The 57,671-nt window shown below is 62.2% G+C and carries 45 protein-coding genes, 1 tRNA gene and 1 pseudogene (1 of these 47 cut by a window edge); 31 read left to right on the forward strand and 16 right to left on the reverse strand.

Translation table 11 applies throughout. From position 1 onward, the window contains the following. Both AC3E6W_RS01510 and AC3E6W_RS01515 read left to right on the forward strand, forming a co-directional pair. On the forward strand, positions 1–793 hold the 3' portion of the coding sequence (locus AC3E6W_RS01510; protein WP_049343183.1) for a LutB/LldF family L-lactate oxidation iron-sulfur protein. It extends 836 nt beyond the left edge of the window; 793 of the gene's 1,629 nt are visible here — the last part of the coding sequence; its start codon lies off the left edge, out of view; it ends in the stop codon at positions 791–793. After that, a complete protein-coding gene (locus tag AC3E6W_RS01515) occupies positions 793–1,440 on the forward strand; it encodes a LutC/YkgG family protein (RefSeq protein WP_049331623.1) in 648 nt (215 codons plus the stop codon). The genes AC3E6W_RS01510 and AC3E6W_RS01515 overlap by 1 nt, the downstream gene beginning before the upstream one ends. A gap of 422 nt (positions 1,441–1,862) precedes the next feature. On the opposite strand, the gene AC3E6W_RS01520 is transcribed toward AC3E6W_RS01515, so the two are convergent. Together AC3E6W_RS01520 and AC3E6W_RS01525 are read right to left on the reverse strand one after the other, a co-directional pair. Beyond that, positions 1,863–3,422 (reverse strand): molybdopterin-dependent oxidoreductase, encoded by a 1,560-nt coding sequence (locus AC3E6W_RS01520; protein WP_490652167.1) that lies wholly within the window; start codon positions 3,420–3,422, stop codon positions 1,863–1,865. 589 nt (positions 3,423–4,011) lie between these two features. Next, complete coding sequence (locus tag AC3E6W_RS01525; RefSeq protein WP_490652168.1) at positions 4,012–5,514, reverse strand: cation:proton antiporter domain-containing protein; 1,503 nt, start codon at positions 5,512–5,514, stop codon at positions 4,012–4,014. A gap of 302 nt (positions 5,515–5,816) precedes the next feature. Here AC3E6W_RS01525 and AC3E6W_RS01530 point away from each other — a divergent pair, with 302 nt between their 5' ends. Then, the gene (locus tag AC3E6W_RS01530) at positions 5,817–6,950 is read left to right on the forward strand and encodes a hypothetical protein (RefSeq protein ID WP_371555313.1); all 1,134 of its coding nucleotides are present in this window, start codon (positions 5,817–5,819) and stop codon (positions 6,948–6,950) included. 136 nt (positions 6,951–7,086) lie between these two features. Here AC3E6W_RS01530 and AC3E6W_RS01535 read toward each other — a convergent pair. The 5 genes from AC3E6W_RS01535 to AC3E6W_RS01555 all read right to left on the reverse strand — a co-directional run bounded on the left by AC3E6W_RS01535 (position 7,087) and on the right by AC3E6W_RS01555 (position 14,395). After that, positions 7,087–7,160 (reverse strand) — tRNA-Pro (locus tag AC3E6W_RS01535). 128 nt (positions 7,161–7,288) lie between these two features. Next, positions 7,289–9,151, reverse strand: coding sequence for an ABC transporter ATP-binding protein (locus AC3E6W_RS01540; RefSeq protein ID WP_490652169.1), 1,863 nt, complete (start codon positions 9,149–9,151; stop codon positions 7,289–7,291). Beyond that, positions 9,151–11,199 (reverse strand): ABC transporter ATP-binding protein, encoded by a 2,049-nt coding sequence (locus tag AC3E6W_RS01545; RefSeq protein ID WP_490652170.1) that lies wholly within the window; start codon positions 11,197–11,199, stop codon positions 9,151–9,153. Before AC3E6W_RS01545 ends, AC3E6W_RS01540 begins: the two co-directional genes overlap by 1 nt. Further along, complete coding sequence (locus tag AC3E6W_RS01550) at positions 11,199–12,212, reverse strand: metallophosphoesterase (protein WP_490652397.1); 1,014 nt, start codon at positions 12,210–12,212, stop codon at positions 11,199–11,201. Before AC3E6W_RS01550 ends, AC3E6W_RS01545 begins: the two co-directional genes overlap by 1 nt. Before the next feature lie 26 nt (positions 12,213–12,238). Next, entirely contained in the window at positions 12,239–14,395 is a 2,157-nt protein-coding gene (locus AC3E6W_RS01555) for a transglycosylase domain-containing protein (protein ID WP_490652171.1), read from the reverse strand. 188 nt (positions 14,396–14,583) lie between these two features. On the opposite strand from AC3E6W_RS01555, the gene AC3E6W_RS01560 reads away from it, so the two are divergent. The 3 genes from AC3E6W_RS01560 to AC3E6W_RS01570 all read left to right on the forward strand — a co-directional run bounded on the left by AC3E6W_RS01560 (position 14,584) and on the right by AC3E6W_RS01570 (position 16,676). Continuing rightward, positions 14,584–14,787: a hypothetical protein gene (locus AC3E6W_RS01560; protein WP_049331637.1), complete on the forward strand. Its 204-nt coding sequence runs from the start codon at positions 14,584–14,586 to the stop codon at positions 14,785–14,787. 217 nt (positions 14,788–15,004) lie between these two features. After that, positions 15,005–15,487, forward strand: coding sequence for a RidA family protein (locus AC3E6W_RS01565; protein ID WP_049331639.1), 483 nt, complete (start codon positions 15,005–15,007; stop codon positions 15,485–15,487). Next, positions 15,480–16,676, forward strand: a complete 1,197-nt coding sequence (locus tag AC3E6W_RS01570) for an NUDIX hydrolase (protein ID WP_490652172.1) — start codon at positions 15,480–15,482, stop codon at positions 16,674–16,676. The genes AC3E6W_RS01565 and AC3E6W_RS01570 overlap by 8 nt, the downstream gene beginning before the upstream one ends. 233 nt (positions 16,677–16,909) lie before the next feature. Here AC3E6W_RS01570 and AC3E6W_RS01575 read toward each other — a convergent pair whose 3' ends face one another. Continuing rightward, on the reverse strand, positions 16,910–17,587 hold the full coding sequence (locus AC3E6W_RS01575) for a Crp/Fnr family transcriptional regulator (RefSeq protein ID WP_005504653.1): 678 nt from the start codon (positions 17,585–17,587) through the stop codon (positions 16,910–16,912). A gap of 328 nt (positions 17,588–17,915) precedes the next feature. Here AC3E6W_RS01575 and AC3E6W_RS01580 point away from each other — a divergent pair, with 328 nt between their 5' ends. After that, the gene (locus tag AC3E6W_RS01580) at positions 17,916–19,091 is read left to right on the forward strand and encodes a MarP family serine protease (protein WP_490652173.1); all 1,176 of its coding nucleotides are present in this window, start codon (positions 17,916–17,918) and stop codon (positions 19,089–19,091) included. Between the two features lie 121 nt (positions 19,092–19,212). On the opposite strand, the gene aroQ is transcribed toward AC3E6W_RS01580, so the two are convergent. Continuing rightward, positions 19,213–19,653 carry a type II 3-dehydroquinate dehydratase gene (gene aroQ / locus AC3E6W_RS01585; protein WP_490652174.1) on the reverse strand — a complete coding sequence of 147 codons (441 nt, stop codon included), beginning with the start codon at positions 19,651–19,653 and terminating at the stop codon, positions 19,213–19,215. A 140-nt stretch (positions 19,654–19,793) separates the two neighbouring features. Between aroQ and nth the strand changes: the two genes are divergently transcribed. Together nth and AC3E6W_RS01595 are read left to right on the forward strand one after the other, a co-directional pair. After that, positions 19,794–20,720 (forward strand): endonuclease III, encoded by a 927-nt coding sequence (gene nth, locus AC3E6W_RS01590; RefSeq protein ID WP_490652175.1) that lies wholly within the window; start codon positions 19,794–19,796, stop codon positions 20,718–20,720. A 110-nt stretch (positions 20,721–20,830) separates the two neighbouring features. After that, positions 20,831–21,586 carry an NUDIX hydrolase gene (locus AC3E6W_RS01595; protein ID WP_490652176.1) on the forward strand — a complete coding sequence of 252 codons (756 nt, stop codon included), beginning with the start codon at positions 20,831–20,833 and terminating at the stop codon, positions 21,584–21,586. A 98-nt stretch (positions 21,587–21,684) separates the two neighbouring features. Here the strand turns inward: AC3E6W_RS01595 and AC3E6W_RS01600 are convergent, their stop codons facing one another. Then, positions 21,685–23,715 (reverse strand): bifunctional 3'-5' exonuclease/DNA polymerase, encoded by a 2,031-nt coding sequence (locus AC3E6W_RS01600; protein WP_490652177.1) that lies wholly within the window; start codon positions 23,713–23,715, stop codon positions 21,685–21,687. 385 nt (positions 23,716–24,100) lie between these two features. Here AC3E6W_RS01600 and AC3E6W_RS01605 point away from each other — a divergent pair, with 385 nt between their 5' ends. From AC3E6W_RS01605 to AC3E6W_RS01625, 5 genes are all read left to right on the forward strand, one after another. Further along, entirely contained in the window at positions 24,101–25,738 is a 1,638-nt protein-coding gene (locus tag AC3E6W_RS01605; protein WP_490652178.1) for a TadA family conjugal transfer-associated ATPase, read from the forward strand. Next, positions 25,735–26,943 carry a type II secretion system F family protein gene (locus AC3E6W_RS01610; protein ID WP_490652179.1) on the forward strand — a complete coding sequence of 403 codons (1,209 nt, stop codon included), beginning with the start codon at positions 25,735–25,737 and terminating at the stop codon, positions 26,941–26,943. The genes AC3E6W_RS01605 and AC3E6W_RS01610 overlap by 4 nt, the downstream gene beginning before the upstream one ends. An 87-nt stretch (positions 26,944–27,030) precedes the next feature. Next, on the forward strand, positions 27,031–27,720 hold the full coding sequence (locus AC3E6W_RS01615; protein WP_083313048.1) for a DUF4244 domain-containing protein: 690 nt from the start codon (positions 27,031–27,033) through the stop codon (positions 27,718–27,720). Positions 27,721–27,799: 79 nt separating this feature from the next. Further along, positions 27,800–28,267 carry a TadE family type IV pilus minor pilin gene (locus AC3E6W_RS01620; protein ID WP_294646660.1) on the forward strand — a complete coding sequence of 156 codons (468 nt, stop codon included), beginning with the start codon at positions 27,800–27,802 and terminating at the stop codon, positions 28,265–28,267. Beyond that, positions 28,215–28,727: an Rv3654c family TadE-like protein gene (locus AC3E6W_RS01625; RefSeq protein ID WP_490652180.1), complete on the forward strand. Its 513-nt coding sequence runs from the start codon at positions 28,215–28,217 to the stop codon at positions 28,725–28,727. Before AC3E6W_RS01620 ends, AC3E6W_RS01625 begins: the two co-directional genes overlap by 53 nt. Before the next feature lie 28 nt (positions 28,728–28,755). Here the strand turns inward: AC3E6W_RS01625 and AC3E6W_RS01630 are convergent, their stop codons facing one another. Then, the gene (locus AC3E6W_RS01630) at positions 28,756–31,503 is read right to left on the reverse strand and encodes a DEAD/DEAH box helicase (protein WP_490652181.1); all 2,748 of its coding nucleotides are present in this window, start codon (positions 31,501–31,503) and stop codon (positions 28,756–28,758) included. Between the two features lie 167 nt (positions 31,504–31,670). Here AC3E6W_RS01630 and trhO point away from each other — a divergent pair, with 167 nt between their 5' ends. The 6 genes and pseudogenes from trhO to AC3E6W_RS01660 form a co-directional block, all read left to right on the forward strand. After that, positions 31,671–32,582 (forward strand): oxygen-dependent tRNA uridine(34) hydroxylase TrhO, encoded by a 912-nt coding sequence (gene trhO / locus AC3E6W_RS01635; protein ID WP_490652182.1) that lies wholly within the window; start codon positions 31,671–31,673, stop codon positions 32,580–32,582. After that, entirely contained in the window at positions 32,582–33,079 is a 498-nt protein-coding gene (locus AC3E6W_RS01640) for a GyrI-like domain-containing protein (RefSeq protein ID WP_485080344.1), read from the forward strand. Before trhO ends, AC3E6W_RS01640 begins: the two co-directional genes overlap by 1 nt. 229 nt (positions 33,080–33,308) lie before the next feature. After that, complete coding sequence (locus AC3E6W_RS01645; RefSeq protein ID WP_490652183.1) at positions 33,309–34,400, forward strand: LLM class flavin-dependent oxidoreductase; 1,092 nt, start codon at positions 33,309–33,311, stop codon at positions 34,398–34,400. Between the two features lie 195 nt (positions 34,401–34,595). Beyond that, the gene (gene cmtR / locus AC3E6W_RS01650) at positions 34,596–34,955 is read left to right on the forward strand and encodes a Cd(II)/Pb(II)-sensing metalloregulatory transcriptional regulator CmtR (protein WP_490652184.1); all 360 of its coding nucleotides are present in this window, start codon (positions 34,596–34,598) and stop codon (positions 34,953–34,955) included. Further along, positions 34,952–35,596, forward strand: a complete 645-nt coding sequence (locus AC3E6W_RS01655; protein ID WP_490652185.1) for a cation diffusion facilitator family transporter — start codon at positions 34,952–34,954, stop codon at positions 35,594–35,596. The genes cmtR and AC3E6W_RS01655 overlap by 4 nt, the downstream gene beginning before the upstream one ends. Before the next feature lie 39 nt (positions 35,597–35,635). After that, positions 35,636–35,722: pseudogene (locus AC3E6W_RS01660) on the forward strand (luciferase); the annotation flags it as partial. Positions 35,723–35,983: 261 nt separating this feature from the next. Here the strand turns inward: AC3E6W_RS01660 and AC3E6W_RS01665 are convergent. Both AC3E6W_RS01665 and AC3E6W_RS01670 read right to left on the reverse strand, forming a co-directional pair. After that, a complete protein-coding gene (locus AC3E6W_RS01665) occupies positions 35,984–36,532 on the reverse strand; it encodes a pyrimidine dimer DNA glycosylase/endonuclease V (protein ID WP_490652186.1) in 549 nt (182 codons plus the stop codon). 2 nt (positions 36,533–36,534) lie between these two features. After that, the gene (locus AC3E6W_RS01670; RefSeq protein ID WP_490652187.1) at positions 36,535–38,301 is read right to left on the reverse strand and encodes a DUF7059 domain-containing protein; all 1,767 of its coding nucleotides are present in this window, start codon (positions 38,299–38,301) and stop codon (positions 36,535–36,537) included. A gap of 144 nt (positions 38,302–38,445) precedes the next feature. On the opposite strand from AC3E6W_RS01670, the gene AC3E6W_RS01675 reads away from it, so the two are divergent. From AC3E6W_RS01675 to AC3E6W_RS01700, 6 genes are all read left to right on the forward strand, one after another. Continuing rightward, complete coding sequence (locus AC3E6W_RS01675; protein ID WP_070598931.1) at positions 38,446–38,904, forward strand: pyridoxamine 5'-phosphate oxidase family protein; 459 nt, start codon at positions 38,446–38,448, stop codon at positions 38,902–38,904. Between the two features lie 303 nt (positions 38,905–39,207). Beyond that, entirely contained in the window at positions 39,208–42,024 is a 2,817-nt protein-coding gene (gene topA, locus AC3E6W_RS01680) for a type I DNA topoisomerase (RefSeq protein WP_490652188.1), read from the forward strand. A 291-nt stretch (positions 42,025–42,315) separates the two neighbouring features. Then, positions 42,316–43,287, forward strand: coding sequence for a Ppx/GppA family phosphatase (locus AC3E6W_RS01685; protein ID WP_490652189.1), 972 nt, complete (start codon positions 42,316–42,318; stop codon positions 43,285–43,287). 134 nt (positions 43,288–43,421) lie between these two features. After that, on the forward strand, positions 43,422–44,966 hold the full coding sequence (locus AC3E6W_RS01690; RefSeq protein WP_490652190.1) for a hypothetical protein: 1,545 nt from the start codon (positions 43,422–43,424) through the stop codon (positions 44,964–44,966). Between the two features lie 178 nt (positions 44,967–45,144). Further along, a complete protein-coding gene (locus AC3E6W_RS01695; RefSeq protein ID WP_490652191.1) occupies positions 45,145–46,164 on the forward strand; it encodes a hypothetical protein in 1,020 nt (339 codons plus the stop codon). Between the two features lie 563 nt (positions 46,165–46,727). Then, positions 46,728–47,276: a DUF6609 family protein gene (locus AC3E6W_RS01700; protein WP_490652192.1), complete on the forward strand. Its 549-nt coding sequence runs from the start codon at positions 46,728–46,730 to the stop codon at positions 47,274–47,276. A gap of 76 nt (positions 47,277–47,352) precedes the next feature. On the opposite strand, the gene AC3E6W_RS01705 is transcribed toward AC3E6W_RS01700, so the two are convergent. Continuing rightward, positions 47,353–48,762, reverse strand: coding sequence for a chloride channel protein (locus tag AC3E6W_RS01705; RefSeq protein WP_490652193.1), 1,410 nt, complete (start codon positions 48,760–48,762; stop codon positions 47,353–47,355). A gap of 339 nt (positions 48,763–49,101) precedes the next feature. On the opposite strand from AC3E6W_RS01705, the gene proC reads away from it, so the two are divergent. Further along, positions 49,102–49,947, forward strand: coding sequence for a pyrroline-5-carboxylate reductase (gene proC / locus AC3E6W_RS01710; RefSeq protein ID WP_049346889.1), 846 nt, complete (start codon positions 49,102–49,104; stop codon positions 49,945–49,947). A gap of 252 nt (positions 49,948–50,199) precedes the next feature. Here proC and AC3E6W_RS01715 read toward each other — a convergent pair whose 3' ends face one another. Beyond that, positions 50,200–50,862 carry a potassium channel family protein gene (locus AC3E6W_RS01715; RefSeq protein WP_049331713.1) on the reverse strand — a complete coding sequence of 221 codons (663 nt, stop codon included), beginning with the start codon at positions 50,860–50,862 and terminating at the stop codon, positions 50,200–50,202. Beyond that, positions 50,855–52,504, reverse strand: coding sequence for a TrkH family potassium uptake protein (locus tag AC3E6W_RS01720; protein ID WP_490652194.1), 1,650 nt, complete (start codon positions 52,502–52,504; stop codon positions 50,855–50,857). The genes AC3E6W_RS01715 and AC3E6W_RS01720 overlap by 8 nt, the downstream gene beginning before the upstream one ends. Before the next feature lie 503 nt (positions 52,505–53,007). On the opposite strand from AC3E6W_RS01720, the gene AC3E6W_RS01725 reads away from it, so the two are divergent. The 4 genes from AC3E6W_RS01725 to AC3E6W_RS01740 all read left to right on the forward strand — a co-directional run bounded on the left by AC3E6W_RS01725 (position 53,008) and on the right by AC3E6W_RS01740 (position 57,590). After that, positions 53,008–54,255 carry an ArsR/SmtB family transcription factor gene (locus AC3E6W_RS01725; protein ID WP_490652195.1) on the forward strand — a complete coding sequence of 416 codons (1,248 nt, stop codon included), beginning with the start codon at positions 53,008–53,010 and terminating at the stop codon, positions 54,253–54,255. An 85-nt stretch (positions 54,256–54,340) separates the two neighbouring features. Next, positions 54,341–56,455 carry a FadR/GntR family transcriptional regulator gene (locus AC3E6W_RS01730; protein ID WP_490652196.1) on the forward strand — a complete coding sequence of 705 codons (2,115 nt, stop codon included), beginning with the start codon at positions 54,341–54,343 and terminating at the stop codon, positions 56,453–56,455. 251 nt (positions 56,456–56,706) lie between these two features. Continuing rightward, positions 56,707–56,805, forward strand: coding sequence for a 30S ribosomal protein bS22 (locus AC3E6W_RS01735; RefSeq protein ID WP_005504750.1), 99 nt, complete (start codon positions 56,707–56,709; stop codon positions 56,803–56,805). A gap of 95 nt (positions 56,806–56,900) precedes the next feature. Continuing rightward, complete coding sequence (locus AC3E6W_RS01740; protein ID WP_049331726.1) at positions 56,901–57,590, forward strand: histidine phosphatase family protein; 690 nt, start codon at positions 56,901–56,903, stop codon at positions 57,588–57,590. The last annotated feature ends 81 nt before the right edge of the window (positions 57,591–57,671 follow it).

The following is a 57,671-nucleotide window of genomic DNA, read 5'->3' on the forward strand; positions in this document are numbered from 1 at the left end:
CTCCACCGGTGAGCGCATGAACCCCTACACCTCCATGTGGACCGGCGTCACCCCCGGTGACGGCCCGCAGAACATGCACGTCATCCTCATCGACAACGGTCGTACCGCCGTTCTGGCCGACGAGGTTGGCCGCCAGGCTCTGCGTTGCATCCGTTGCTCCGCCTGCATGAACGTGTGCCCCGTGTACGAGCGCGCCGGCGGTCACGCCTACGGCTCCACCTACCCGGGCCCCATCGGCGCGATTCTGTCCCCGCAGCTCTCCGGTATCGAGGCTGCGCACAACAACTCGCTGCCCTACGCATCCTCGCTCTGCGGTGCGTGCTTCGAGGTTTGCCCCGTGAAGATTAACTTCCCCGAGGTTCTCGTGCACCTGCGCGCCAAGGATGTCGAGTCCAAGCACGCCGTTCGCGAGTTCGAGGGTAACAAGAAGGCTCCCTTCTCGCAGATGGACGCCATGATGCTCGGCGCGAAGAAGCTCTTCACCTCCGGCAAGATGATGTCGGTCGCGGAGCGCGGTCTGCCCATGTCCCGCCTCATCGCCGGTCGCAAGCACAAGATCACCGCTGTTCCCGGTATCGTCGGCGGTTGGACCGAGTACCGCGACATCCCCGAGCCTCCCAAGGAATCCTTCCGCAACTGGTGGAAGAAGGAGAAGGGTAAGACCGCGGCACGCGATAACGCACCGCGCGTTGACATTCAGGCACTCATCGAGGCCAACAAGGGTAAGGCAGCTGAAGCGGCTGCAAACGCTAAGGCTGCTCAGGAAGCCCGCGAAGCTAAGGAGAACAACTAATGTCCTCTGCTAAGGAAGATATCCTCGCACGCATCCGCTCCTCTCTCGAGGGCGTAGGCCCCGCACCGGAGCCGGTTCGTAACTACCGTCGCGTCAGCGAGCTGACCGAGGAGCAGACCATCGACATGCTCGTCGGCCGTCTGATTGACTACAAGGCTAACGTCTTCTTCGCCACCCCGGAGAACATCTCCGAGGTTATCGCGGAGCGCCTGGGTGAGAAGTCCACCTACGTGGTGCCCGAGGGCCTGGATAAGAAGTGGCTGCCCGCCGATACCGCCGAGCGTAAGCACGTCACCGACTCCGGTAGCACCCTCAAGCCCGGTTGCCTGAGCCTGAAGGAACTGGACGCCGTGGACGCCGTGGTGACCGGTTCGACCGTCTCTTGCGCAGAGACCGGTACCATCTTCTTGAACACCAACCCGGAGGAAGGCCGCCGCGCCATCACCCTGGTGCCCGACCACCACATCTGTGTGGTCCCGCGTTCTACCGTGGTGGAGCTGGTGCCCGAGGCGATTGAGCGTATCACCTACACCCGCCCGGTGACCATGATCTCCGGCCCCTCCGCAACCAGCGATATTGAGCTGATTCGCGTGGAGGGTGTGCACGGCCCCCGTACCCTGGACGTCATCATCTACGACGCCAAGTAAGCGGAACCTCTAGATAAGGAAGGAACCGCCTAGCAGGCTTTCAAAGCCCGCTAGGCGGTTCCTTACGTTTATGCCTATCCCTTCCTATCGCACGATATATCTCAGGCCGTCAGCGGAGAATCTATGGCGTTTTAGGAGTGCTCGAGTCAGCGCTACGGCGCTCCGGCCGAGGCTCCTGCTGAGAGAATACCTCCTGTACAGGCGCTCCTGCATAGACGCTTCTGCGCGAAATATCCGGTGCGGGAACGGCCGCCGAGTTGTTCGCGGGTTCCCCGGGGATCGACAGCTGGGCTATGCGCGGCGCAGGGACGCAAAACAAGGGCGGGGGAAGATTGCTCTTCCCCCGCCCAGGGTGTGTGCTCCTCAGAGCCGGGTCCGCCAGATACACACGGACCGAATGGTCTGAGAGGATGCGCTACGAATTAGGCACGTGCGTCGAAGTGCTGCAGACCGGAGTCCTCACGGCTACCGCCCTGGCCGTCGCCAACGTCGCGGTAATCGTTAATCCACTCGATCTTCTTGACCCACTTCACCATCTTGTAGCCGTGCATGGAGTCAGCACGCAGACGGAGCGGGCCACCGTAAACGTCGGGCAGCGGCTTGTCGTTCATGCCCCATGCCAGGATGGTTTCGTCTTCCATTGCCATGGAGACGTCCAGGCACTCGTAGTAGGGTTCGGTCGGGCGGCCGTCGTAGGTGTGGCCCACGTGGCCGAAGGAGGTGACCATGACGTAGCGAGCTTCGTCGGTCTTCTCTACCAGTGCGAGGACATCGCGCAGGCGCACGCCCTCCCACTTAGCAATACCGGTCCAACCCTGCATACAGGTGTGCATGGTGATGTTGACTTCCTTGCCGAGCTTCTTCAGATCGTCGATGCTCAGGGACTTCGGCTCCTTGACCAGGCCGCCAATCTCGAGGCGGTAGTCAACGAACTCTTGCTCCTTCAGGCGGTTCCACTCGGTGCTTTCACGCTCTGTCGGGGGACGAGTGTTGACCCAGTGGAAGGGGGAGATGTCAGCATCGGTGAAGGTCTTCTTCTGAACCTGACGCGAGGAGATACGGTCCAGCAGGACGTTACGAATCGGCTGGGTCAGACCCCAAATGAAGGTCTGGGTGAATCGCAGGTCGCGCAGGGACCAGTAGGAAGCCAGGAGCCACAGGGCCACAGCGAAGACGATGCCGCCAATCAGCATGGTCACTGCCTGTGCGAACTGGGCAGCGTCAACCTCGTTGTAGGGCTTGTTCAGCATCATGTGGGCGATGTTGTACTGCGGGTGAACAACGAAGACGAGAGCCACGTGGATGACGGTGAACACGCAGTAGAAGGCCATGCCCAGGAAGTGGATGGAACGGGCGGTCTGACGGTTACGGAACAGGCGCACGTAGCCGGGGAAGCGACCGCAGAAAGCCGGGCTCATAATCGGTCCGGTTGCAATCATCAGCGGTGCGACGATGAACACCACGGTGAAGTACATAATCTGCTGCAGAGCATCGTAGGGCTGGAAGTGCTCAATCGAGGGGATATGCAGGCCAGCGTAAATCTGGATGGATTCCCAAGCCTGAGGAATGATGTCCCAGCTAGTGGGGACGATGCGGCGCCACTGACCGGTCAGGAACAGCAGGCCCACGTAAATCAGGCCGTTAGCAATCCAGATGAAGGTGACCAGTGCGTGCCATGCGCGACCCAGACCAATCTGGCCCTTGCCGGGCAGAGAGATGAGCGGCGACAGGGAACGCTGATCGTCACGGGCGGTGAACTCACCGGGGACGGTCGGAACCTTGTCCTTGGTGAACTTCAGCCACTCGGAACCCGGGGTGCAGTGGTTGTTCCAGTACAGACGGGGGTGAGAGGCGAGAACTTCCCAACCTGAACGAATCAGGAAGCCCATCATAATGAAGTTAATAAAGTGGGTAATTCGGAGCCAGGCCGGGAAGTCCAGCTCCACGCCACCGGTACTCGCGGTAAGGAGTAGATGGTGCATGATGTTTCCTTCGGAAGTGACTGTGTGTGCAGACAATCGTTAGGATTCAGTGCGAGGCCTAGAGGTGCTATCTAAGGAGAGTAAACTCTCTCGCTCATATATTCCTCCTCATCATTGAGAGCCTTCGGGGGCATAACAGGTGCTATATCTCCGGCAGGAGCACACCCCGTGTGAGAGGGTGCGCACCAGCTCCTGCCAAGGCAGAAGCGGCTCTGCGTATGTAGTTGTTTTATGTGTGTTTAGGGACCGAGCCCTGTGTACTTTCAATTTTATAGGACAGGGTGTCACCCGCAAAAGCTAAGACACGTCATGTCTCGTAATATTTGCGTGAAAAATCCGAATTTAATGAAAAAAGGCCCCGAAGGCAGGAATAAACAGGGTTTTCAGGGGTGGGCGTCCACTATAGAGCGTCCTGAAAAGTTTGCGTCAGCGCCTGGGGTGCAAAAACTTGAGGGAATGGAGATGTGATACAAGGAATAGCGAGTGTTTGGGTTTTAAAGACAAAAACCACATAGAGTGGATGTAACCTTATACTCAGCGCGATGGGCGCAGAGTAGGAATACAGCCACTCTATGCGGTTGGTAGGAACCTAGTCCGAGAGATTGCGTGAAGAATCTCGAGAAGAGGAGCGCGTAACCGCACGCTTCTTCGCGGTAGCGCGGGTCGGGGCACCCTCCTCATCGCGACTCTGCGCCGTGCCCTCGGCGCGAACCGTCGGGATGAGCCCGGTTGTCAGCTTCACTTGCGCGTTACGCTGAGCCTTCTTCGCGTTCATCTGCTCCTTACGGCTCGGCGATTCCGAGGCGGAATCCGAATCACCCAAAGCGCGACGAATGGACAGCGCAAGCAGAGGGAAGAGCAGAACCGTTAGGGCGCCACCTGCCACCAGCAGCGAGGACGTGGACTCCTCCAGAAGACCCGAACTGGTCGCAACCTCCGTCACCGCCACGATAATGGGCAGACCGGCCGCAGAATAGAGAGCCATCTGGGCCTTCTGACTCTTCGAGGCCAGGCCCGAACGAGTATCCACCAGCACATCGGCCAGGAACACCGGTACGCCGCGGCAGAGCAGAATACCCAGAACCACCGCGACCAGGCCCAACGGATTCGAAGCCACTGCGGAAACACTGATGCCCATGCCGCTCACTACGAAGAAGAGCGGAATAGTGAAGGCAAAACCCACCGTCTCCAGACGGCGCGTAATCAGGTGCAGAGCCGCGGGAGGAGTCAGCGAACGCAGGATAATGCCCGCCGCAAAGGCGCCCAGCACCGCATCCAGATCAAAGAGAGCGGTGCACATGATAAGGGTCGCGAGCAGGAACATCGCAAGACGCAGAATCGTCTGGCCGGTCGTATTGGCTTCAGCCGCAATAATCTGGCGCAGACCCGGCAGGTGCGCAAACAGGCGATGCGGAATCAGAGCCGTCACCAGAGCCACGACCATGAATGCCAGTAGCACCACAAACGCCATGCCCGGCGATCGCGAAGAAAGCAGCAGAGAAATAGCAAAAACCGGCAGAAGCTCACCCACCGCTCCGTGCACCAGCACCGCATTGCCAACCGCCGTGCCGGCCGCACCGTGCGACTTCAGCATCGGCAAGAGGGTGCCGAGCGCCGTGGAGCTCAGCGCCACGCCTACCGCGACATAGGTATTCACCTCGTGAGAGAAACCGGTGATCAGCGCCGCGCCCAACATGCCCAAGCCAAAACACACACCCCAGGTCACCAGCGCGGTAGAGCCCTGGCGGCTACGCAGGGAGGAAACGTTAATCTCAAAGCCCGCAATGAGGAAAAGCATACCCAGGCCCAGCTCCTTCAGCAGGGGGATGCCGCCCTCGGTACCGGCCAAATGTAGCACGTTCGGGCCGATGAGCATGCCAAAAATGAGCAGGAACACCACATCGGGGATGCGCTTGGCCGTCAGCCGCGAGAGTATCGGAGAAATCAACGCGACCAGCGTAATCCAAAAAATGGAAATGAACTGGGCGTTACTCCCAACGGACGCGGCATCGCTCAGGGTAGTTCCCGAAGTGAGCACAGTACCGGAAACCTCCGGGGCCACCGTTAAAAGGGATAGCAGAGTAGGAAACATAGAACCTCATATGCAGACTAAAGAATATAGTGGGCGGTGTCCGGGAACGCCATTAAAGAACCTACCTATACTACATACTTCACACCGTCGTTCCTATTCGAGAGCCTCTCACCTCGTCACTCTGTGGGATATCGGCAGACCGACACGCAAGTCGATACACAAGAAGCATCGGGCAACGTGACGAGGGCTCCACCGGTCGCGCCCTGGCTCGCACAGCAATCGACGCTACACTTAACACCTGTGCCGGAGGCATCGCCACCCGGTGCGCACTCACCACACTGAACCACCCGAAAGAGCGACACATGGCAGCACGAACCACAGCGTCCACCACTTCCGGCGGCTCCCCCCTGCGTGCCGCTTCCCTCGGCGGAACGCGACGCGACCTCGGACTCGACCTGGCCCGCGCCTACGCCGTGCTCACCCTGCTCATCGCCTTCGGGTACTGGCTGCAGCTCATCCCCGTCTCGTGGAGGTTCTGGGTACCGCAACTGGTCACCCCCGCCGAGCCGCTCTTCGCCGCCATCCTTGGAGCCGCGGCCTGGCACTATGCGCGCGCCGCAAGCTTCCCGCAGCTCTTCGCCGGGACCATCGTGCGTTTCCTCGCCCTGCTCGTGCTGGGCATCGCCGTCGTGCAGGGCGCGGCCTACGTTCCGCTACCGGGCGTGACCACGCCCGCCCAGGGCTTCGCATACTCGCTGCCTTTCGATATGCTCATTCACCTGGCAATCCTGACCCTGCTGACCCTGGCCGTCGTGTACCTGCCGCTCTGGGTCCTCGCCGTGCTGGCCATTGCCGCGAGCCCGTACCTCTCCTGGACCCACGACATTCTCCTCGAAGCCGCAGCGCGGGCTGATGCGTGGAGCGCCGGTGCGTTTCCCTTTCTCAAGGCCAACGGTCTGAACCTTACCGCCAGCGCTCAGCTGCTCTGGGTCATGTGCCTGGGTATTCTGCTGGTGCGCCTCTACACGAGCCTGGGGGCCAAGATTGCGGTGCCCGTCGTGCTCGCCGTGCTGGCGCTCTCCGTCTACCGCGTCTTCAACCCCTACACCGGGCTCGGCGTGCTGGACACGCCCCACGTGCAGCTGACCCTCAGCCTGGCTGCCACGCTCTACTTCTGGGCCGAATGTGCGCGACTACTCTCCGCGCAGGCGGGTGCCCTCACCCCCGTTGCCCGCCTCGGGCAGATGTCGCTGAGCGCCTCCATCGTGCTGAGCTCGCTCATTATCTACGCCGGCCCCACCATCAAGGCCTTTACCGTGGGTGAGCACTACGTTGCCACGGGAGGTTGGGGCACCGCCGTGTACTGGACCGCCTTCCTGATTCTGGGCATCGTCATCGCGGTGGGATTCTGCGCACTCTGGGCCCGCATGGCGCGCTCCCTGGCCGGCCGCGGCCCCCTGGAGGCAATCCTCGCCCTCATTTCTGGGCGCGGCTAGAAACATAGCGTGAACGACGACCCCCTATCTGCGTACCGCGGGTAGGGGGTTGTCTGTATATGCCTAGAATCTGCTCGGGAAGAATACCGCAGATACGACAAAGCCCCGGTCATGAAACCATGACCGGGGCTATCTGTCGGGATGACAGGATTTGAACCTGCGACCTCGTCGTCCCGAACGACGCGCGCTACCAAGCTGCGCCACATCCCGAGGTTAACCTATCGGCGAATACCGTAGGCAACTCACCCAGGATAACCCAAAAAAATACGGAACGCAAACAGAGCAACCAAAAAATCGCTCGACCCGTGCTAGAGGCTGAAGAAAGCCTCGGAACCGGGCTATTCGCCTTCCTCCGGCGCCCGATTCAGCTCATCCCAGGAGGCGTACATCGCCGCGAAGCGACCACCGGCGGCAATCAGCTGTTGCGGGGAGCCATCCTCCACCACGGAGCCATCCCGAATCACCAGCACGCGGTCGGCGCTGAGCACCGTTGAGAGGCGATGGGCAATCACCAGGGCTGTGCGCCCCCTCAACAGTGTGTGCAGGGCCTTCTGCACGGCGCGTTCGCTCGGAATATCCAGTGAGGCGGTCGCCTCATCAAGAATCAGCAGGCGCGGATCGGCAAGGAAAACGCGGGCAAAGGACACCAGCTGACGCTGGCCCGCGGACAGGGAGATACCGCCGCGGCCCAAAAGCGAGTCGTAGCCGTCGCGCAGTCGCTCAATGAACGCATCGGCGCCAACCGCCTTCGCGGCCGCCTTCACCTGCTCATCGCTCGCCTGCGGGTTACCCATGCGGATATTCTCCAGAATCGACGCGGAGAACAGGAACACCTCCTGGGTCAGCATGAGCACCTCGCGGCGTAGCTGCGCATCGGTAAGGTCGCGCACATCCACGCCGTCGATGCGCACAGCACCCGAGGACACGTCGTAGAATCGCGCCACGAGCTTGGCAATCGTCGACTTGCCGGCACCTGTCGGACCCACCAGGGCCACCGTCGTACCCGGTTCGATGCGCAGGCTCGTCTTCTGCAGGGCGTGGCGTTCACTCGTGTAGCCGAAGACCGCATTATCCAACTCCACCAGGGCGCCACGTGCCGAGTCCTCATGCGAAGAAACCGCAGGACCGGTCTTCTCGAGAACGGGAGAAACGGGATTCTCGGGATCGGCCACCTCGGGCTTCTCCGCGAGGAAGGTAGACAGCTTCTCCAGCGCCGACATCGCGGACTGGAACATGTTGTAGAACTCCGAAAGCTGCATGACCGGCTCAAACACGCGCCGCGCGTAAATCACCAGCGCCAGCAGGGTACCGACCTGCATATCGCCGCCGAGCACCGCGTAACCGCCCAGCACCAGGGCCGCCGCGATAAACACATCACCCAGAAGAATCAGCACGGGGGAGTAGATGCCGAAGACCTTAACCGAGTCCATGACCCGCACACGGTAGCTTTCGGCCGTCTGCGCATACTCTGAACGGAGCTTCGCCTCCGAGCCAAAAGCCTTGACCGCGCGGATGCCAGCAAAAGTCTCGACAAAACGGCTCGTCAGGCGCGCCGAATCGGTGCGCATACGGCGGTACACCGGGGTAGCCCGGCGCTGGAACCAGCGCGTCAGATAGTAAATCGGCACACCCATGAACATCATCAGCAGGCCGATTCGCCAGTCCAGCGCAAAAATAGCCGCCGCAGAAATAACCATCGACAGCAGGGTGATGGCCAGCTGGCTGATGCCGCTGTCCAGGAAGGAACGCACCGTATCGATATCGTTGGTCAGGCGCGAAATGACCTTACCCGAGGTATATTTCTCGTGGAAAGAAACGCTCAGCGACTGGGCGTGCGCAAAGACCCGCTTGCGCAGGTACACCACCACGCCCAGCGAAACCCGCACCGTGCAGGCCACGTTAAGCCAGCTGCAGAGAGCGCCCACCGCAACCGTCACCGCGAAGAGCACCACGAGAACCGTCAGCGGCCCCGAATCCCCCTGACGCAGGGGCGCGATGGCGCTGTCCAGCACGCGGGCAATCAGCAACGGTTGAACTGCCGAGGCAATCGTGACCACAAAAACCGACAGAATTGACACGATGAGCGCCACGCGATGCGGACGCAGGGAGTGGCTCAGCAGGGCGAGGGAGCGCCTCCTCGTCTCGGTTCGTTCCTCGGGGCTGGCTTCCCGCTCGGAAGGTACCGGGAAATGGGCTGGCATTAGCCCTCCTCCATGGTCATCAGCTGGCGGTACTGCTCCGAAGATTCCATCAGCTCGGCATGGGTACCCTCCGCCGCGATCGTGCCGTCAACCATCAGCAGCACGCGGTCCGCCAGGGCCACCGTCGAGGGGCGGTGTGCCGTCAGCAGGGTCGTAGCGCCGCCCAGCCCCTCCAAGCCCTCGCGCAGACCGTTGATGATGCGCTCCTCGGTATCAACATCCAGCGCAGAGAACGGATCATCCAGCAGCAGCACGGAGGGACGCTTCGCCAGGGCACGCGCCAGGGACAGGCGCTGACGCTGGCCACCCGAAAGGCTCAGACCCTCCTCACCGATAATCGTGTCCAGCCCCTGCGGCAGCTCGTAGGCGAACTCGCAGGCAGCCAGCTTCAGCGCGGTGTTCAGAGTTGCCTCCAGCTCGTCGCTGCCGGGGTAATCCTCGTCGGAGGTGCCGCCCTCGTACTGGTCGGCCACGCCCATCAGCACGTTCTCGCGCACCGAACCGGAGAAGAGGACTGCCTCCTCAAAAACGAACGCGGTCTGCGCTCGCACCTGCTCCACCGAAAGATCCGCCATGTCGTGCGAACCGAGGCGGAGCGAGCCGGAGGTTGGCTCGTAGAAGCGAGGCACCAGCGAGAGCACCGTGGACTTGCCGCTACCGGTGGCGCCCACCAGAGCCAGAATCTCGCCCGGGAACGCCTTGAACGTCACGTCGTGCAGCACGTCAGCCTGCGGAAGCTGCGCACCCGGCGAAGGGTCAGCCACCGGATTGGCCGCGGGGGCGGACTCCTCGTAGCTGAAGGAAACCTGGTTAAAGGCCACCGATACGGCGCCACCGCTGGGGTACTGCATGCTTTCCTTTCCGGAGCGGGCGGCTCCAGAGGCGTCAGAAGAATGAGAAGAAAGAGTTGAACGCTGCGCGGAATCTTGAGCGTTCGCGGGGTTCGGGGAGTACTCGTCGGCCTTCGCCGGGTCTATCAGCCGCACAACCTCAAAGCCGGGCTCATCCATGACCTCGTTATGACGTTCAAGAGCCACCTTATAGCTCAGGTACGCGGACATGAGCGAGGTCGAACGAATCACGTGGCTCAGCACGGTCGTCTGCACCGCAAAATAGGCGGTCATCGCGCCCAGGCTCAGCGCGCCGTTGGCGACCTGCGAAGCGCCAAGAGCCAGCGCGACCGCAGTGGAGACACCCACAATCAGGGTCTGGTTCAGCGCCACGCGGGCCACGAGCATCGACCTGCCGTACTCGCGCTCCTGCAGAACATCCACGGCCTGGGAGTAGTCGCGAATCTGCTCGGGGGAGCGCCCCAGCGCCTTAATCACGCGGATGCCGCGCACCGACTCTTCGATGCGGGTTGAAAGGTCACCGGTCAGCTGCTGAATCTCGTGGGAGACCCGGTAGTACTTGCGCGTGAAGTTCACTAGCGACAACACCAGCACCGGCACCGTCACCACGAAGACCAGCGCCAGCAGGGGCGATGACTGCAACATGTAGAAGGCGCCGCCTAAGAACATGACGATCACCGTCAGCAGCTGTACGATGCCGAAGGAAAGCCAACGGCGTATCGTGCCCAAATCGCTCATCGAGCGCGTCAGCAGCTGGCCGGAAGGCCAACGGTCCAGCAGCGCAATTGGCGCGCTGAGCAGGCGATCGAAGAAGTTCATGCGCATGGACATCTCGATGGTGGAGGTCGGATCCACCAGCAGCCAGCGTCGCCAGTATGCGAAGGACGCGTGCGCAATGGCGAGGACCAGCACCAGGCCGCCGGCCGCCCAGATGGCACTCTCGGTGGCGCTGCGCGAGAGGTGATCCACAATCATTTGGAGCACCTGCGGAATCGAAATTTCCAGCACACCGGCCCCGAAGGCCACCAGCAGACCCATGCTCCAGCGCAGGCGAATCGGGCGCGCGTAGGCGGCCAGGGTGCGGGGAGCCCGGTTGCCCTCGGCGTAGTCGATAGGCGCAGGAATCGGTTCGGGCGCCGTCTCGAGGAACGGGTTGCGGCGCTGCTTGACTGTGTGTGTTGTTGAAGCCTCGGACATTAGCGGCGACCACCCGCCGTGCCGGCGGGCTCACCGGCGTCGCGGGCCGTCAGGGTCACTAGGATTGCCTCCGGCGGGCAGAACAGACGCACCGGCGCAAAGCGAGAGGTGCCCAGGCCGGCGGAGACCTGCACCGGGATGCCGGACTGCTCGCTCACACCCTTGGCGCGCGAGGCCGGCAAATCGCAATTGCTGACAAGCGCCCGGCCTCCGGGCAGGCAGACCTGGCCACCATGCGTGTGGCCGGCGAAGATGGCCTGCGCGCCGTCCTGCACGAAGCGATGCAGGGTGCGCATGTAGGGGGCGTGGGCCACGCCGATGCGCACGCTGGGCTCATCGCCCTCATCGAAGGCACCGGGGGCAAAACCGGGGTGCTTATCGTAGCGCAGGTGCGGATCGTCCACTCCCGAGAACTCCAGGCGCAGACCGTTCAGCGTCAGCGTGTCGTAGCGGTTGACCAGGCCAGTCCAGCCGCGCGATTCGAAGGCCTCGTGCATCTGCTCGATGGGCAGGGCCACGCGCGAACCCTCCTCAATCGTCTGAGGGGTGCGCGGCTGCCACAGGTAGCGTGCCGGGTTCTTGAAAATGGGTGCGAAGTAGCAGTTCGAGCCGGGCACAAACACGCCGGGGAAATCCATGAGCGGGTCGAGCGCCTCCAGAAGCGGCTCCATGCCACCCACGTGAGAGAGGTTGTCGCCCGTGTTCATGACCAAATCAGGCTCCAGGGCGGCCAGCGAGTGCATGAAGTCAATCTTCTTCTGCTGGCCCGGAATCATGTGCATATCCGAAATATGCAGAATCCTAAAGTCGCGGCTCCCGGCGGGCAACACCGGCAGGGACTCGGTGCGGAGCTGAAAATTATTCAGCTCAATAAAGTGCCCATACGCCGCCGTGGCGGCCCCCAAGGCTGCAGTGGCGGCTACCGCCCCCGCTACCTTCTTCAGGAGCGGGGAGGAGCCGCGTGCGCCGGGGACCGCCACGGGGACGCGGGCGTTGACTGCGTTTTCACACATCATCAATCGCCTTTCAAACCTCAGCCTTAGCTGGGGTTGGAGTTATAAGACAGAACCTTATCGCTGGGGGTCGTGAAGTCCTTCGTGTCGTACTTCGGGGCGATGGCCTTCATAAAGGTCTGCCACTGGGCACCAGCGTAGGTTGCACCATCCACGTAGTTCAGCACGCGACCGTTAATGCCCACACCGTTCAGAGAGCGGAAACCGAGGTTGTTCGAACCAACCCACGATGCGGTGGCCAGGCCGCGGGTGTAACCCACCTGCCAGGTCTGCGAGGAGTTATCGTTCGTACCGGTCTTTGCAGCCGAACCGTTCGGCAGGCCGATGCCGCGCTGCGAGGCGGAACCGCCGGCCTGGATAACGCCCTTCAGAACCCAGCTGACACCGTTCGCGATATCCGGGTCCAGAACCTGCTCGCACTGGTTCTGGTATTCCTTCATGGTGTCGCCGTTGTTCTTCAGAATCTTATCGACGGGGCGCGGGGTGCAGTACTTACCTTCGGATGCGAAGATCGCGTACATCGATGCGCTGGTCAGCGGGGAGATACCGTACTTGGTACCACCAATGTTGGTACCCAAATCGGGGATGCTGTGCAGCGGCTCGCCGGTACCGTCCAGCGCGTGCATCTTGATGGACAGGTCGTGCACATCGCACAAATCCAGCTGGGAGAGCATGCCGTACAGGTACGAGTTCAGCGACTGGCGGATACCGTACGCCGCAGTGTTGTAGCCTAGGCCACCGTTGAACGCGTTCTTGTAGGACCAGCCGTTGGCCTGGCCGGTGTAGTAGTACTTACCACCGTCGTAGCAACGGGCGTTCCAGCCGAAGCTGGTGGGCCAGAACAGCTGGGTACCGTTCACGGTACCGTTGGCACCGCGGCCGGAAATCAGCCACTGAGCCAGAATAATCGGCTTGAAGGTCGAACCGGGCTGGAAGCCGCTGGTACCGCCGTAGGCCGCGTCAACGTTGTAGTTGTACTCGGTCTTGGAGTGATCGTTCGCATCGGCGGGGGTGCCGAGCTCGGTGTTCTGAGCCATGGCAATCACGCGACCGGTGCCGGGCTCGACACTGGTCAGCGCGGAGTTCACGTCGTTCCAGTTGGTGGCGGCCGGCTGGGTGGAGTCCACAGCCTGCTTGGCCACGGTCTGAGCCTCGGGGTTCAGGGTGGTCACAATCTTCAGACCGCCGCGCTTAATCGCGGTGTTGCGCAGCTCGGCGGTAGCGCCCAAGCTTTCGTCCTGCAGCAGGTAGTTCACCACGTAGCGGCAGAAGAAGGCCTTATCGCCGCTCAGGGAGCAACCCTGCGACTTGGGGTGGACGTCGAGCTTAATATCGCTGGCGATAGCGTCGCTGTATTCCTTATCGGAAATCTTGCCGTCGCGCAGCATGGTGCCAAGCACCACGTCGCGGCGCTCGCGGGCCAGCTCGGGGTTCACGGTTGGGTCGTACACGTTCGGTGCCTGCACCAGACCGGCCAGAAGCGCGGACTGCGCCACGTTCAGGTCCTTAGCGGAGATGCCCCAGTAGTACTGCGCGGCAGCTTCGACACCGTAGTTGGAACCACCCAGGTTCACGATGTTCAGGTAGCCCTCAAGGATTTCATCCTTGGACTTGTTCTGCTCCATCGAAATCGCAAGCTTCATCTCGCGAATCTTTGCGGCGTACGTCTTGTTACCGTTGAGGGTCGCGGTAGCGTCCTCACCGCGGGACACCGCGGCGTCCACGATCAGGTTGTTGACGTACTGCTGGGTCAGGGTAGAAGCACCCTGGCGGCGGCCGCTATTGGAGTTAACGATGTTGTTGAGGAACGCACGGCCAATACCGATCGCGGAGACCGCACCGTGCTTGTAGAAGTCGCGGTCCTCAACCGAAACGATGGCGTCCTTCATGTGCTGAGAAATCTGGTCCAGCTTGACCGGGTCGCGGTTCTCGTCGAAGAAGGTCGCGATTTCGGTGGTACCGTCTGCAGCGTAAATCGTCGAGGGACGCGAGAAGGGACCTTCCGCAATATCTTCGGGGAGGTCCTGGAACCATGACATCGATGCGTTCGCGACCATGCCGGCACTCACTGCCGGAGGCACGACAATGATTGCCGCGAGGAAACCGGCAATCACGCTGAACGCGAGGAACTGCAAAAAATCTCCCGGGCGGCGACGCGCACGGGTTTTCTTAGATGAAGCCATTCATTCAGTTTAACCCATGAAGCTGTGAGAGGAAGCCCTCTCTGGAGAGAACCTCGGTTGAGGCGCTCACTCGGGTTTTCCGACCGCTAAATAGCCGCCGGAGACGCGGAAAGGGAGGTGCAGCACGTGAAAAACACAATGTGACAATCCCTTTTACAAGTAGGGCCCCGAAAGCTAGGCTAGAGGGTATGAAGAAATGGGAATACGCAACTGTACCGCTGATGATCCACACGACCAAGGCAATCCTCGATAACTGGGGCGAGGACGGCTGGGAGCTCGTCACCGTGCTCCCCGGTGCCTCCGCACCCGCCGGCGCAGCCCCCGCATCGAACATGGTCGCGCCCACTCAGGGTAACCCTATCGCCTACTTTAAGCGCGAGAAGGCCGACTAAACGTCGCCCCTCCGGCGGCTCCCCCAGCTATCTTCGCTCCGCGCCGAAAACGTGGCTGCAATTGGGAATAGCTGAGGCGGGCCGCCGGTTAGCCGTTTAACCCTTCGTAAAGCGAAGGGTACACCGCGGACCCGTGGAAAGAACTGTATAACGGCATGCAACGCACACATCTCATCACCGTCCGGGTGTGAACACCCGCAATCCTTCTGGAGTAATCATGACTGAATCTCGCATCGAAGCCCGCATCCGCGAACTCGGCTACGAGCTGCCCGTCGCACCCGCCCCCGTCGCCGCCTACGTTCCCGCGGTGACCTCCGGCTCCTACGTGTACACCTCCGGCCAGCTGCCCTTCGTCGACGGCGTTCTGCCCGCCACCGGTAAGGTCTCCGGCTCCGGTGAAGAGGGCTTCGTGAACCCCGAGGATGCGAAGAAGTACGCGGGCATCAGCGTGCTGAACGCCCTGGCCGCCGTTAAGTCCGTGATTGGTGACCTGGACCGCGTTCAGCGCGTCGTAAAGGTTGTGGGCTTCGTGGCCTCCGAGGTGAACTTCACCGCTCAGCCGGCCGTAATCAACGGTGCCTCCGAGCTACTCGGCGAGATTTTCGGCGAGGCTGGCCAGCACGCCCGTTCCGCCGTGGGCGTGCCCGTGCTGCCCCTGGATTCGCCCGTCGAGGTCGAGATTATTGTTGAATATGTCTAATCAGCTGTACACCGGCGCACTGCCGCTGTCGGCTATCCGCGCGGCCCAGGCGCAGCGCGCCTCTCAGGAAGGTCGCCAGGTTGAGACTCCCGGCGGCGCCCACGACGTGAAGACGCTGCCCCTGCCCGTGCAGGAGCGCCGATTCGGCACTGCGGAGGTACCCGCCGAGCCCGAACATCCCCGCATGTTCACGGGCCGCAACTCCTCGCCCGCACCCCGCACCGAGGCCATTCAGCGCCTCTACGTGATCCCGGAGTTCATGCGGGCCGCCGCGGAAAGCTGGCGAGAAGAGGGTAACGAGGGAACCCCCGGTTGCACGATGCGCCAGGCGGCCTCCGTCATCTTCGTGCGCGACGGCGACAACGGTTTGGAGACCATCTTGACCTACCGCCCGGGCACTTCGCCGCTGGGCGTGGTGGCCTTCCCCGGCGGTACCGCGCTCCCCGGTGACGACGAATCCGCCTCCTGGGTGGGCCCCGGCGCCGAATACTGGCAGAAGCAATTTCACTATTCCGACGTGACGAAAGCGCGCCGCAGCGTCATGGCCGCCGTGCGCGAATCCTTCGAGGAGACGGGTATTCTGCTGGCCGGCGAGGATGAACAGGACGTCGTGGAACGCTCCAGCACCCCTGAGCTGATGACCTGGCGCGAGGCAGTGGCCGATCAGGACAAGAGCTTCGCGCACTTCCTGTCTTCGAGCGGGCTCAGTATTCGCGCTGACCTGCTGCGCCCCGTGGCGCGCTGGCAGTCCCCGGACTTCTTCCTCAAGCGCTACGACATCGCCTACTTCACCACCGCCCTGCCGGTGGGGCAGGACCCGAAGCTGTTGCTCGGCAAGGGTGTGTGGGGTGATTGGCTGAACGTGCGTGAGCTTCTGGAAGCGCGCGACACGAGCGAGCTGGGCGACCGCATCGGCCAGCCCAATACTGTGGGTCGCCGCCTGGAAGAGCTCGTGACCCCCGGCGTCATGTGCATGCTGGAATCCCTCGCGAGGGCCCAAACCTCGGTGGCGTGGCTGTCGAAGCGCCGCCGCATCGAGGTGCGCAAGGCCGTGCTCGTGAGCCATAACGGCGCTTGCATGCTCTCCTTCACCGAGGTGGAGCCTCCCGCTCCGACCGGGCCGGTCTTCACCGGAGGCCTGGGCGCGGTGCCCCAGACCGGAAGCGAGCTGGACGGACGCGTCGCATAGCCTCGGGCCTGCGCACGCTGGGCATGCACACTCTCAGACCGACCGTTACCGAGGCCCAGGTCGCCTCGGCCGCACCGCTCGACGCATAAATTAACGGCAGGAGCCGCCTCCCCATGCAAAGGAGGCGGCTCCTGCCGTATGTAAAGCGTAACGTTGCGGCACTCATCCTGCCTGGCAGAGCCGGGACGCAAGACCGCAAGGTCGAAGAATGATAGCGGTTATGCCGCTACCGCCTAGCGGGAACGCTGGCGCAGGCGGGGCAGGTCGAGGATGACCACGGCGCGTGCTTCCAGACGAATCCAGCCGCGGGAAACGAACTCGGCCAGAGCCTTGTTCACGGTCTCGCGGGATGCGCCAACCAGCTGTGCCAGCTCTTCCTGGGTCAGCTCGTGTGCAACGAGCACACCGTCGGTTGCGGGGCGGCCGAAGCGGTCGGCCAAATCCAGCAGAGCCTTGGCCAGGCGGCCGGGAACATCGGAGAAGACCAGATCAGCCAGGGCCTCGTTAGCGTGGCGCAGGCGACGAGCCAGGGTCTTGATAACCTGGTCGGAAATCGAGGGGTCGAGCTGCTGGGCACGTTTGAAGGACTCGTGCTTAATAGCTGCCAGGCGGGTCTCGGAAACAGCCACCGCGTTGGTCGAACGGGGCGAAGGATCGAAGAGAGCCATCTCGCCGAACACATCGCCGGGGCCCATGATGGCGACCATGTTCTCGCGGCCATCGGCGGCGGTGCGACCCAGCTTCACCTTGCCGGAGAGTACGGCAAAGAGCTGATCGTCCTGGTCACCCTCGTAGAAGAGGACAGCGTTACGGGAGAGGTCAATCTCCTGAATGTCATCGGTCAGCAGGGCAAATGCTGCGTCGTCAAGATTCGCAAAAAGAGGGGTGCGACGGAGGATCTCGAGATCCATGAAGTTCTCCTAGATATGAGGTGAAGAGCCGAAGCCCGTGATGTTCAGTGAGTGAGCCTGAACCTATGTAAAGTATCTCACGACTGCAGTGTGAGACGGCTCAAGCGGGTGTGACATATTCAACTGATAAGAGCGTACCCTAAAATTTTGGTTTAAGCACTCAGAACTCCGGAGCTTTACAACAAAAGTTTTTCATTCCCGGCAAATTCTAAGGTTTAGCACAGCTTATGGGTCTACTATCGGTCCATTGGGTGTGCCCACCGACGGGCCGCATATCGTGGGTGCATCCCTGATCATTTCTACCCACCCCCAAGGAGGCCCCGTCAAAATGGCTGACATTAACCCCCTTGATATCGTCATCCCTATTCTTCTACTGCTCTACTTCCTCGCCGGAATCCGTAGCGGCTTCTTCACGACCCTCGGCACCTTCCTCGGCCTCGGCCTGGGCGTTTGCGCCGCCGCGTGGCTCGTGCCCCTGGCCGTCGCCTCCGTCGGGACCCAGTGGAGCCTTATCACCGCGGTTGGCGTACTCATCCTCTGCCTGACCATCGGGCAGTGGCTGGGCATCGTCGCCGGTCGCACCATCCGGAAGGTCACCGACGTTACCCCGCTGAAGGGCATCGAACGATTCTTCGGCGGCGTGCTCAACCTCGCCGCATGCGCCCTCGTGCTGGTCGTGCTGACCATCTCGATGCGCACCGTGCCCATCCCGCAACTGAACACTGCGCTCAGCCAGTCCAAGACCCTGACCTGGATGGTCACCAGCACCCCCGACGCCCTTAAAGACCAGATTGACTCGGTCCGTAACAACGTGCTCGCCTCCACCTCCATTCCCGAGGTCAGCGAGCTCATCGCCCCCGAAGCATCCGCCCCGACCCAGAGCGTTGAGTCCGATGCGCTTGACGCCGCCAGCGCCTCCGTCGTGGAGATCCTGGGAGCCGCAGAGCAGTGCGGCTACACCTCCACCGGATCCGGCTTCGTGGCCGACACGGGCCTGGTCGTCACCAACGCCCACGTGGTTGCCGGCGTGAGCTCCCCGGTCGTGCAGGACTCCCGCGGACGCACCTGGCCTGGCACCGTGGTCTACATGGATAGCGAACAGGACCTCGCGTTCATCAGCGTGCCGAAGCTTCCCCTGAAGCCGCTTACCATCGGTAAGAACGCCTCCGCGGGTAGCCTCGTGACCTTCATGGGCTACCCCAAGGGCGGCCCGTTCAAGGCGCTGCCCGCCACCGTGCAGGGCATCGGTAACACCCAGACCATCGACGCCGACACCGGCCGAGCCAACGCCATGCGCCAGGTCTATCAGCTGGCAGCCGACGTTCAGCACGGCAACTCCGGTGGCCCCGTCCTCGACGAGAACGGCAACGTGGTTGGCGTGATTTTCGGTAAGGCAACCACCGGCCAGACCGGCTACGCCATCACCGCGACCACCCTCAAGCAGGCCCTGGCCGAGGGCGGTAACAACACCGCCGCGGTCTCCACTGGATCCTGCCGTAAGTAGCTAGTATCGAGCCGTGGAACAGCGGCACAACAGATTAGGCTCCCGCCCTCACACGAGGAACGGGAGCCTGAACTATTTCACGAACGGGGGAGGGCAAGTTACTCAGCGAGATGCTGCGCTGCTATTCCGCCAGATGCTGCGCCAGGAAATCTACCGCCATGACGTAACCGTAAGCGCCGGCACCGGCAATCACCGCGGTGGCCTGCGGGGATACGAAGGAACGGTGACGGAACTCCTCGCGGCGGTGAACGTTCGACAGGTGTACCTCAACCACCGGAAGCTCCACCGCCTCCAGGGCGTCGTGAAGCGCCACGGAGGTATGCGTGTACGCCGCCGGATTGATAATGATGGCGGCCCCGCGCGTGCGGGCACGCTGAATCTCGTCCACCAGAACACCCTCGTGGTTGGACTGCATGAATTCAACGTCGAAACCGTGGGCGGCGGCATGCTCACGCACTGAACGCTCAATATCGTGCAGGGTCGTGTAGCCGTACACCTCGGGGCGGCGCTGCCCGAGCAGGTTCAAGTTCGGGCCGTTAAGCACAAAAATCGTATCTGACATAGAACCAGTGTGGCACAGCAGGCACCCGCACAGTACGAGCCAACGCGAACTGCCCAGAAAATGACGCGGTATAGAAGACGGAGGCCAACTACGGTGAACCTCGCTACCGTCCGCCCCCCAAAGCCCGGTACCCTCACGCTATGACCGAGAACGCCACCCACCCCGCAACGGCCGCACAGAACACCCCGGCCCAAGACACTGCGGCAGACAACACCGAATCACTCCTGCAGATTCGCGTCGTCCCAGAGTTCAAAGCCGCCGCGGCCGCACGCCGGCTCAAGGCTCGCGCACCCGAAAGCCACCTTTCCACGGTGCGCCGCGCCCGCAAAATCAACCGTATCCTGGGCGAAACCTACCCCTACGCGGTCGCCGAACTCGACTTCGACACCCCCTTCGAGCTACTCATCGCCACCGTGCTCTCGGCGCAGACCACCGACGTGCGCGTCAACTCCGTGACCGGTGCGCTCTTCACCCGCTACCCCGACGCCGCGGCGCTCGCCTCCGCACGCTACGAGGAGGTCGAGCCCTACATCCAGTCCCTCGGCTTCTACCGCGCCAAGGCACGCTCCATCGTGAACCTCTCGCGCCAGCTCGTCGAGGAGCACGGCGGGCAGGTGCCCTCCACCCTCGAGGAGCTCGTCAAGCTCGCCGGAGTCGGCCGCAAAACCGCAAATGTGGTGCTCGGCAACGCCTTCGGCGTGCCCGGACTGACCATCGACACGCACTTTGGCCGCCTGGCCCGCCGCATGGGATTCACCACCGCCGAGGCCCCCGAAGCGGTCGAAAAAGACGTTGCAGAGCTCATCGAACGCAAGGACTGGACCATCTTCTCGCACCGCATGGTCTACCACGGCCGCCGCATCTGCCACGCCAAGAAGCCCGCCTGCGGCGTATGCCCGGTTGCAGATCTCTGCCCCTCTTACGGCATCGGCGAGACCAACGAGCAGAAGGCCCGCAAGCTCATGAAATACGAAATGGCCCCCGGCCGCGAGGACCTGCACCTTCGCTTTCTGCAGGGCGCAACCCGCCGCCAGCTACAGGCCGAGGGGTACCCGCTCAGCGCCTAGCCGGCCCCTGCCGTACACTGGTGAAACCGCCGTAGACGGCCCGCACGGATAGCGCGAGCCATGGACGAGCACAACCCCACGCCTGCATACGATGCGGAGAGCAACCAACTATGACCGTGACCAGCGGAACCGAGCACCCTGCCCGTGACCTTCTCGAGGCCCTCGCCAGCGGCGGGGTCGAATTTGACGTGGACGCCCTGCTACGCAGCGCCCCCGCCAGCCCCCTGAGCAAGGAGGCCGCCGTGCTGATTCTCTTCGGCGTGCTCGATGACTCGCCCTCCACCGGCGAATTCGAAGGATGCCCCGAGAACGTGGGTGCCTACCTGGACGTGCTTCTGCTCGTGCGTGCCGCAACACTGCGCGCGCACGCCGGTCAGCCCGCCTTCCCCGGCGGGAAAATCGACCCCGAAGACTACGCGCTCGCCGAGTCCACGGGCGAACCGGTCGCACACATCGCCGCACTGCGCGAGGCCGTGGAGGAGACCGGCCTGGACCCCGCCGGCGTGCAGGTCCTCGGCCAGCTACGCACCCTGCCGCTTCCCATCAGCGACTTCATGGTCACCCCCGTCATCGGCTGGTGGAACAGCCCCGTGCCCGTCAGCGTGGTCGACCGCAACGAATCGGCCCTCATCGCGCGGGTTCCAGTGCACGATCTGCTGAACCCCGCCAACCGGCACACCGCCTACGTCAAACGCGGCCGCACCTCGCACCGCACCCCCGCCTTCGACGTGCGCATGCCCGGCGGTGAGGAGTTCACGGTGTGGGGATTCACCGCGATTCTGCTGGACCGCATCTTCGACTCGCTCGGCTGGACCGTGCCTTGGAACCGCAACGATCTACGTCCGGCACCCGGGTACGAGCCCTAGAACCCGCCGGTCGTATGGCGTGCCGGTCAGCCGGTGGAGCCAGCCGGTGGAAACGAACGCGGCCCCACCCCGCGGCGGCCCGCACAGCCCGCCGCGGGTTATTTACCTTCGGAGTAATCGTGTACGTGGTGCACCGAGACGGGAAAATCCACCGGGACCCTGCCGAAAAGCAGACGCGCCGCCTCCGCCGCACACTCGCGCACGATGCGAGCCACGCGCTCGGCCTCCAGCTCCGGACCGCACAGCAGCAGCTCATCGTGCAGAAAATAGACGATGCGGGTGCGCATGGGCATGCCGAAAATCGTCTCCGTCAGCAGACGGGCGCGCACCGAACCCATCCAGCACAGCGCCCACTCCGCGGCGGTTCCCTGAACAATAAAGTTGCGGGTCATGCGGCCGTGAGCACGCGCGGTCGACACCGCACGCGATTCGGCCGCCGGCGAGGAACGATCCGCCACAATCTCGCGAAAACGATCGCTCACCGGCGGTGAAGTGCGCCCCAGAAAAGTCGTCACCTGACCGCCCGCCTCACCGATGCGCGCCGCCCGCTCCGTGAACTCCATGGCCTGCGGGAAGAGGGCCGCAACGTGCGGAAGAAGCGCCCCAATCTCGCCGCTGCGTCCGCCGTACATGATGGCGAGCATGCCCACCTTGGCGTGGGCGCGCTCCGTCAACCCCACGCCCTTGAGACGCGCCAACTCGGCGATGCCGGCGTACAGGTCAGCGCCTCGTCCGGCCGATGCGAGCGCCTCATCCCGGCTGAGGGCCGCCAGGATGCGCGGCTCAATCTGCGAGCCGTCCGTCACCGTCAGAATCTGCCCCTCGGGGGCCTGAATTGCCTGCCGAATCTCGGCGGGAAGCTGCAGGGCACCGCCGCCCGAAGCGCCCCAGCGCCCGGTCGCGGCCCCGCCCACCTCGAGGTGCGGGCGGAAAGCGCCCTCAGAAACCCATGTGTCGGACCACGTCCAGCCGTTGGCGGTCCAGATGCGGTACAGCTTCTTGTAGCGCAGAATCGGTTCAATGAGGGCCTGCCGCTTCTGCCGCTGCGAGGGCACGGCCTTCGCCCAGCTCTTGAGCTCCCAGGACCGGGTCGACGTCACCGAGGCACCCGCCGACTGCAGGGCGTGTAGAAGCTCCTGCGGTGAGTCGGGGTTAAGCGTGGGCATGAACAGCATGCGCTGGATCTCTTCGACCAGCTCCTGCATCTTTTGTGGGCGTTGGCCGGGCTCGGGCCGGGGGCCCAGTAGTTCCTGCAGGTGTTCGTGGTGAGCCCTCACGTTAAAGGGGATGCCGTAGTACCCGATTTCGGCAGCGACGAGGGCGCCCGCCGATTCGGCCGCCGCCAGCAATCGCAGACGTTCGGGATGCTTCGAGGAGCTGATGGCCCGCGCCTGGGCCAGCCATTCGCCCATGAGGGCGCGCACGACGGGGTGTTCCGGCAAAAGACGGACGGGCCCGGCCGAAAGCTGTGCCTCGAAAGGCTCGTGAGGCGCCGGCTCAAGAAGATCGTGGGTCCCCGAGGCCTGCGCGGGATTCTTTGCGGAAGCACCGGCTGAACCGGCGTTCTTCTGAGCGGCACCGCTCAGGAAATCCGCGCCGAATAGTTCCTCCTGCCCCTGAATTTGGCGGGCCACCGGCAGGTATCCCTGGGGCTCTAGGGCCTCGGCGAGTTCCGAGAGGTCCAGCTCGGTTTCGTAGCTGACAAAGCGGCTGGGATGCGTGGCTGCGGTCCGCAGAATACGCTGCACGAGCCGCAGATCGTAGCACTGGTGCACGCGCACCCCGCGCCGCAATAGCAGGGGTGCGATGTGGCGGGTATCGGCCCAGATCCAGCGCGGGGGTCGGCGGTCCGGGGACTGCTCGGCCCTCCGCTCAACCTCGCGCACGTAGGCCGCCAGGTTTGCGGCGCTGACCCGGTCTGCGCGCAGAATCTGCGGAATGAAGGAAGGGTCGGCCAGCTGCTCGGCGGTGGGGTCTTCGTAGTGGAAAGCTCCCCAGGACGTCACCGGGCTCTCCGCCCGGCCGCGCACGGGCACGCCCGCCGCAATGCGGGCGGTGACGGGCTGATTCGCGGTGCCGGTGCGGGCCGTGATGTCCGCACCGGTGGCGGGGCTGAGGAGGATGTACATAGTTCCATTATCGGTGACGACCGGGCACGGGCCGTGACGGGGTGTCGAACCTGTGGATAGCAGGAGCGGCTGAGCGGCTGAAGGGGTTGTGCGAGGCTGGGGGCGCTGTGCGAGGCCGGGATGCCGTGTGAGACAGGGGTGCCGTGCGAAACGGGGGGCGGGTCTTGAAGCGGGTGAGTTTTGGAGTAAGCGAGTTTTGGGGCGGACGACTCTGGGGTCGTGCGGTTTTCGCGTTTCGTCATAAAGCCGTCGGAACGGGGGCTGAGCGGCTGAGAAGAGGCAAAAATGCCCTGTGGATAACGGATTTTGCGGGGTTTAAGCCGGAATTATCCACAGAACGATTGTTCTATATTTGGGGGTTTTCCTCTCGTGGTGTGATGAAGCCATGAAGACCACCGACCAGCTACAGAACCCGCAGCGCACCCTACTCGCTGACCCGCCGCGCGTGAGGGCGCAGATTCCTCCGCGGGAGTCGGAACAGGGCCTTGCCCCCACACCGCCCGCTGTGGCGCCTCCCGGGGTGCCTATGCCTAGCGAGGTGTCTACCGGGGCGAGCGTTCCCGCACTGATGGTGCCCGAAGACTACCGGGCCCGCGCCGTGGCCGTGCAGGCGAGGGAGCGCATCCTGCGTTCCCCGGAATGGAGCTCCCTCGCGCTCGACGGAGCCGCGGCCTTTAATGGGCCCTCATCAGCACAGCCCTTCTTCGAGTCGCCGTTACGTCCTCTCCTCGAGGGGGTCGTTGAGGAGGTTATCGCCGAGATAGACGGAGCCCCGCCGCCCGGTGCGCTCCCGGGGCCGTCCCGGGTAGCCCCGGGGATTCTGCACCGTTTTATGCCCCGGGTCCTCTCGGGTACCCTATCCCTGCGGAGAAAGCCGGGGAAGCTGCCGGGCGTTTTTACTGCACATCCCGCAGGTCCGCGCGCTGCCGGACGGGGGACCGCCCCGTGGAGCTACCCCAGCGTCGAACACGTACCCGTCGACCGAGAACTCGCCCTGCGCTACCTGGGGTCTGAGCTCTACGGGTTTGGCGCGCTCGATTTGCTCCTCGAAGCGGGGGAAAAACTCGGCGCCGCCATCACCGATATCTACGTGAACTCACCCTGCGATATTTGGGCGGGCATCGGTGGTGAGGTTCGCCCCGTCGCCCTAAGCCTCGGCAACGAGCAGCGAGTGCGTGCCCTGGCCGAGCGCCTTATTCGCCGCCGCGGTGGGCAACTGGATACCGCGCACCCGGCTACCGACGTCAGCGATGAGGTGGGTCGACGCATCCACGCCATCATTCCGCCCCTGAGCGAGCGCACCCGCCTGTCCATCCGATTGCCGGCAAGGGAACGCCCTGGCCTAAACCGCCTCGTCAGCGTCGGATTGTGCGATGCCGCAACCGCCGACTACCTGCGTCGTATGGTGGCCGAGCGCCGTGGATTCGTCATTAGCGGCGGTACGGGAACCGGTAAGACGACGCTCCTCAACGCCCTGCTGGGGCTGTGTGAACCGGCCGAGCGCATCGTCATTCTGGAGGACACCCCGGAGCTCGCCCCCGAACACGAGCAGGTTGTGGCCCTCAGAACCCGAGCCGCGAATTCAGAGGGTGCGGGCGCTATCGGCCTGGGTGAACTCATCGTGCAAGCCCTGCGCATGGGCCCGGACCGCCTGGTGGTGGGGGAGTGCCGCGGGGCGGAGGTGGTGCACCTGCTGACCGCCATGAACACCGGTCACCGCGGTGCCGGGACCACGCTGCACGCCAATAGCGCCGAGGCGGTGCCTCGCCGACTGATTGCCCTGGGCGCGCTCGCGGGCCTGGATTATAGAACGGTTGCTCTGCATACGGTGACGGCTTTTGAGCGCATTATTCACCTCGAGCAGCAGGGCGGCCGCCGCCGCATTGAGGGCGTGTATAGCCTGCACGTTGAGGGGCCCGAAGAGCGGTTGCGGGTGCGGAGGATTCCCATTAATCCGGAGCCCGGTCGAGGGGTAGCCCCGTCCGAGTCAGCCGGAGGCGCCCAGGAAAGGGGGAGAACATGAGAGCCGAACGAACCGCCTCGCTGAACCTGCGGGAGCGCTGGAAGAATCGCCGCCCCGGCGTAGCGGATGCCGAAGAGATGCGCGTGTGGCCGCTCGTGTTGCGTTCCCTGGCCCTCAACCTGCGGTCGGGGATGAGTCTGCACGAGGCGGTGCAATCCCTCTCGTACCCCGAAGAGCACCCACGGATCGGCAAAGATATTCGCCGGTTTATCCGGGCTCTGGAGACCGCCGCGGCCTGGGGACTATCGCCGCATCTGGCTTGCGAACAGGTTCTTGACGAGGACGAACGCAGCCTGAGACCTCACAGCCGAGAACGCCTGCGCGACCTGTCCCTCAGCCTGCGCATGAGCGAAAACGCCGGAGCGCCCCTGGCCACCAGCCTGGAGCGGGCCGCCGAGCACGCCGAGGAACGTATCGATGCGCTCCTGGGACGGCAGAGCGCGCTGGCGGCGCCTCGAGCTACCGGTCGAATCCTCTCGTGGCTACCGCTCATCGGGCTGGGGCTGGGAATGTTGATGGGCAGCGATCCGCTGGGTGTGCTCACCGGATCGGTGGCTGGTGCCCTCGCGGGCTTGCTCGGACTCGCGCTGGCCCTGATAGGGCGAGGATGGACGGCCCGGCTGATGCGCCGGGCCGAGGAGGAGAGCGAGGGCAGGAGCTCCCCGGCCGCTCAGCCCGTCCGACTCGGTGGGCACCTCGCGAGGGAACCGACCGGTCGTGAGGCTCGACGCTTCGGCTCTTTGGGGCACGCGTCTTTGGGGCACACGGAAGCCTGCGCTCCACCCGGAGTGGACACAGCTCTCATGTTGGAGCTGCTCGCCGCGCAGCTGAGGGCCGGGCTCTCGCCACTTGCGGCCCTGACGGCTCTCGCCGAGGCCCTGAACAGCGGGCAACTGCGAGCGGTATGCCGCCGACTGCAGATGGGAGCCACCTGGGAGGCGGCCTGGGCCGGGACCACCCCGGGAAGCTGGGGGCCGTTGAGGGATGCACTCGCCCCGGCCTACACCGCCGGTAGCCCGAGCGCGCCCCTGCTCAGAGCCCTCGCCGATGCGCAACGCCTGAGCGAGCGTCGCGCCGCAGAGCGGGCCGCCGGAAAACTTTCGGTTGCCCTGGTCGTGCCCCTCGGGCTCTGCTCCCTACCGGCATTCATCTGCCTGGGCATCGTGCCCATCCTCATTTCGCTCCTGCCGACCCTCACCGGGTAGGCCCCGCGAGAACGATCCCACATTCTCGCGCCGAGTTGAACGAACCGCTCGGTGCGCAATCCCAAATACCTTGAGAAAGGAAGACCAATGACGAACATTCTGACCCCCACCTACCCCGAACGACGTGGAGAGAACGAAGCCGACCGCTACGAGGCGGAGGCTGCCCAGACTATCCTCGGGCCCGTGCCGCTCTCGGTTGCCATCGCCACGACCCTCAAACAATTGCGCGAGGAATGTGCGGACCTCTTCGACGGGGATGAATTGCCCGATACGAAGGCCCCCAAGATTACTCTGCCCGGCGCCTCGAGCGAGGCCCCGATGGGGCTCCCGCAGGAGCTGGCTCGGCGCGAAGAACGCGTTCTGAATATTGCCCGTGCCCTGGCCGAGGGATGCACCCTAGACTCCTGTGGCCCCACCTGCTGCGCGCTGGGTTGCGCACTTGACGAAGGCGAAGAACGTAGCTCGCGCGCTGCGGGAGATGGGACTGAGCCCGCTGAACCGACCGGGTGTTACGGGACTTCATGCGGGGACGAACCGCTCGAGCTCTCCACCACTCTCGGTGCTGCGGAGCGTGAAACGCACGAAGCCGAACGTTACGCCCCCGCCGGTGACGTGGAGGAGGGCGCATCCACCGCGGAGTACGGAATCGTCATGCTTGCGGCGGTTGGTTTCGCGGGGCTGCTGGTGGTCATCCTCAAATCGGACGAGGTGCGTTCAATGCTCCTGGACATCGTGCGTAACGCCCTCTCGATTGCGGGAAACACGGGCCTGCTATAGGGCTATAAGATATTGGGCCAGGCCTAATTATGACCGGTAGAAACACCTGGAATATCAGTACAGAAAGGAGGAACAAAGAATGACCGTTCGTGTCATTTTGGGCCGTATTGTGGGTAGGTCTCGGAGGCGCAACCCTCGGCCCGAGGAACTGGGCTCCGTAACCGCCGAGTTCGCGGTGGCCCTGCCCGCCGTGACCGCGGTGCTCGCCCTCTGCCTGGGGGCAGCCTCCACCGGCGTGGCCCAGGTAAAGCTGGAAGAATCGGCCCGAGCGGCGGCCCGCGCCGCCGCCCGGGGCGACTCGGAAGCTGAGATTCGTGCGGTCGTCGAACGCATCGACCCGGCGCAGAGCGTGCAGGTGAGCGCGGCGAACGGGGAGCCTGGTGAGGCCTCGCAGGTGCAGGTCGTGGTGACCCGCCCCGCTCCCGGCGTTATCGGCTCCGCGACGGGATGGACCCTGCGAGCCGAGGCTCACGCCCGACAGGAAGGAGGCATCAATGAACCGGAAGAACCGGGAGGGCACAGCGCCGACTCCGGCGACCCCGGCTAGGGCGGGCGACCCGGTATCCGCGGGGTCCCGGGAGGAGGGCAGCGGCACAGTTCTCGCGTTGGGCATCGTGGCCGTTCTGCTGATTATGACGGTGACTGTGGCCGGACTCATCGGGGCGGTTTCCGCCAACCGACGGGCCTCCTCCGCAGCCGATCTCAGCGCCCTGGCCGCGGCGGACGCCTACAGGGGTCTTGCCCCCGGAGACCCCTGCGAGGTGGCCAAGGAATGGGCCGTCAAGAACGGCGCCCGGCTGGAGGCGTGCATCTTCCCGGACCGACCCGAAACCGTGGAGGTGACGGTCGCAGTGCCGGTCAGCGGCCCGATGAGCGTGCTGGGCCCGGCGAGAGCGCGAGCCCGGGCGGGAGCCGCGCACCCGCTGGGGGAGCACGCCCCGGAAGTCCCCGAGGTTGAGGACCCTCCCGAGGAGATGCCCGCGGAGGAAGCGCCACCGACGGGCTGAGCTTCGGGAGTCTAGCCCTCGACTGCTTCTAGTCCCTGGCGACTATCCCGGGAGTCGCCCCCTCGACCGTATCGGTGCTTCCGTCGATGCTCTTCAGCATGGCCCTCAGCAGGGCCATCGCGCCGGCCTTGCTGAGGGGCTCGTTGCGGTTACCGCACTTGGGCGAGTGTACGCAGGAGGGACACCCCTGCTCGCATCCGCAGCTTTCGATGGCCTCGAGGGTGGCGCTCAGCCACCGCCGAACCGCGTTGAAGCCGCGCTCGCTGATGCCCGCACCGCCCGGCGCGGCATCGTAAACGAAGATCGTGGGCTGGCCGGTATCGACGTGGTAGAGCGTGGAGAGCCCGCCCAGATCCCAGCGGTCGCTGGTGGCGATGAGGGGCAGCAGGCCGATGGCGGCGTGCTCGGCAGCATGCAGGGTGCCGGGGCCGTCCTCTTCGGTCACTCCGGCCCCGAAGAGGTAGCTGGGCTCGAACGTGAACCAGACGGCTTCGGTGATGAGCACCTCCGGGGGCATGGGCATGGGCTCGTTACCCAGGTGCTCACCGCCGTAGACCGAGAAACGTTTGTAGCCGGTCACCTGGTTGGTGACTTGAACCTGGCCGCGGTGCATCGTGAGGACGGTGTCGGAACTTTCGGCGGGGCCTACGCTGCGGGCCTCCTCGAAGCGTACGCGCGCCCGCTCGGTGAGCACTCGCACCTCGGTGGTTTCGATGGCCCTCGTGTAGAAGTCGGGGTTGGCGCGGCTGAGCAGAATTACGCGCTCGTCCTCGCTGAGAGATTCGACCACGTAGAGCACGTTCTGGTGAATATATACCGCCCCGGGGTGCCCCTGGCTCATGGCGTGTGCGGCGTCCATGGTGCCGACGAGCGTACCCTCCTGCCCGTCAATGAGCTGGTAGGGGCCGCCACCGGTTCCGCGGATGTCGACCAGGTCGGCGGCAGATTCGGCGTGCGTCCAATACCAGCCGTCGGCGCGGCGGCGCAGGTACCCCTGCTGCACCAGGCGGTCCAGGAGCGCCTCGGTGTGCGGGCCGAAAAGGTTCAGCTCCTCAATGCGGATGGGGGCCTCCTGGGCGGCCGCACAGAGCTGAGGGGAGAGCACATAGGGGTTCGTCGGGTCGAAAACGGTGGCTTCAACATCCTGCCCAAAAATCGCCTCCGGGTGGTGCACCAGGTAGGTATCGAGCGGGTTGTCATCGGCGATGAGCACGGCGAGCGCGTCCTGGCCGCCGCGTCCGGCCCTGCCGATGCGCTGGGTAAAGGATGCGCGGGTGCCGGGCCAGCCGGCCACGATGACCGCGTCCAGTCCGGAAATGTCGATACCCAGCTCCAGCGCGGAGGTGCTGGCCAGGCCCAGCAGCTCGCCGTTGCGGAGCCTGCGTTCGAGCTCGCGGCGCTCTTCGGGGGTGTACCCTGCCCGGTACGCGGCGACGCGGTGGGCGAGGCCGGGCTCAACTTCGTCGAGGTAGCGTTGGGTCTTCTGTGAGAGGACCTCCACGCTGCGACGGGAGCCCGCAAAGACCAGCGAGCGGGTGCGCGATAGCACCAGGTCGGTGAGCATCTGCGCACCCTGCTCGATGGGGGAGAGGCGGCGCGGGGCGTTCTGTTCGGCTTCGGATTTGAGGGCCTCCTGCTGGGTGCTGCGGGCACCGGCGGCCAGGCGGTCGGTTGCTGCGGGCGGGAGTAGCTCGGGTTCCCAGAGCACCACGGCGGTCTCGCCGCGGGCGGCCGTGGATTCGGTGATGGCGGTGACCGCCCGCTGCGGCACGCCAATGAGCTTGGCGAAGGACTCGACCGGGTTGGAGCTGGTGGCCGAGGCGCCGTAGAACACGGGCACGCTGCGGTAAAGGGCGCAGACACGCCGTAGACGGCGCATCAGATTGGCGATGTGCGCGCCGAAGACCCCTCGATAGCTGTGGGCCTCGTCGAGCACCACGTAGCGCAGCCCGCGCAGGAAGGAGGCCCACTGCCGGTGGTTGCTCAGAATCGAGTAGTTGAGCATGTCCGGGGTGGTGAGGATGAAGTTGGCGTGCTCGCGAATCCAGCGGCGTTCGCCGGTGGGGGTGTCCCCGTCGTAGCTGGCCGGGTAAAGCCCGGGAAGATTGTAGGAGGTGAGGGCGGTGAGTTGGTCTGCGGAGAGTGCCTTCGCCGGAGAAATATAAAGAATGTTCGCTCTATTATTGAGGTTCTCAGTCCCGGAATAAGCGGAAGTTGAGCTCACCGGTTCGCCGCACGAAGCTCGGTAAACGGCGTCCAGCGTGGGCATCAGGTAGCTCAGGGTCTTGCCCGATGCCGTGCCCGTGGCAACGATAACGTGCCCGCCGCTACCTAGTCCCTCTGCGTGCGTGCGACCCGGCGCGGGCATCTGGCCGCCGGGCGAAGCTGCGGGGTGCCCACTCCGCCAGCCGTAGCGGGCGGCGCTCGCCTCCAGGGCGGCGTCAAGACCCGCGTGGGCCGCCTGCGCGGCGGCGACCTGGTGAGCGTATGGCTCCGAAATGCCGAGAGATTCGAAGGCCTCCACCACGCGCGGATGCATCCACTGCGGCCAGGGGGCGTGCTCCGCCTCGCGGGCCGGGATAGTGTGCACGTGAGTGATCTGCTCGGGTAGAGCGGAGGTGGGTGACAGCTCGGGGAGGAGGGCACTCAGAGCCTGCTGGGTGGTGCTCGGAAGGTCACCGAGACGGCGGGGCACGCCGGGTGCCGCCGGTGGGTCCGAACGATCTACGTTCGCGGCTTGGGGGTCTGCGGGGTGATGAGCTGCGTGCTGGGGCATGGCTTCAATTGTAGGTCTCGGCTCGCGCGCGAACTCCCTCGTTCGTTACGGGCCCATCCGTTTTCGGTTGGGGGCGTTCGGGGGTATCGGGCGTATTTCCGCGTCGAGGGCTCGCACGCATCAAGGATTCTGTATGTATTGGGGGCATCGCACGTTAAAATAGTTTCGTGGCTCAAAATAAGATTATTCTGTATTACCAGTTCGCCCCCATCGCCGACCCGCAGGCGGTCATGCTCTGGCAGCGTGCCCTCTGCGAGAAGCTCGGCCTGCGCGGGCGCATCCTCATTTCCAAGCACGGCATTAACGGCACCCTCGGCGGCGAGATTAACGCGGTCAAGGCGTACACCAAGGAAACCCGCAAGTACCCCGGCTTCAAGAACATGGAGTTCAAGTGGTCCGAGGGCGGTGCGGAAGACTTCCCCCGCCTGTCTGTAAAGGCTCGCGACGAGATTGTGGCCTTCGGTGCTCCCGACGAGCTGCAGGTGGATGAGAACGGCGTCGTTGGCGGCGGCGTGCACCTGAAGCCCGAAGAGGTCAACAAGCTCGTTGAAGAGCGCGGCGACGAGGTGGTCTTCTTCGATGGCCGTAACGCCTTCGAAGCGAAGATTGGCAAGTTCAAGAACGCCATCGTTCCCGACGTGCGCACCACCCACGACTTTATCCGCGAGATTGAGTCCGGCAAGTACGACGACCTCAAGGATAAGCCGGTCGTCACCTACTGCACCGGCGGCATCCGCTGCGAGATTCTCTCCGCCCTCATGAAGAACCGCGGCTTCAAGGAGATCTACCAGATCGACGGCGGCATCGTGCGCTACGGCGAGAAGTACGGCGACAAGGCCCTGTGGGAGGGTTCGCTCTACGTCTTCGACAAGCGCATGCACATGGAGTTCACCCCCGATACCGTCACCATCGGCAAGTGCGAACAGTGCGGCGCCCCCTCGAACAAGTTTGAGAACTGCTCCAACGAGGACTGCCGCGAGCTGGTTCTGCTCTGCCCCGAGTGCGCAGCTGATGACGCGAAGCGCCACTGCGTGCCCGAGTGCTCGGTGGACCGCGAAGTCGCCGAGGTGAAGGCCTAATGGCCTCCGCCAAGGAGAACGCGGTTCAGATTTCAGAACCCCGCGTTGAAGAACACCCGGGGATGGTCGTCGCCGGCGTTTCGCGGGTGTTCTCCCTGGATGAGGACTTCTCCCCGCTGTGGGATGAGCTGAACCAGAAGGCCTCCCCGGCAATGCTGGACGTTCTGAATGTGACCCAGTACCTGGGCGTGTGCACTCAGCCGAACCCGAAGGGGCAGGTCCGCTACACCGCGGGCTTCCTGGTTTCGGAACCTGCGAGCGCGGTAAAGCTTGGCCTGGGCGTGCTGGAGCTGCCTGCGAGCACCTACGCGGTGGTTGAGGTGACCGGTCCGATTTCGGAGTCCATTCCGGCTGGCTTTGCGAGCTTTGAGGAGGCGTTCTTCGCGAAGAATCCGCAGTACCGCCCGGTTGGTGGCCTGGAGGTTTACGGCCGCGGCGATATGCAGGCGGCTGATTACCGTATGGAGCTGTGGGTTCCGCTGGCGAAGCGTTCCTAATGTAGTTCGTCTCTGCCGTTATAACTGCAGTTTTAGTAGCTGAATAGAAGAGCCCGGTGGCGTGATGTGTTCGTGCCGCCGGGCTTTTTGCGCCCTTTTTTAGCTTGGGTGGGGGCTTTTATGTACCCCTAAAACAAAATACTTGACATGTAAAGTATTGGGGGGTTAGATTTAAAACATCAGCCCGGCACTACAAGAGAATCGGGCGCAACCCACAAAGGAAAAAACAATGAGCACCCCCACCAACCCTGGCACCCCGCAGCTCGACGAATCCATCCGCATCAGCCACCTCGAACCCATGCGCGGCGACGAGAAGAAGCTCGGCTTCCTCTCCTTCGGCCACTGGGCTGAGGTTCCCGGCTCCCGCGTTCCTAGTGCCGCAGAGTCCCTGCACCAGGCCATCGACCTGGCCGTAGGCGCCGAAGACATCGGACTGGACGGTGCATTCTTCCGCGTGCACCACTTTGACCAGCAGCAGGCAACCCCCTACCCGCTGCTCTCCGCCATTGCGGCGAAGACCGAGCGCATCGAGCTGGGCACCGGAGTGATTGACATGCGCTACGAAAACCCGCTCTACATGGCGGAACTCGCCGCCATGGCTGACCTCATTGCGGCGGGCCGACTGCAGCTCGGCGTCTCCCGCGGCTCGCCCGAATCCGTGATTCGCGGCTTTGAGAGCTTCGGCTACTACCCGGCAGAAGGCGAAAACGAGAGCGACATGGCGCGCCGCCACCTCGACATTTTCCTCAAGGCCATCGAGGGCGAGGGCATGGCGCCCAGCGCTCGCGTTCCCGGCAAGTACGCCCCCGTCCAGCCGCAGTCGCCGGGCCTGCGTGGCCGCATCTGGTGGGGCGCGGGTACCGATAGCACCGCCGTGTGGACCGCGCAGAAGGGCCTGAACCTCATGTCCTCGACCCTGATGCTGGAAGATAAGGGTATTCCCTTCGACCAGCAGCAGGCTCAGCAGATTCGCCTCTTCCGCTCCGAGTGGGTGAAGGCGGGTAACTCGGGTGTTCCGCGTGTTTCGGTCTCCCGCTCGGTGCTGCCCGTGATTGATGAGACCTCGGCACGCTACTTCGGTCGCCGCGCCGCGGAGGATTCACAGGATTACACCGGCATTATCGACAACAGCTTCTCTCGCTTTGGTCGCAGCTACATTGGCGACCCGGCGGATATTGCCGAAGAGCTCGCCCGTGACGAGGCGGTCCAGGCGGCGGACACCGTGCTGCTGACTGTCCCGAACCAGCTGGGTGTGGACTTCAACCTGAAGATGCTTGACGCAATCGTGAAGGAGATCAAGCCCGCGCTGACCACCAAGTAAAGGTCCTGAGGTGAAGACCCCGCAGAACCTTCTGCGCTAGCAGGGTTTCGCGCCAGCGTGCCGCCGTCGCTTCCGTGATGGGCGGTGGTCGCTGATGAGCGCGAACTCTGCCGCCTCCCGAGGGCAAGGGCGCGGAGCGCGTGCGGCAGCCCGCACAAGTGGACAATTGGTCAGTTATCACTGTATAGTCATCGTATGCTGACTATTGCTTCACACCTCGACGTTATGAACCGGCTCGGCCGCGCCATGGCCGACCCGACACGTTCCCGGATTCTGATGACCCTCCTCGGCGGCCCGAGCTATCCAGCCGTGCTCTCGCGCGAGCTGGAGCTGACCCGCTCGAACGTGTCCAACCACCTGACCTGCCTGCGCGATTGCGGAATCGTCGTCGCCGAGCCCGAGGGCCGCCAGACGCGCTACGAGATCGCCGACCCGCACCTCGCCACGGCACTGACGTCCCTGATCAACGTCACGCTCGCGGTGGACGAGGCCGCGCCGTGCATCGACCCGGCATGCTCGGTGTCGGGCTGCTGTGGAACGGCGGCGGGAGCATGAGCGAGACCCTGACCACCGTGCGCCGCGCGATGCTGCACCGGCGCGTCCGCTTCATCGTCGGCTTCACGATCACGTACAACGTAATCGAGGCAATCGTCGCAGTCTGGGCAGGCGTCCTCGCCTCGTCCGCGGCGCTCATTGGCTTCGGGCTCGACTCGGTTGTCGAGGTACTCTCGGCCGCGGCCGTCACCTGGCAGTTCACCCGCAAGGACCCTGAGCGGTGGGAAACGGTCACCGTCAAGGCCATCGGCATCGCGTTCTTCGCGCTGGCGGCCTACGTCTCGATTGACGCGGTGCTGGCCCTGGTCGGCCAGGAGGGCCCCGACCGCAGCCCGCTGGGTCTCGGTATCACCGCGCTGAGCCTGGTCGTCATGCCTCTGCTGGCGTGGATTGAGGTCCGCACCGGGCGGGAGCTGGGCTCCAAGAGCGTGATGGCCGACGCCAAGCAGCTCATCCTGTGCATCTACCTCTCCGGTGCAGTGTTCATCGGCCTCGTCCTCGACAGCCTGTTCGGCTGGTGGTGGGCTGACTCGGTCGCGGCGCTGGTCGTGGCGGTGCTCGCGGTGCGCGAAGGCCTGGAGGCCTGGCGCGGCGACGTCGAGTCGCCGTTCGAAGTGCTAGAGGACCTCGAAGACGACTGACCCGTCACCCGACGATGAAGAGCCAGTGCTTGCAACCCAGACATGCGCTACGAAAACCCGCTCTACATGGCTGAACTTGCCGCCATGGCCGATCTCATTGCGGCGGGTCGACTGCAGCTGGGCGTGGACTTCAACCTGAAGATGCTTGAGACAATCGTGAAGGAAATTAAGCCCGCGCTGACCACCAAGTAAAGGCCCTGAGGTGAAGGTCCTGGGGTAAAGGTCCTGGGGTAAAGACCCCGTGCCAAGCTGTTTCCAGCGCTCTGTAACGCGCTGAGATGTTTGTTCCCATACAGCTTGAGCCACACATACAGCGATGCCCCGGCAGGCACCCGCAAGGGTTCTGCCGGGGCATTACTATGCTCACGTTCTTAGAAATCCTTCTGTCTAAAAGTCTTTCGTCTTTTCCCAGGGCTCAATAGCGCCCGGAACCACCTCAAAGAGCGGATGCGCACACGCCGCCAGCTCGCCGCGTGCCGCCAGTCGCTCGCTCAACCGATGCTCCCACTCGGGGTCACGCCCGGCCACCTTGTGCTGCAGAAAGGCGAGCTCGTACTCCAGCTGACCCAAAGGAACGGGAATATGCGCGACCGAAGTGTACGGGTTTCCTGCCTTGTCGGCGCAGTTTTTGCCTGCGCTTTTTTCGCCAGTGTTGTTTTTGTCTGCAGTATTTTCGCTGGCACCTTCTTTGCCCGCACCAATCAGTGCGCGGTTGAACGAGTAGCCGCGGGCATCCGCCTCATCCGCCAGCCCGGACAGGTAGGCGGCAACCGCCTCCAGCGGCTGCGGATGCGCGCGAAAACGAATCAGCTGCGGATGGTTCGTGTACCCGCGAGTCAGACCCCGCAGAACCTTCTGCGCCAGCAGGGTTTCACGCCAGCAGGCGACCAGGGCACGGCGGTCAAGCAAGGAGGGGTGCAGGGACCAAATGCGCACGCCTAGCCCTGTGCTTCTGCCGCATATACCTCAGCGGCATTTTCACCAGCCGATGCTGCGCCCGCGTGCTCGTCGCTAAAGTGCAGGAAGCTCTTGAGCACCAGTTCGCGCACCGCGTGCAACAGGGTGTCGCGCGGATGTTGCTCCTGCGTACCGCGCGCCGCGGCGGCAGCCTCATCGTATTCGGGCCAGGAGAGCAGCATCGCCAGGGCCGCCACGATCTGACCCACGGCAAGCTCGCCATCGCTCGCGGAAGTGAAACCCGCCGTCTCGGTGGAGAGCAGCTGGGTGCGGCACAGACCCGATCCGGCACGCAGCAGAATAACGCTCGGGTGCTCGGCGCCGGGTCGGCCGTGGCGTTCCTCGGTGACGTCCTCGGCGACCTCCAGGTGCGCGGCGAGGAGCGCCTCGTCGTCCATGGCGGCCATGCGGTCGTAGCGGCGCACAGACTCGGTGAGGGCGCGGGCGATGGGCTGCTGAATCGGGTAGGTAATCTCCTCAAAACGCAGCAGGGGTGCGGCCAGGCCGGCGGTGGTGTCCTCGGTCGGGCGGCGCAGCCAAATCATGCCAAAACCAATAGAATGAACGTTCCGGGATTCGAAGTCGTTTAGATACGCCAGGTAGGTCTGCTCGTAGTGGCTGCGGTCGCGGTTCTCGCTCGCGTCCTTCAACCAGGTCTCTGCGTAGGACTCGGGGCTCAGCGTCTCGCGCTGAATAATCCAGGCCTCGGCGTCGGCATCTTCAACCCAGGCGCGCACGCGCTCGTCCCAGGAACGCGGCTGCGAGGGGTCCTCGGAATCGCGAATAATCTCCCAGTTGCCCAGCATCTGCGCGCGGCCGCCGGGCACCAGAACCGAGGGCAGGCGGCGCACCATCGTGCTGACAATCTCGTCGCCGGGCAGGCCGCCGTCGCGGTAGGTGAACTGCTCCTCGGCGCTCTCACCGGCCACGCGCGGGGTAATCACGAACGGCGGGTTCGACACCACCAGGTCGAAGCGTTCACCGGCCACCGGGTCCAGCAGGGAACCCTCACGCAGGCTCACGCGATCCTGCGGGTTCTGCGGGTCGATATCAAGGGCGGGAGCGTTCAGCAGCAGGTTAAAACGGGTGAACGCCAGGGCACGCTCCGAAATGTCGGTGGCGGTCACGTGCTCGGCGTGGGCGAGCAGGTGGAAGGTCTGAATACCGCAGCCGGTACCCACATCCAGGGCACGCTTGACGGGGGTGCGCTCGGTAATCTGCGCCAGAGTCAGGGAGGCGTGACCAATGCCGAGCACGTGATCCTTACGGAGCACGCCGGGGCGCTGATGCGCGCCCAGGTCGGCGGCAACAAAGATTTCGGTGCCGTCATCGGCGGCGTGCGGGCGCAAATCAACGCTCGCGGACCAGCGGGTAGAATCCGCAGCATCGCGCTCAATCAGCGCGGCATTCTCGAAATCAACCAGGGCATCGCCGAAAACCTCGGCTGCCTCAGCCTCAGTGAGCGGGCGAGCCAGCAGGAAAAACGCCAGCAGACGCGCCAGGTTCTTCTCACCCGCACTGTAATCGCCGCGCAGAATATGCTCCACACGCCACAGACCCGGAACCACCTGGTCGCGAGCCATCGCCTCAGCCGCCTCAACACCGAGCAGCTCCTGCACAGCGTCATAGCTGTAGTTCAACGCCAGCAGGCGTTCACGGATGCGGGTCAGGCGGGCGTAATCATCGCTGCGGGGAGCATCCGCAACGGCGGCGTACTCGGGAGCGAAAGAGACGGCAGAAATAGTCATGCACACCATTCTACGCACCCGCCGCATCTGCCCGGGCGCGCCCACCGCGTACAGGCGGCAACGCAATGACACAGCCCCGACCCACCCACTGACCAAAACCGTCATCTGCGCAAGAGCGCCCACCCCATCGCATACACTGAAACCATGAGTAACCTGTACCCCGATGAAAGTATCAGCGTCGACAAGTGCTGGGAGCGTCTGCACGCAAACACTCTCGGCCGCCTCATCCTCACTGACGGACAGCACGTCGATGTGCTGCCCGTGCTCTACGCCGTCGCCAGCCAAGACGACAAGCAGGAAATCTACATCCGCACCACCCGCGGCAATAAGTTCTCCTCCGTGGTGGTCAGCCGCCGCGTCGCCTTCGAAATCGACGAAACCCTCGAGGACGGCATCCGCTCGGTCATCGTGGTCGGCGTCGCCCACTGGCTCCCGCCCGAGATGACCCCGCAGATTGTGCGCACCTTCGACCTGCCCGACTCCGACACGCACGAAATGCAGTGGGTGCGCATCGCGCCGCAGACCGTGTACGGCCGCGAATACCCGCTACTGCCCGCATACCTGGACGGCACCCACCCCGACTCTGATACCCTCACCAGCTAGCGGTTAGCGTCCACACCCCGGAAAACGCGGCCCCGCAGGATCCCCGGTGAGCACGTCAACGGGTGCCCCGTGCACCAATCAGTCCACCGGTACCGTATGATGGAGCGAGTACCCTGCGACCACCGCGTCTCAGCGCACACACGGTGCGGGGCGCAACCTCGACCCCCGCTCCGGGAGTCCAACACACTAATCGCTCAACGAAACACCTCACCCATCGTATTGAACCACCCCGACCGCCCGGACCGGGCGTTCGTGTGGGTTATGGTTGAATACGTAGCGACAACACATAGATAGAGGAGTGCCGTGCCCGCTCAGGCCAAGAATGGAAAAGCCCTGCTAATCGTGGAGTCCCCCTCCAAGGTCAAGACCATTAGCGGCTACCTCGGCGAGGACTACCTGGTCGACTCGTCCATGGGTCATATCCGTGACCTTCCGCAGCCCTCCGAGCTGCCCGAAAACCTCAAGAAGGGCCCCTACGGCAAGTTCGCGGTCGACGTTGAAGACGGCTTCGAACCCTACTATGTGGTCAACCCCGACAAGAAGAAGAAAGTTACCGAGCTCAAGCGCAAGCTCAAAGAGGTCGACGCGCTCTACCTGGCAACCGATGGTGACCGCGAGGGTGAGGCCATCGCGTGGCACCTGAAGGAAGTCCTCAAGCCCAAGGTGCCCGTCTACCGCATGACCTTCCCCGAAATCACCCGGGAAGCCATTCAGCGTGCCTTCGGCGAACTGCGCGACATCGACCTGCACCTGGTCGATGCGCAGGAGACCCGCCGCATCCTCGACCGTATCTACGGTTACGAAATCTCCCCCGTACTCTGGCGCAAGGTCGGCCGCGGCCTCTCTGCAGGCCGCGTGCAGTCCGTCGCGACCCGCCTCGTGGTCGAGCGCGAACGCGAACGCATGGCCTTCGTCGCCGCCAACTACTGGGACCTGACCGGCCGCTTCCTGAACGCGGCCTCCGAGGGCTTCGACGCGAAGCTCGTCGCCGTGGACGGCAACCGCATCGCCACCGGCAAGGACTTCGCTGACGACGGCACCCTCAGCTCCTCCAAGGTCACCCACCTGAACGAGGAGGCGGCCCGCGCGCTCGCCGCCGCCCTGCAGTCAGCGGCGTTCTCGGTGCGTTCGGTCGAGACCAAGCCGTACAAGCGCCGCCCGGCAGCGCCGTTCACGACCTCCACCCTGCAGCAGGAAGCCGCGCGTAAGCTGCGCTTCTCCTCTCGCGTGACCATGCAGGTTGCGCAGCGCCTGTACGAGAACGGTTACATCACCTACATGCGTACCGACTCGGTTGCGCTGAGCGATCAGGCCGTCAAGGCCGCACGCCGCCAGGCCTCCGAGCTGTACGGCGCCGAGTTCGTGCCCTCCGCACCGCGCGTGTACACCTCCAAGAGCAAGAACGCGCAGGAAGCCCACGAGGCAATTCGTCCCGCGGGTGACACCTTCCGCACCCCGGACGCCGTGCGCGGCTCTCTGTCCAACGACGAGTTCCGCCTCTACGAGCTGATCTGGAAGCGTACCGTCGCCTCCCAGATGGCCGACGCGACCGGTTCCACCGCCTCCGTGCGCCTGGGCGCCGTGGCCTCCAATGGTCAGGACGCCGAGTTCGCCGCATCCGGCACCGTCATCACCTTCCGCGGTTTCCTCGCCGCCTACGAGGAGGGCGTTGACGCGTCCCGCGTGGCCGAGCGTGAGGCGAAGGATGCTGAGAAGCGCCTGCCGAACCTGACCACCGGCGAGGCTCTGACCGCAGAGGCGATTGAGCCCGCCGGTCACGAGACCCTGCCGCCCCCGCGCTACACCGAGGCCTCCCTCGTGAAGACCCTGGACGAGCTGGGCATTGGCCGCCCGTCCACCTATGCGGCGGTTATTTCGACCATCATGGACCGCGGATACGTGAACGTTCGTTCTGGTTCGCTGATTCCGTCCTGGACCGCGTTCTCGGTGGTGCGCCTGCTCGAATCGAGCTTTGGCCCCTACGTGAACTACGAGTTCACCGCGCAGATGGAAGAAGACCTCGACCGCATCGCGCGCGGCGAGGAGTCCCGCGTCGAGTGGCTGGACGAGTTCTACTTCGGCGGCGACTCCAAGCGCGGCCTGAAGCCCATCGTCGACAATCTCGGCGAGATTGACGCCCGCAGCATCAACTCCATCCCGATTGCGGACGGCATTGTGCTGCGCGTGGGCAAGTTCGGCCCCTACCTGGAGGCCGAGGGCACCCTCGACACCGAGACCGGCGAGCTGACCGAGCCGGTCCGCGCGAACGTGCCGGCCGACCTGGCACCGGACGAGCTGACCGAGGCGAAGGCCCGCGAACTGCTCGAGCAGGGCAAGTCCGACGGCCGCGTGCTCGGCACGGACCCCGCCACCGGCCGCCAGATTGTGGCTCGCGACGGCCGCTTCGGCCCGTACGTCACCGAGGTGATCGAGGAGATGACCGAGGAGCAGATTCAGGCCTACCTGGACGCGCAGCCGACCGAGTACTACAAGAACGGCAAGCCCAAGCCGAAGAAGAAGCCGAAGCCCGAGAAGCCGCGCACCGCCTCCCTGTTCAAGTCCATGGACCTGGCGACCGTGACCCTCGAGCAGGCGCTGCAGCTGCTGAGCCTGCCGCGCGTGCTCGGTACCGACGCTGAGGGCGTGGAGATTACCGTGCAGAACGGCCGATTCGGCCCGTACCTGAAGAAGGGCACGGACTCCCGCTCGATTGGCAGCGAGGACGAGATCTTCACGATTACGCTGGAGCAGGCACTGGAGATTTACTCCCAGCCGAAGCAGCGCGGTCGTGCGGCGGCTAAGCCTCCGCTGGCTGAACTGGGTGTGGACCCGGTCAGCGAGAAGAAGATCGTGGTGAAGGACGGCCGCTTTGGTCCGTACATCACCGACGGTATTACGAACATTACGGTTCCGCGTGCGGAGTCGGTCGAGTCGCTGACCCACGAGCGTGCGGTGCAGCTGCTGGCTGACAAGCGTGCGAAGGGCCCGGTCAAGCGTAAGACCGCAGCGAAGAAGACCACTACTGCGAAGAAAACTACGGCTAAGAAGACGACCGCAAAGTCTACTACCGCGAAGAAGACGACCACTCGTAAGACCGCGGCGAAGAAGACCGCTGAGTAATCTGCCGAGTAGCCGAGCGTAGTTCGAGCTGAACTGAAGGCGCAGGATGTGCCCCCTGAACCCCATAGCGGTATGGGGCGCCTCCTGCGCCTTTGGCGTGCCCGGGAGAGTACATGCCCGGCGCGCTTTGGGCCTGCGCTGTGTTTTTAGGCTTGTGCTGTGCTGATGCTGGGCATCTGCCCGGATTGTTTGCGGAGTGACCCGCGCCTCTGACAGACTGGGAGAGGCGCCGCACCTGCGGTACCACACACAGACAATATCCCGCCGCGGGGCGGGGGAGGGGAGCGCATCGTGCGCCTGGGAGTTCTGGATGTCGGGTCGAATACGGTCCACCTGCTGCTGATTGACGGTAGCCCTGGAGCGCGCCCCGAACCGTACGCGTCGCACAAGATTCCGCTGCAGCTCGTGCAGTACCTCGACGCCGAGGGCAATATCTCGCAGGAGGGCGCGGACGCGCTGACCCGCTTCGTGACCAGCGCCCGCGACTTCGCGATTGAGAATAAGGCAGAGGACCTGCTGGCGTTCTCCACGAGCGCTATCCGCGAGGCGGGTAACGGCTCGGCGGTGCTGCATCAGGTGCGTGAGCAGGCCGGCGTGAGCCTGAACGGTATTTCGGGTGACCAGGAGGCGGCGATTACGTACTTTGCGGTGCGCCGCTGGCAGGGCTGGGGTGCGGGCCGCATCCTTGATTTTGATATTGGTGGTGGTTCTTTCGAGTTTTCGATTGGTACGAACGCCATGCCCGATGCGGCGATGAGCGTGCCGCTGGGTGCGGGCCGCCTGACCCGTGAGTTTTTTGATGTGCAGCCGCCGAAGCCGAAGCAGGTGAAGCGTCTGCGTAAGTATGTGCGTGAGCAGATTGCCCCGGTCGCGGAGAACCTGCTGCAGTATGGCACGCCGGATATGACGGTGGGTACGTCGAAGACGTTCCGTTCGCTGGCGCGTATTTGTGGTGCGGCGCCGTATTCGGCGGGCCCGCATGTGAAGCGTGAGATGCATCTGCAGGATTTGCGCCTGTGGACTCGTCGCATGGAGGCGATGACGGTGTCTGAGCGTAGCGATTTGCCGGGTGTTTCGAAGGCTCGTGCGGAGCAGATGCTGGCGGGCGCTATCGCTGCGGAGGCGGCGATGGAGGCGTTCGGGGTTGAGACGATGCGCGTGTGCCCGTGGGCGCTGCGTGAGGGCCTGATCTTGAAGCGTATTGAGCACCTGGCGGAGGGCACGGGTACTCCGGTCAACCCGAAGACCCTCCTGGGTGTGTAACCGGTGCGCGATGTGCGCGAATAGCCGCAACTGAACCCCGCAGGCTGGTGCGTAATGGGCACCGGCCTGCGGGGTCACCGCATTTCTTGTGTATATAACCCGCCGACAAAGATGTAGGAAAGGAACAATCACCGATGAAAATTCAAGAAGTTATTGACGAGGTCAACAACACCTGGGGCGAAGAACACGAAGAAAAACGAAAAAAGATGCTTAGGAATAACGTATTTCTGATGCCGGGATTACTAATCATCCTTATCTCGCTTGCTTATCTTTCTCCGTTAGTAATAATGGGAGAAACGTTTATTTTTTCATCTAATAGAACTTTTGATTTACCTTATGGGATAATTTCTGCATATTTTAATATCCCATATTATTTATTTGATCTTCGTGTGGGCGTTATTGTATCCATTGCAAGTATTCTTTTAAGCCTATATGTAAGTGTTGGGAAGTATGCAGATGGAGCTGAAGGTGTATACGCTGAAGCTCGGCGAGCCGCATATCGACAGTTTGTGAAAATTGTGGGATTTATTATCTTTGTAGCATTTTTAATCAGCTTTTGGCATGGTCTTCTTGCAGGATATCTCAAAGGTGAATCATTTGCCCCAGAATGGTTCTTTCTACCCAGAGAGTGCCCTGATTGGGGTAGGCTAATAGTGCCAGCTGATATGGACTTATCGAGATACGGTGAAATGCCTTTATGGATTCTTGTATTCTTTGCATGGTTTACTATTTCTTCTGCCTTAATGCTGACATACAGCGAGAAAGATATTTTGATTCATAATGTGTCTAAGATTCGCAAATATAACCAAGGCGTAGTTCATGCTAATCGCTCCGTCTTAAAAGCTTACTTTTTGGCTGAAGAATCTTTTAACTATCCAGAGAAAGACCGCTTCACAAAAAATCTTAAGGGTAAGTTTATTGGTAATTCTCAGAGAAGAAATCCCATCCTCCCATCGCGGTATTCATACCCTGGGTTCAGATTTAAAACTAGTCTCAGCAAATTTCTTTGGAACACGTTCATCATTAAAAGGGTTTATGGGCTGCTGTTCATCTTGTGTATCTCAGGGTTTGTTTCGTCAATTTTATCTTTTCAGTATATTAGGGTTGATTGGAATTTCTACCTGATATTTATAATTTTTGTCTGGGAATCAATATTCTTGTTTATTGATGTTAATTATGTATATAAAGGGATATATAAGTCCAGGATGAAATACCTTTCGGGACAAGAAAAAGCTCGTGAGCGGGTCGATTTCTACGGATCTAGTGGTTTAAATGTGTGGGTACTAAGAATAATCCTGATTGGTCCGGTGGTTTCTGTCTTTGGGTATCTTTTGTGGAAGGCTTTCACCGTAGACCCGCAATACCATGTTTGGAGAAATGAAGTTATTACTATAGTTTTGATTGATTCTGTGCTTATATTTTTTCTATACATCTTTTTCTTTAAGATTAAGCGTATTCTGCAGATGTCTATCGAGTATGAAATTCGAGCATGTATGCTGCAAGAGTTTAAGGAATCTATCTGTAATTCAGGTGGTGAACCGAGTGAGGAGCCAAATTATTTACTTATTCCTTATTTTTATTATTTGATGTTAGACGTTAAAAAAATTTACTCTGATTATAAAACTGAACATGGAGATAAATTATTTAATGAAGGGAGTAGTTCATATTTAGACAATTGACTTTTATCTATTGAGAGGTGAATATTGAGAATTTATATTTATTGGGAAGTTTATAGCATGGATAATCTGTTGAAGTATATATAGTTTTCTTTAGGTGAAATTTTTGGATAAATTCAGAGAGAGGAAAATTTCTCTGTGATAAACGGGAAGCAAAGACGTAGGAAAGGAACAATCACTGATGATAAATAAACTACTGTTAGCGCAGGTGCTGGCTGAGGGATTCAGCGGGGATTATCTCTGGCATTGGACCCACGACCATGATCTTGTCAAAGTGCTGATTTCCGCCGTCGCACCAATTGCAACGGCAGTTATCGCCGCTTTGAGTCTTATACTGACTGCTCGCAGGGAGACTAAGCAGATGGAACTCTCCAAACAAGGGATGCCACCTGAGTTAACTCGTTATAAGACTTGGCTCGAAGTGTCAGAGAAATATAAAGAGCTTGTCAAGTTTGGAAATGTAGATGCGCTTTCTGTAGCTTCTGAAGAATATAGGGAGATTGAAGCATCTCGAAAAGCTGCTCTTGAACGAGCCGTGTGGGAGCGAAAAGTTCTTAGTGTCTGTTCGGATACAAATGCTCAGCAAAAGATACTTAATCTTCCTGAGCGGTTTATTGTTGGCAAGTATCTGAGTCTCCCCGGATATTTCCCTAAATTTCAATCAGCACGTAGTGTGGTAGTGGAGTTCATTCTACAGGGAATATTTTTCCTTCAGCTCTTGTCTAGTGTTTTTGTGCCTGTATATCGCGATGTGAATTCTATTTTTAATCTATCGACTATTATTGAAGTTATATTTGCTTTGTTTTTAATTGGTTTATTGGTCTATATCCCTAGCTCTCTTCGAAATTACGTTTGCTCTGAGAATCTTGCTGAGTATTCGTATCTTAAGGTTCTCCAGGGTTATCTGTCCAAGAAGGAGCTTAAAAACCTTCTAGTGATGGTAAATACCTATGGTAGAAATGCTGGAAGAGTGAGAGTTTCAATATGGGACAGAGATTATAGTGAGTATGTATGCCTCCCTGCTCATTGGAATATTAAATATGTCTCATTGTTGTTAAAGTCTTTGATAGCTGCTTCTCCGTATTGGGTGTTGTGTTTATTTTCTAGAATTATTCATGGAGAATGGGGCTATTACGGGAAATATAAGCCAGAGATATTTGGGGTTGACGAGAAGGAGGATTTGAAACAGGAGGTTATATAAGAAGTTTTAAAACTGTTTTTAGTATCGAAGAGAAAATAAGGTTATCAAGATAGTTTCCTTATCGGGGGGGGTGCGGGAGTGTCTTTAAATCGTGCAGAATTTCGACCATGGTTTAGCGTCTTCTGTCATGGTTTGTAACTACGACCAAAGACGCTAACCTATGGCACAAATCCGTAACCCATAACCGAATCCCCCTTTGCACCAGGTAGATGGGCGGGATCCGGTTATGGTTTAGGTTTTTGATGATGGGTAGTGACTTTGGGCTGGGGTTTTAACCATCGCTAAAGACGTTAAGTCATGACTGAAATTGCTATGTCATTACCGAATTTCCGCCCCCGCCGAATTAGCCCATACGAAACAGGGCGGCCCCGGACGCACACACACATCCGGGACTGATCCCTCGTTTCTTAGGGGGATTTTATTGCCAGTTTGATACAATCACAGAGGGTGTAATTAGCAGAAAGAAGGGGCGGAGCATATTTAATGCATGGCAGAATTTTTCACAATAAAACTTAGCGGCGTTACAAGAGAAATAATTTTACGAGAGACTATTGGAGGCATCGATGGCTTTTCTGGGCTACAACAAAGACGAAAAGTTAGAATTTAACTATAAGAAGGCCTGCGGACTATGGCTAATTGTGGTAGCGGCAGTTATCGCAATAGCCACCATGACCGGAGGAAAACAAATAATAAATATGCAAGTATTCAGCATTGGGTACGTCGTCAGCTTTTTCTCAATCAACATGAATAAAAAGGTGCTGAATAGACTAGCCGATGGCCCTTCGAGCGAATTTCAAAAGAAAGTATCTTCACGTGCCGTTATTCTATTATTTGTCTTAATGGTTTTGCTGGGCGGCCCATTCTTCGCAACTGAAAATTGGAGATTGATTTGGTTGGGAGCACTGATGGCAACCGCGCTGCATTTCTTCCCGTACTATTTTGTGCATGGAAAGTCAATGATATACCTGAGTCTCGCCTGTGCCATTAATGTTTTTGCGGGATATATTTTTACCGACATTCCGTTAGGGGTCATTGCATATATTGACGCGGCAATTAAGATCGTATTCGGAATTTATCTACTATTCCTTTCAAAGCCGTCAAAGCAAATGTAAGGCAATTCTTCGGCACGGTAAAACAGGGCGGCCCCGGACGCACACGCATCCGGGGCCGCCCCCTTACTTCTGAAAGCTACTTCTTAGCGCCGAATACTCGCATCCACGCCCAGCGGGTCAATACGGCAGTACCCACCGCAACCGCCATCGGCAGCCACGCACTCGCACCCTGACCCGTAAAACCAATCAGCAGAGTCAGCGCAGACAGCGGCGCATTCATCGAAATACCCAAAAACGCCGCCGTGCCCGTCAGCGCAGCCGCATACAGCACCATCGACGCACCACCCGGCACCCCATCCAAGCCGGGGAATGCCCACAGCACCAGCGCCGCCACACAAAATGCGGCCGCCGCACCCAACGCCAAACCTGGCGTTAGCGTGCCACCGTACGAACCCGAACGCAGGCTCAACAGCACCACGGCAGCCTTCGCCACGCACAGAGCCGCCACATACCAGGCTGCGGCCGCGGTCAGACCGCCCGCCGCCGCATCCAACGACACATTAAAGGTGTGCTGAGTCAGCAGACGACCATTACCCAGAATCTCCGGAAGCCACAGCGAAACCACCGCGACCAGCACAAACGCCACCGGAATACGCCACAACAGAGAACGGTCCTTCGCCTTAATCTTCTTCGCACGCTGCGACAGCGCCCTAAAACCCAGAGCCAGCGGAGTCAACACCACACCCGTCAACGCCGCCACCGTCAGCGTCGTCGCATCCAACGGAAGCTGCGGCACCGGGTACGTCGGCGCATTCGAAATCACCAGATTCGCCGTTGCCGTAGCCGTCCACACCGTCACCGCACCCACATACAGCGACCGCAAGCTCAGACCCGCGGCCATCGCCTCCACAAGGTACACCAATCCGCCAATCGGCACCTGATACACAGCCGCCAGGCCGGATGCCGCACCCGCCGCCACCAGCAGGCGACGCTCGCGATCGCCCAGCAGCGCGGCACCATCAGCGCCCACAAAACCAAGACGCTCCAGCAGATTCGAGGTACGGCCAGCCGCCAAAGCGCCCAGCTCACGCGGCGCGACCTCCTTACCCACAGGAGAGCCCACACCCACCGCAACAATCTGAATCACCGAATGGGAAATCTGCCGCCACAGCGAAGGCTTAAGGTCCTCCTCGGTAGCGCCCGCAATCTGCGCCTTCACGCTCACCACGCGCCGACCACCCGACTGCAGGTAATACCAAACCAGCGCCACGAACGGGCCCAACGCCGCGAGCACCAGCGCACGGCGCGCCGGGTCGGCACCGTCGGTCACCATCGGGTGGTGGCCCTCAGAATGGCCGAACGCGAGCTCCTGCATAAAGTCCAGCACATAGTGCAGGGCAATCGCGCCCAAGCCGCTGAGCACGCCCGTGACCAGCGCAGCGAGGGTCAGCCCCAGCAGGAGGCGAAACGAAAAAGAACGGGAACCCGCAGAATTCTGCGGGCTATTCGAGGAAGAATTCGAGGAAGAACCAGTATGAGAAGACATAGAAAAAAGGGGTTTGCGTGTTGCGTGCTGTGTGGTTTGAAGGCTTCATGCCCGGCACAAACTGCCGCGGGTGGAGCTGTTTTCATTCTACGCCCGCAGAATTACGCCCTCCCCGGCATGCCAGAACGTGAGAAGCGGAGCCCCGCGCATTGGGTCGTGGAGCATGAGGTGAAGCCGCCGCCCAGAAAACGCGGAAGAAACACGAGCCAGGTCACATGCCCGTAGCCGCACCCGCTATGCTGGAAGGGTACGCCTCCACGCGCCCGCCGCGCACAGAACAGTAGCCCCGGAACACACCGGCGGCACCCGGCGCAGGCACCACATACGGAAGGATCAACGATGACCGCAACTATTGCTTTTCTCGGCACCGGCTCCATGAACGGCTCCATCGCCGCGGGCCTGCTCGCTGCAGGCCACGACCCCGCACACATCCGCGCTACCGTGCGTAGCGAAGAATCCCGCGCCGCCCTCGCCCAGCGCCTCGGCGACAAGGTAGAAATCATCACCACCGGCGGCGAAGCCGACGGCAACCACAAGGCAACCGCCCACGCAGACGTCGTGCTGCTCGGCGTGAAGCCCTACGGCATTGTCGAGCTCGCCCGCGATATCGCACCCGCACTCGCACCGAACGCTGTTGTGGTGTCCGTTGCTGCTGGCGTGACCCTCGAAACCCTCGCTGCTTGCCTTCCCGCAGGTCAGCCCATTGTTCGCTGTATGCCGAACACCCCCTCCTCCGTGGGCAAGGGCGTGCTTGCCATCTCCACCACCGACAGTGTGAAGGACGAACAGAAGAAGCTCGTCGAAGAGGTCCTGGGCACCGTCGGCCTGGTCGTTGAGGTCCGCGAAGATCAGATGGATGCGGTCACCGCCGTCTCCGGTTCCGGCCCGGCATACGCGTTCCTGCTTGCGGAGGCGATGGCAGCCGCCGGCGAGAAGCTCGGCCTGGACGCAGACACCGCCCTCAAGCTGGCCAGCGCAACCGTTGCCGGCGCGGGCTACCTGCTCGACGCCAACCCGGATGCGCCCGCCCTGCGCCGCGCCGTGACCAGCCCGAACGGCACCACCGAGCGTGCACTGAACACCTTCGTGGACGGTGGCCTCTTCCAGCTGACCGAACAGGCGATGCGCGCCTGCGCGGAACGTTCGGCAGAAATGAGCCAGCTGTACACCGCTGACGAGGACTAACCTGCGGGAACTACCCAGCGGGGACTAATACCGTTCGGTAGCGCCGCCCGCACTGGGTAAAACTACTGGGGCAAAACTATGAAAACAGCCTCTTCCCGGAACTACGGGAAGAGGCTGTTTTCTATTCACGTTGTGTTCAAACGCGGGCCGCTCAAAACCGGTGAAGTCGGAAAAATAACTGCCATGGTGCGGGGAAAACTAACCCGCCGCGCCCTCGCGTTCCCGCTCCAACACCGCGCTCTAACAGCGCTCTTAGGGCCGCGCCGCAAAGCGCTCAATCAGGTCCACCTGACCGGACACAATCAGAATATCGCGCGAGTGAATACGAGTCGTGGCGTCCGCGTAGGTGAAGTCCTCGCCGGGGGACTTGATACCGACCACGGACACGCCGTACTTGGCGCGAATATCCGACTCGGCCAGCGTAAAGCCGTGGGTCTCCTTCGGCGGGCGCATCTTCGCGATGGCGAAGTCGTCGTCAAACTCGATGTAGTCCAGCAGACGGCCCGAGACCAGGTGCGCGGCGCGGCGGCCGGCGTCCGCCTCCGGGTAGACCACGTGGTGCGCGCCGATGCGCTCCAGAATCTTGCCGTGCGCGGGGGTGATGGCCTTCGCCCAGATGCGTTCCACGCCCAGGTCCACGAGGTTTGCGGTAATGAGCACGGACGCCTCAATCGAGGTGCCCACACCCACCACGGCGGACCCGAAATCATCTGCACCCAACTGGTGCAGGGTGTCGATATCGGTCGCGTCTGCAGAGACCACGTGGGTCAGCACGCCCGACCACTTCTGCACCAGCTCGGGGTCCTTCTCAATCGCGAGGACCTCCTTGTTCTGCACGCGCAGCTGGGCGGCCACCGCGGAACCGAAGCGGCCCAGGCCAATCACGAGGACGGGATCGTTATGTGCACTAGCCAATGGTGGGCCTTTCTTCGGGGAACTTGTAGAGGCGGCGGCGTGAACGTAGCGCCAGGCCGGTCGCGGCGGTTGTTGTACCCACACGGCCGATGAGCATCAGCACGCTGAGAACGTAGATGCCCGACGGCGGCAGGTTGGAGGAGAGGCCGTCTGAGAGGCCGCAGGTCGCGAAGGCAGAGATGACCTCGAAGATTACTTCCTTGAGGTCCGCGCCGCTAATAATCAGAATTGCCGCTGAGCCAACACCCACCACGGTAGCACCCATAACAATCACGGAGATAGCAATGCGCAGGGAGGACTCGGGGATGGTGCGGTTGAACGCGACGACCTTCTGATCGCCTCGCGCTTCGGCAAGAATCGACAGGGCAATGACCGCGATGGTGGTGACCTTCACGCCGCCCGCGGTGGAGCCGGAGCCGCCGCCAATGAACATGAGCATATCCGTCAGGAGCGTGGAGACGGGGGCGATACTGCTCATATCGACCAGGTTAAAACCGCCCGAACGCATCATCACGGAGGCGAATATCGCGTTGAGAACCTTCTCTCCGGGGGAGTAGCCGCCGATGGTGGCGGGGTTATTCCACTCGAAAAGACCCCAGAAGAACGCGCCAAAGACGAAAAAGAACAGGGTCGTGACGACGGTCAGCTTAGCCGTGAGCGACCAGTGCCGGGGGCGGAAAGGATTGCGCTGAATCGCAATGAAAACGGGGAAACCGAGCGACCCCAGGAACACGGCAATACAGATGGGTACGAGTAGGAAAAGATCGTGGCCGTAGGGCACAATGCCGTCGGAGTGTGGGGTGAAACCGGCATTGTTGAAGGCCGAGACAGAGTAGAAAATGCTGTGCCAGATGGCTTGAAAGGGGTCTTCACCCAGGGTCAGGAAACGCGGAATCAGCACGAGCGCAATGATCGCCTCAATGGAGAAGGAAGCATAGGAAACGCTCTTGACGATGCCGCCGACCTCGCCGAGACGGCTGATGTTCAGGTCTTCCTGCGCGATGAGCTTGGTGCGCAGGCCCATCTTGCGGCCGATGGCTAGTGCCAGCAGAGAGGTGATGGTCAGAGTACCCAGACCGCCCACCTGGCAGGCCACCAAAATCATGGCCTGTCCGAAGGTTGACCACTGCTCGGCGGTGGAGACGGTGGTCAGACCCGTAACGGTTACCGCGCTGGTAGAGGTAAAGAAGGCATGGTGGAAGGGGGCCGGCTGCCCATCGTTGGAAGAGATGGGCAGTAGCAGGGCAAGCGTGAAGAAGATGATGACCAGAAGGAACGCGCCGATTGCGGTACGCGAGGGCGAGGATAGAACGGTTGCGTCAATGAAATCGCGGAAGCGTTCAAGGGTATACCGGTTGAACCCGAGAGGGCCCTTCGGCTGACGGCGGGTACCGGAGTGCTCGTGACGGTCGCGTAACGCGGGCAACCTGTCCAATTTGAGACCCGGGACGCTCGCGAGGACGCTCAGGCCTTCAAGCTCTTCGATGCGCTCGCGGTAGCTCTCGTGATGCTCGCCGGGGCGGTACTTATGCTGAATACCGCTGAGGGAGCTCCAGCGGGGGTTGAGAAGATTCTGCGAGCCGTTGCGACCGCGATAAGGGCGTCGAGGACGGCGCCGGGGGTGACGGAATATGTTTCCCATGCGCCTCCTTCATGAGCTCGTGGACGGGGTGCGCGATGCGGGTGCGAGGATAGAGAAAAGCACAAAATGGTGCCTTCCTAGTGTATCGCGCCGGGCGTTCAGAACCGAGGCGATGGACAGGAGCGAAGGCACACGACGCGGGAACCTTCGTGCGGGGCCGATGGTTCTTCTGCGGGCTTGCCTTCGCACTTTTGGGAATTCGAAGGCTATTGAGCCTCGGAACCTCCAGAAATCCACGGGAAACACTATATTCTCTTATAAGAATATTCTGTCTAAAAATTGCCGTGATAACCGTGTATGCCCAATTTCTAATGCTCTGAAACGTTTGGTGGCTATCAAAAGAGCATGTGCCGTGGATCTGGTCGAGATTTCTAGAGAAGACGAGCCGAAACGAACGTGCGAGAGGTTCTTATGGGGTGCAGAGCATAAAAAATTTAAGGGGATTCTCCGCATCACCCTCATTCTTAGCTTGAGGTGCCCCTTTTATATGTCATAATCGCTATATGCATTCTGATGTTTTTTCTGTCATCGCGGACCCTACCCGTCGTCGAATCGTGCGTATCCTCGCCGAGCAAACCCATACGGTGGGTGCTGTTGTTGAAAAGCTGAGCATGAGCCAGCCGACCATCTCAAAGCACCTTAAAGTCCTCCGCGATGCAGACGTCGTCTCCGTGACGGTGGAGGGGCAGCGTCGCCTCTACTCGCTGAACCCCGAGGTGTTCGCAACCGTCACCGATTGGATTAACGAGACGGTTCAGATTGCACGCCGCGCCAGCGAAGCGCCGGTGGCCCTGCCCGGCGGTGCCACCCTGTCTAGCGAACACGCCCCCACAGAAAAGGCCGAAGCCGTCGCCACCGAGCCGGCAGCCGAGAAGGTCGCCGAGCCCAAGGCTGTTGAAGCCCCCGAGGAAAAGCCCGCGGCACAGTCCGCAGAGCAGCCTGCAGCCGAGGCCCAGCCCACCGCGGAGGAACTGGAGCAGGAGCGAATCCGTCGTGCCCGCGCCCAGTACATTACCCCCAACACGCGCATCATCGCCCGCCCGGCGCACCCGGCACCCGCCGAAGCATCGCCCGCCGCCGCAAGCGAGACCACTCGAGACTCTGAATCTCAGGCCATCCCCGAGCGTGAGGAAGCGGTAGACAGCACCCCGATGCGTCCCTTCACCCCCGCCTCCTACGGCTACGATGCGGGCCGCACCGCCCGCCCCGAGGTGCAGGTTGCTCCCACTGCCACCGCAGAACCCGTCGAGGAACCCGCAAAGAGCGAAAAGCCCGTCGAGAAGACGGAGAGCCCCGCGGTTTCCGTGTCCTCCGGTTACGGCTTCGATTCGGCCTCTTCCTACGGCATCGACCCCGCTGCCGTGGTGGGCGGATCGGTTCAGCCCATCGTCGAGGAAAGCGCAGCTGAGGAAGGCACCGCTGAGGCAAGCGCCGCCGTGGAAGACTCCTCCGAGCGCTCCGAAGAAGCTACCGTAGCGGCTCCTGCAATTGAGCCCGCAGAAGATTCCGCAGCTGCTCCCGCAGAGGATTCTGCGACGGCAGAAGAGGCGTCGGAACAGGCCGAGGGCTCTGAAGAAGCCTCCGAAGAAACCCCCGAGGAACCCGAATCCGCACCTGCCGAGCCCGCGCAGAGCGAACCCGAATACCAGACGATGCCCGCCTACAACTCGGCGTACGTCCCCGCCCAGGAGTCTAAGGAGAAGGAACACCGCGGTGGCCTCTTCGGCTTCCTGCGTGGCCGCCGCCGTTAGCCTACGCATCCTGCGCCCTGCGCGCTACCCCCTGTCCTCAAACACCCACTCTCACTCACCTCTTTAAGCGAAAGACAGCATACACGTGGCTATTCATCGTAAAATTCTGCGCTGGCTCGAGAACGAATTGTTCGAAGGTAATATTCAGCTGGGCCAGGACCTGCCCACGGACAGCGAGATTGCGCGCGCGATTGGCGTGGGACGATCTCGCACCCGCGACGCCCTGCGAACCCTTGAAGACATGGACCTGGTGCAGCTCTACACCGGTCGTGGCAAGGAGATGCTGGTTCACCTGAGTGATGAGCCTGCCGCCGCCGCAAGTGCCGCCCTGCGCCTGCACATGTCGAGCTCGCGCTACCCCACGCGTGACCTGGTGCAGACACGAATTCTGCTGGAGAGCTGGGCGATTGCGCGTATTGATCCGAAGACCGTGTCCTTTGCCGAGATGGACGACGTCCTTGCCCAGATGGAAGACTTCGACCTGTCCATCCGCGATTTCCTGGAGCTTCTGCTGAGCTTCCACCACCAGGTGATGCGTTGCGCCGGCAACGAGCTACTGGTCGGTCTTCTGGCGTCCGTGCGTCAGCCGAGCTTCGAATCGATGCTCTCCCTGGTTGGCCGCATGCCGCTGTGGAGTAGCGCCGTGGAGCGTCTGCGCGCCGAGAGCCGTGCCATTGCCGAGGCCCTGAAGGCCGGCGATGCTGCGACGGCGCGCGCACTGGTGATTGGCCAGCTACGCGGCATGTATTCCGAGGCGGGCATTGACCTGGAGGAAGAAGCGACCTCCGCGAACGGGCTACCCGGTGAGCCGGCGGCGGCCTCCTTCGCCCCGGTTGAGCTGGAGGATTTTGAGGCCGACGACCTGGTTGAAGATTTCGACGAGGCCATTGCCGATGACCCCTCATTCTCGGATGCAGATTTTGCGGTTGCCGGCGTTGAGGTTTCCGGCGATGCACAGCCCGTTTCGGATGGTCCCGCGGAGGAACCCCGGAGTGAGACCGTTGCGACCGTGATTTCGGCCCCCGCACCTGCCGAGGTGAAGGCTCCCGAGCCCGTACAGTCGGTTCAGGCGCAGCCCGCCCGCTCGAAGACCGAGCCCCAGAAGGCCGAGTCTCCGCGCGCCGAGGCCCCCGCCCGCCCGGCGCGCTCCGTGAGCGCGGATGTGCCGCTGAGCTTCGGCACCCCGCACCCCCGCACGGCGACCCGTGCTCCCCAGGCTCAGGTAGCCCAGCCCGCGCAGAGTGCCGGCGCCCCGTGGCAGGGCGGCTCCGCGCAGAACCTTTCCGCGCAGAACACCCCCGAGCCGGCTCGGGCCGATGCCCGTGACGCTCAGCGGACCCTGCAGTCCGCTCCCGCCGAGGAGCCGGCGGAACCCGCAAAGGTTCTGCGTGCGGCATCCGGTACGTCCCGTCGCCGTAGCGGCCAGATTATTTCCCCGGTGCGCGCCACCATCATCAAGCCCGTGGATCGTAGCCGCACCCTGGTTGCCCCGAGCGTGCTTGCGTCCCGTGCCGCCGAGCCCGCCGCTTCCTCCGGCGACCGCGTGCTGCGCGCTCCCTCGCGCGAAAGCGTGGAGGCACCCGCTCGGAAGACCGCCGCCCCCGAGTCCGCCCAGCCGGCCGCTCAGCAGGCGCATGAGGAGCCCTCGGCCGAGCCGTCGAACCGTCTAGAGGCGGCCGCAACGCTTCAAGATACCTACGCGATGCTCCCGCACGAGCAGGACCGGGAGCCGGAGCGCCGCGGATTGCTGTCCAAGATGAAGCGATTCTTCGGTGTGGACGTGTACGAGCCCGCCTCGCGCGGTGACGAGGAGCAGGCCCCCGAACCGGCTGAAGAAAAGGACGCCGAGGAGAAGGTAACCGCACCGGACGCCGAGGCCCTGGCCCGTGCCGAGGCCGAGCGCGCCGAGCGTCTCAAGGCTTTCCACGCCGCCGCATCCGAGGACTCCGCCGATGAGGATCCCGAGCTCGCTACCGCTGATTCTGGCGCCCTCGAGGAGCCCGCGGTGGAGGGCTCCGAGGCGGAGCCGGTCGAATCCGTCGAGCCCGGCGAAACCTCCGAGCCCGAGGAAACTACTGAGCCCGGCGAAACCTCCGCACCCGCAAATGCCGATGCCGCTTCTTCGGATCACACCTCTGGCTCCGCCCTGTCGAGGGGCCGTTCCAAGGGCTCGAAGAAGTCCAAGAAGAAGCGTCGCTAGGCTTTCGGAAACACCGTTTTAGCCCGGCTTAGCCCCGGGAAGATCCGGAAAAACGGGGAAAAACTCCTCAAAACCGGCTCTCGAATGGTGAAAATGGGTGCAAACCTAGTACTCTAGGTAGGTAGCGCTCCGAAACGCAGGGTATTTCTGTGCCTAAAATGCGTTCCGGATCGGTTATACCGGTATACATATTCCCGGGTAGCTACCGAGTCGAATGGCTCGGCCGGGTACGAGTAAAGTGAGGAAATCCTATGGGTTCCGTTATCAAGAAGCGCCGCAAGCGTATGTCCAAGAAGAAGCACCGCAAGCTGCTTCGTAAGACCCGCCACCAGCGCCGCAACAAGAAGTAAATAGGCTTCTTCAGCCCCGCCCTCTTGCACGAGGAGCGGGGCTTTCGCGTTCTCGCTGTTTGGGGGTGGGGGCCGCTATCTGAGAGACTGGACCCATGACTGAAACTCACACCGTTAAAGTTCATCTCATGCGCCACGGTGAGGTGCACAACCCCGAGCGTATCGTGTACGGCCGCCTTCCCGGTTACCGCCTGTCCGAGAAGGGCCGGCAGATGGTGCGTCTGAGCGCCGAGGAGTTCGCGGCACGCGCTGAAGACGGCGCCCGCTTCGTGCACCTGGTCTGCTCACCCCTGCAGCGCACCCGCGAGTCGGCCGCACCCGTCGAGGAGCTGCTGGGGTTGACCGCCCAGCCTGACGAACGCGTCATCGAGGCCGATAACTACTTTGAGGGCCTGCACGTGAACGCGCAGGAGCTTCTGCGCAACCCGCGTCACTGGACGAAGCTCTACAACCCGGCCCGTCCCTCCTGGGGCGAGTCCTACCTGGAGCAGGTACGCCGCATGGCCGCGGCCGTTCAGGACGCCGCCCGTCGCGCCTACGAAATCGGCGGCGAGGGTGCGGAGGCGATCATCGTCTCGCACCAGCTGCCGATCTGGATTACCCGCCTGGGTGTGGAGGGTCGCCTGCTGCAGCACGACCCGCGTTCCCGCGAGTGCAACCTCGCCTCGATTACGACCCTCGCGTTCAGCACCGTGGACTTCGAGCACGAGATGCCGCGCTTCGCGGGCTACTCCGAGCCAGCCGCACCGCTGTACGGTGGCGTTATCCAGCTTCCCGGAAGCTAAGTCACGCGCGTTATTCGCGGGTATAGCTAAGGCTGCGGGGCGCATCCATTGAGGGATGCGCCCCGCAGCCTGCGTTAAGAA

This window comes from Rothia sp. SCPM-O-B-18226 (M350) (genome assembly GCF_058213595.1).

What these genes read in the sequence shown, in the direction of transcription:
- AC3E6W_RS01515 (WP_049331623.1), top strand. Translation starts at nt 793, where the DNA reads ATGTCCTCTGCTAAGGAAGATATCCTCGCACGCATCCGCTCCTCTCTC.
- AC3E6W_RS01705 (WP_490652193.1), bottom strand. Translation starts at nt 48,762, where the DNA reads ATGTCTTCTCATACTGGTTCTTCCTCGAATTCTTCCTCGAATAGCCCG.
- AC3E6W_RS01615 (WP_083313048.1), top strand. Translation starts at nt 27,031, where the DNA reads ATGACGAACATTCTGACCCCCACCTACCCCGAACGACGTGGAGAGAAC.
- aroQ (WP_490652174.1), bottom strand. Translation starts at nt 19,653, where the DNA reads ATGTCAGATACGATTTTTGTGCTTAACGGCCCGAACTTGAACCTGCTC.
- AC3E6W_RS01740 (WP_049331726.1), top strand. Translation starts at nt 56,901, where the DNA reads ATGACTGAAACTCACACCGTTAAAGTTCATCTCATGCGCCACGGTGAG.
- nth (WP_490652175.1), top strand. Translation starts at nt 19,794, where the DNA reads ATGACCGAGAACGCCACCCACCCCGCAACGGCCGCACAGAACACCCCG.
- AC3E6W_RS01610 (WP_490652179.1), top strand. Translation starts at nt 25,735, where the DNA reads ATGAGAGCCGAACGAACCGCCTCGCTGAACCTGCGGGAGCGCTGGAAG.
- AC3E6W_RS01580 (WP_490652173.1), top strand. Translation starts at nt 17,916, where the DNA reads ATGGCTGACATTAACCCCCTTGATATCGTCATCCCTATTCTTCTACTG.
- AC3E6W_RS01540 (WP_490652169.1), bottom strand. Translation starts at nt 9,151, where the DNA reads ATGCCAGCCCATTTCCCGGTACCTTCCGAGCGGGAAGCCAGCCCCGAG.
- AC3E6W_RS01570 (WP_490652172.1), top strand. Translation starts at nt 15,480, where the DNA reads ATGTCTAATCAGCTGTACACCGGCGCACTGCCGCTGTCGGCTATCCGC.
- AC3E6W_RS01575 (WP_005504653.1), bottom strand. Translation starts at nt 17,587, where the DNA reads ATGGATCTCGAGATCCTCCGTCGCACCCCTCTTTTTGCGAATCTTGAC.
- proC (WP_049346889.1), top strand. Translation starts at nt 49,102, where the DNA reads ATGACCGCAACTATTGCTTTTCTCGGCACCGGCTCCATGAACGGCTCC.
- AC3E6W_RS01700 (WP_490652192.1), top strand. Translation starts at nt 46,728, where the DNA reads ATGGCTTTTCTGGGCTACAACAAAGACGAAAAGTTAGAATTTAACTAT.
- AC3E6W_RS01725 (WP_490652195.1), top strand. Translation starts at nt 53,008, where the DNA reads ATGCATTCTGATGTTTTTTCTGTCATCGCGGACCCTACCCGTCGTCGA.
- AC3E6W_RS01645 (WP_490652183.1), top strand. Translation starts at nt 33,309, where the DNA reads ATGAGCACCCCCACCAACCCTGGCACCCCGCAGCTCGACGAATCCATC.
- AC3E6W_RS01520 (WP_490652167.1), bottom strand. Translation starts at nt 3,422, where the DNA reads ATGCACCATCTACTCCTTACCGCGAGTACCGGTGGCGTGGAGCTGGAC.
- AC3E6W_RS01550 (WP_490652397.1), bottom strand. Translation starts at nt 12,212, where the DNA reads ATGTGTGAAAACGCAGTCAACGCCCGCGTCCCCGTGGCGGTCCCCGGC.
- AC3E6W_RS01655 (WP_490652185.1), top strand. Translation starts at nt 34,952, where the DNA reads ATGAGCGAGACCCTGACCACCGTGCGCCGCGCGATGCTGCACCGGCGC.
- AC3E6W_RS01530 (WP_371555313.1), top strand. Translation starts at nt 5,817, where the DNA reads ATGGCAGCACGAACCACAGCGTCCACCACTTCCGGCGGCTCCCCCCTG.
- AC3E6W_RS01620 (WP_294646660.1), top strand. Translation starts at nt 27,800, where the DNA reads ATGACCGTTCGTGTCATTTTGGGCCGTATTGTGGGTAGGTCTCGGAGG.
- AC3E6W_RS01720 (WP_490652194.1), bottom strand. Translation starts at nt 52,504, where the DNA reads ATGGGAAACATATTCCGTCACCCCCGGCGCCGTCCTCGACGCCCTTAT.
- AC3E6W_RS01625 (WP_490652180.1), top strand. Translation starts at nt 28,215, where the DNA reads ATGAACCGGAAGAACCGGGAGGGCACAGCGCCGACTCCGGCGACCCCG.
- AC3E6W_RS01690 (WP_490652190.1), top strand. Translation starts at nt 43,422, where the DNA reads ATGAAAATTCAAGAAGTTATTGACGAGGTCAACAACACCTGGGGCGAA.
- AC3E6W_RS01670 (WP_490652187.1), bottom strand. Translation starts at nt 38,301, where the DNA reads ATGACTATTTCTGCCGTCTCTTTCGCTCCCGAGTACGCCGCCGTTGCG.
- AC3E6W_RS01675 (WP_070598931.1), top strand. Translation starts at nt 38,446, where the DNA reads ATGAGTAACCTGTACCCCGATGAAAGTATCAGCGTCGACAAGTGCTGG.
- AC3E6W_RS01600 (WP_490652177.1), bottom strand. Translation starts at nt 23,715, where the DNA reads ATGTACATCCTCCTCAGCCCCGCCACCGGTGCGGACATCACGGCCCGC.
- AC3E6W_RS01595 (WP_490652176.1), top strand. Translation starts at nt 20,831, where the DNA reads ATGACCGTGACCAGCGGAACCGAGCACCCTGCCCGTGACCTTCTCGAG.
- AC3E6W_RS01555 (WP_490652171.1), bottom strand. Translation starts at nt 14,395, where the DNA reads ATGGCTTCATCTAAGAAAACCCGTGCGCGTCGCCGCCCGGGAGATTTT.
- AC3E6W_RS01695 (WP_490652191.1), top strand. Translation starts at nt 45,145, where the DNA reads ATGATAAATAAACTACTGTTAGCGCAGGTGCTGGCTGAGGGATTCAGC.
- AC3E6W_RS01560 (WP_049331637.1), top strand. Translation starts at nt 14,584, where the DNA reads ATGAAGAAATGGGAATACGCAACTGTACCGCTGATGATCCACACGACC.
- AC3E6W_RS01630 (WP_490652181.1), bottom strand. Translation starts at nt 31,503, where the DNA reads ATGCCCCAGCACGCAGCTCATCACCCCGCAGACCCCCAAGCCGCGAAC.
- AC3E6W_RS01640 (WP_485080344.1), top strand. Translation starts at nt 32,582, where the DNA reads ATGGCCTCCGCCAAGGAGAACGCGGTTCAGATTTCAGAACCCCGCGTT.
- AC3E6W_RS01605 (WP_490652178.1), top strand. Translation starts at nt 24,101, where the DNA reads ATGAAGACCACCGACCAGCTACAGAACCCGCAGCGCACCCTACTCGCT.
- AC3E6W_RS01565 (WP_049331639.1), top strand. Translation starts at nt 15,005, where the DNA reads ATGACTGAATCTCGCATCGAAGCCCGCATCCGCGAACTCGGCTACGAG.
- AC3E6W_RS01525 (WP_490652168.1), bottom strand. Translation starts at nt 5,514, where the DNA reads ATGTTTCCTACTCTGCTATCCCTTTTAACGGTGGCCCCGGAGGTTTCC.
- AC3E6W_RS01545 (WP_490652170.1), bottom strand. Translation starts at nt 11,199, where the DNA reads ATGTCCGAGGCTTCAACAACACACACAGTCAAGCAGCGCCGCAACCCG.
- AC3E6W_RS01735 (WP_005504750.1), top strand. Translation starts at nt 56,707, where the DNA reads ATGGGTTCCGTTATCAAGAAGCGCCGCAAGCGTATGTCCAAGAAGAAG.
- cmtR (WP_490652184.1), top strand. Translation starts at nt 34,596, where the DNA reads ATGCTGACTATTGCTTCACACCTCGACGTTATGAACCGGCTCGGCCGC.